The following is a 45604-nucleotide window of genomic DNA, read 5'->3' as shown; positions in this document are numbered from 1 at the left end:
GGGGTTTCCCCATGTGAGAGTAGGTCATCGTCAAGATTAAATTCCGAAACCCCTATCTGCACATGCAGGTAGGGGTTTTGTCTTTATGGCTTTAGAAATCGCCGGCAGTGCTGTCCTGCAATTGCCCTTTCCTGATCGATCTTTGGTTGTGCTCCCACAATTTGAGTTGGAACACTAGAATAGAGGTCGACGTTTTTACTCAGAATTCACTCATGTCCGATCCTGCCACTTCCGATCCACTCGCAGACCTGCCGCTGGACCAACTGGTGGGTTGTCATGAGTGTGACCTGCTGATGCACAAGCCCGTGCTAAAGCACAATGAGAAGGCGCAGTGTCCTCGCTGCGGCTACGAGCTCTACGCCCATCGACACAATGTAGTCGAGCGCAGTATGGCCTTGGTGCTGGCTGCACTGCTCCTTTATGTGCCTGCGAACTTCCTTCCGATCATGCAGCTCCATCTGCTCGGGCAGACCTCTGACGATACCGTCTGGAGCGGTGTTCTTGGATTGTATGGCAGTGGCATGCGTGAGATCGCTGCCGTGGTGTTTCTGTGCAGCATGGCCATTCCCTTGCTCAAGCTACTGTGCCAACTCGTTGTGCTGCTCAGTATCAGGCTGGATGTTGGGCGCAGCTACGGGCTTTTGCTGTACCGTATTTATCACCATATGCGCGACTGGGGCATGCTCGAGGTTTACTTCATGGGCGTGCTGGTTGCCATCGTCAAGCTGGTCGATCTTGCTGAATTGAGCCTGGGGCTGGGGCTTGTCTGTTTTGTTAGCTTATTGCTGGTTCAGGTATGGTTGGAGGTTGTGATGTCGCCTCACCAGATCTGGGTTGCCTTGTCCGGGGAGAACCTTCATGCGGGCGATTGATGCTGGCATCCTGATTTGCATTGAGTGTCATGAGTTGAACCGGCAGGTGCCTGATACCGATGAGCAGGTTTGCACACGCTGCGGTGCATTGGTGCATGCCCGGCGCCCTAATAGCCTGATTCGCACCTGGGCGTTGCTCATCACTGCGGCCATTCTTTACATTCCCGCCAATATCCTGCCGATCATGACGGTGAGTACGTTGGGGCAGGGCAGTCCCGACACCATCATGTCTGGCGTCATTACGCTGATGAAGCACGGAATGTTTCCGATCGCTGCGGTGGTATTTGTCGCCAGTATTCTTGTGCCGACCTTCAAGCTGGTAGGTATTGCGCTGTTGTTGTACTCGGTGCAGCGCCACCAGCCGCTTTCTGCTCGTCAGCGAATTGTGATGTACCGCTTCATCGAATTTATCGGTCGCTGGTCGATGCTGGACATCTTTGTGATTGCCATTCTGGTGGCGGTGGTGAATTTTGGCCGCATTGCCAGTGTTGAAGCCAATCTAGGCGCTATCGCCTTCGCTAGTGTGGTGATACTGACAATGCTCGCCGCAGTAACTTTCGATCCCCGACTGATCTGGGATAACACGGAGTCGGATGACGACAATGAGTGATTTGCCTACGGCTAAAACCCGCCCTGCCTCGAACTGGTCCGCTATCTGGATACTGCCTTTGATCGCCTTGGTCATTGGTGGTTGGCTTGGATGGCAGGCTTACCGTGACTCGGGGGTTGATATCGAGGTTCGCTTCCAGAGTGGCGAAGGCATCGTCGTCAACAAAACTGAGGTGGTCTATAAAGGCATGCCAGTGGGTAAGGTGAAAAACCTGGTTCTGGATGCCAAGGGCAGTAACACAGGGGTGATTGCCACGATTGAGATGAACAAGGCGGCTGAGCCCCAGTTGCGCACAAATACGCGTTTCTGGTTGGTTAAGCCGAGCGTAAGCCTGGCAGGTATCACTGGGTTGGAAACGCTCGTTTCGGGTAATTACATCGCTGTGAGTCCTGGTGATGGAGACCCCGCCCGGCGCTTCAAGGCGTTGGCCGAGGCCCCACCGCTTTCTGATGCCGAGCCAGGGCTGCACCTGACCCTCAAGGCTGATCGACTGGGCTCGCTCAATCGTGACAGCCCGGTATTCTACAAACAGATCCAGGTTGGGCGCGTGAAGAGCTATCGTCTTGCCGAAGATCAGGGGATTGTTGAGCTCAAGGTATTTATCGCCCCAGCCTATGCAAACCTTGTTCGTAAGCACACGCGTTTCTGGAATGCCAGCGGCATCAGTATCGATGCCAATCTCTCGGGTGTGAAAGTGCGCAGTGAGTCACTGGCCAGTATCGTTGCCGGTGGCATCGCCTTTGCTACGCCCGAGCACCGCAAGGACAGCCCGCCCACCGATACCAACCTCCCATTCCGCTTGTACGAAGACTTTGATGCCGCGCAGGCGGGAATCAAGGTCAAGGTTACGCTGAGCGATTTCGAGGGCTTGCAGGCTGGCAGGACACCTGTGATGTACAAGGGTATCCAGGTTGGCTCGCTCAAAACGCTCAAGGTCGACCCTGATCTTTCCAGTGCAACGGCCGAGCTGACGCTGGATCCGTTGGCAGAGGACTATCTGGTTGCAGGCACCCAGTTCTGGGTAGTCAAGCCGTCGATCTCCCTGGCCGGTATCACCGGGCTAGAGGCATTGGTCAAGGGTAACTACATTGCAATTCGTCCGGGCGATAAAGGCGCTTTGCCACAGCGTGAGTTTGAAGCTCGCGCTAAAGCGCCGCCGCTGGATCTGAAGGCACCTGGTCTGCACCTGGTGCTGTTCAGTGACAATCTGGGGTCGCTGGAAGTCGGGAGTCCGATCCTCTATCGTCAGGTAAAGGTTGGTACTGTGCAGAGCTACCAGTTCTCCAAGACCCATAAACGTCTATTGATTGGCGTCCATATCGAAAAGGAGTACGCCAATCTGGTCAACGGTTCGACACGCTTCTGGAATGCCAGTGGCATCACCCTGAGTGGTGGTCTCTCGGGTATTCAGATCAAGAGTGAGTCCCTGCAGAGTCTCATGGCGGGCGGTATTGCTTTTGATACCCCTACACCGGATGTACCGCTAAAACGTCGTGTTCCGCGTTTCAAATTGCACCTCGATCAAGAGGCGGCCAATCGCAGTGGAACTACTGTGATGATCAAGGTGGAGCGCGCTGACGGGCTCAAGGCGGGGACACCCATTCGCTTCAAGGGCTTGGATATTGGCAAGGTTGAAGACGTCAGGCTGAGTGATGATCTTGAATCGGTCATGCTCAAGGCGCGTATAACCGAGGTGCCTGATCGCATTGCTCGGGTTGGAACGCAGTTCTGGGTAGTGAAGCCTGCGCTGGGTATCGTCAAGACTGCCAATCTGGAGACGCTGGTAACAGGCCAGTATCTTGAGGTTCTACCGGCGGTGAAGAACCAGGGGCCGCAACGCAACTTTGTCGCGCTGCCCGAGGCTCCGAACCTCACTGAGCGCGAAGCCGGGCTTGAGTTGGTATTGAGTGCAGCACGCCGCGGTTCGATTAAGCCGGGTGTTCCTGTGACCTACCGTGAAATCACGGTAGGCAAGGTCACAGGGTACGAACTTGGACAGACTGCGGATCGCGTGCTCATTCATATCCTGATTGAGCCGCGGTATGCCTCGCTGGTGCGCGGTGGCAGCCGCTTCTGGAACAGCAGTGGCTTCGGTATGGACTTCGGGCTGTTTAAAGGGGCGACGGTGCGTACTGAGTCGCTAGAAACGCTGATCGAGGGCGGTATTGCTTTTGCGACCCCAGATGGGGAGGGGATGGGTAATCCTGCGCTGCCCAAGCAAACCTTCGCGTTGTTCGATAAGGCCGAAGATGAATGGCTGCAGTGGGCGCCGAAGATTCAGATCGGTAAGTAGGCTGGTAAAGAGTGTGCGGTGGGGCTGGTTGCCAGCCCCTGTGTTTCAACTGCAGGGCTGGGCAATTCCACTGCTGAGCAATGCAGTGATAAAACGCAGGCAACAAAAAACCGACCCTAGGGTCGGTTTTTTTACAAGCAGGTCACTTAGGCAGCAGTTTTCAGCGCCTTGATGTGGCCATTCAGACGGCTCTTATGACGAGCAGCCTTGTTCTTGTGGATGATACCCTTGTCGGCCATACGGTCGATTACAGGGACAGCCAGAACGTAAGCGGCTTGTGCTTTGTCAGCGTCTTTTGTGTCGATGGCCTTAACTACGTTTTTGATGTAGGTACGGACCATGGAACGCAGGCTGGCGTTGTGGCTGCGACGCTTCTCAGCCTGTTTTGCACGTTTTTTGGCGGAAGGTGAGTTGGCCACCGTCGAGCTCCTCGAAAGACTTTAAATAGCAAACAAAATAGGCCGCGAATCATGCCGATGAGTTAAGCAGTTGTCAAGGGTACATATGCCCTTCTGCTAAGCGGTCGATGTAACCACAGAGATGATTCCCTTCTGGCACATGACCTGTAAACTCGGTCGTTTTCACTCAGCATCGCGGATGCGGCGCGTATTATCGCATATCCGGGCGCTCAGATGCCCAACCCTTCGTCTACAGGCGTGAAAATCTCTCGATGAATTTGCTCAAGTCCCTGGCCGCTGTCAGCTCCATCACCATGGTTTCCAGGGTGCTGGGCTTTGTCCGCGACACCATATTGGCGCGTATTTTTGGTGCCGGCGTGGCCACCGATGCCTTCTTCATTGCCTTCAAGCTGCCTAACCTGTTGCGGCGGATCTTTGCTGAAGGTGCGTTTTCTCAGGCTTTTGTACCGATTCTGGCTGAATACAAAAGCCAGCAAGGCGAAGAGGCGACTCGGACCTTTGTCGCCTATATCGCGGGGCTGTTGACGTTGGTGCTGGCATTGGTCACGGCACTGGGCATCGTTGCAGCACCTTGGGTGATCTGGGTAACGGCGCCTGGTTTTGTCGACAGCCCCGAGAAGTTCGAGCTCACCACCGACCTTTTGCGTGTCACCTTCCCTTATATACTGCTGATCTCGCTGTCGTCTCTGGCAGGCGCCATCCTCAATACCTGGAACCGTTTCTCGGTACCGGCCTTCGTGCCGACCCTGCTTAACGTCGCGATGATTTTTTTCGCGCTGTTCCTTACGCCTTATTTTCATCCGCCCGTAATGGCCTTGGGTTGGGCGGTGCTGGCGGGCGGGTTGTTGCAGCTGCTTTATCAACTGCCGCATCTGAAAAAGATTGGCATGCTCGTACTGCCGCGCCTGAATCTGCGGGACAGTGGCGTATGGCGCGTGCTGAAACAGATGCTGCCGGCAATTCTGGGGGTGTCGGTCAGCCAGATCTCGCTGATCATCAACACGATTTTTGCCTCCTTTCTGGTGGCGGGCTCCGTCTCCTGGATGTATTACGCCGACCGCCTGATGGAGCTGCCCTCTGGTGTGCTGGGTGTCGCCTTGGGCACGATCCTGTTGCCGACCCTGGCCAAGACCTACGCCAACCGGGATCGTCACGAGTATTCACGGATTCTCGACTGGGGGCTGCGTCTTTGCTTCCTGCTGGTGCTGCCGTGTACCTTCGCCCTGGCAATTCTGGCTGAGCCCTTGACCGTTTCGTTGTTCCAGTATGGCAAGTTCAGTGCCTTCGATGCCGCAATGACCCAGCGCGCGCTGATCGCCTATTCGGTGGGCCTGCTTGGAATCATTCTGGTCAAGGTGCTCGCGCCAGGCTTCTATGCCCAGCAGAACATCCGTACACCCGTGAAAATTGCGATTTTCACCCTGGTGGCCACTCAATTGCTTAACCTCGCGTTCATTTCCCATCTGCAGCACGCCGGCCTGGCGCTGGCGATCAGCGTCGGCGCTTGCCTCAATGCAGGGTTGTTGTATTGGAAATTGCGTCAGCAAGACCTCTTCCAGCCGCAACCAGGCTGGGCCATGTTCCTGCTCAAGCTGCTGGTGGCGGTCCTTTTGATGGCCGGTGTACTGGTCGTGGGCATGAAGCTGATGCCCGCCTGGGAGCAAGGGCAGATGCTTGCGCGTTTCTTGCGTCTTGGGCTGTTGGTCGGTGCGGGCATCGCAACCTATTTTGGTTGTTTGTTCCTGTTTGGTTTCCGCCCGCGAGACTTCGCGCGCAAGGCATTGCATTAATGGGCGGCGTCGGTCAGGCGTCGGTTTTTTGCGTTGACGATAAACGCAGCACGCTGCTGCCTGTCGTCAGCGCGCGGGTGTGGTTATAATCGGCCACTTTATGATCAAGAAGCGCGTTATGCAGCTGGTTCGAGGCCTCCACAACCTGCGCCCCCAGCACCGGGGCTGTGTCGCCACTATTGGCAACTTTGACGGTGTCCATCGTGGCCACCAGGCAATCCTGGCACGCCTGCGCGAGCGGGCGGCGGCGCTGGGTGTTCCTAGCTGCGTGGTGATCTTCGAGCCGCAGCCACGCGAATACTTTGCGCCTGAAACGGCACCAGCCCGTCTTGCGCGGCTGCGTGACAAGGTTGCCCTGCTGGCTGCTGAAGGCGTCGACCGGGTGCTATGCCTGGCCTTCAATCAGCGCCTGAGCAAGCTCAGCGCCGCCGAGTTCGTCGAGACCATCCTGGTCGATGGCCTGGGGGTGCAGCATCTGGAGGTCGGTGACGATTTTCGTTTTGGCTGTGACCGAGCGGGCGACTTCTCGTTCCTGGAGCAAGCCGGGGCCACTTACGGGTTTACCGTTGAGGCGGCCCAGACGGTTGAGCTCGATGGTTTCCGGGTCAGTAGCACTGAGGTACGCAATGCCTTGGCAGACGCCGATTTTGCCTTGGCCGAGCGGTTGCTGGGACGGCCTTACCGTATTACCGGACGGGTGCTGCACGGCCAGAAACTGGCGCGTCAGTTGGGCACCCCTACCGCGAATGTCCAGCTCAAGCGGCGTCGTGTGCCGCTGACGGGCGTTTATCTGGCCAGTGCCGAAATTGATGGCCAGCGTTGGCCGGGTGTCGCCAATATTGGCGTACGACCCACTGTTTCAGGTGATGGCAGTGCCCACCTGGAAATACACCTCCTGGATTTTGCCGGCGACCTGTATGGCCGGCGTTTGACGGTGGTATTCCACCACAAGCTGCGCGACGAGCAGCGTTTCGCCTCCCTGGAGGCGCTTAAGTCGGCGATCGATGCGGATATCGCCGCCGCACGTGCCCATTGGCACGCTCAACCGCTAACGAAGAGCCTGAAATGACCGACTATAAAGCCACGCTTAACCTTCCGGACACCGCCTTCCCAATGAAGGCCGGCCTGCCACAGCGCGAACCGCAGATTCTGCAGCGTTGGGACAGCATTGGCCTGTACCAGAAGCTGCGTGAGATTGGCAAGGATCGTCCGAAGTTCGTACTGCACGACGGTCCACCCTATGCCAACGGCAAGATTCATATCGGTCATGCGCTGAACAAGATTCTCAAGGACATGATCGTCCGCTCCAAGACCCTGGCCGGCTATGACGCGCCGTATGTACCGGGTTGGGACTGCCACGGCCTGCCGATTGAGCACAAGGTCGAAGTGACCCATGGCAAGCACCTGACCGCGGACAAAACCCGTGAGCTGTGCCGCGCCTATGCTGCCGAGCAGATCGAAGGCCAGAAGGCCGAGTTCATCCGCTTGGGTGTCCTGGGTGACTGGGACAATCCCTACAAGACCATGAACTTCGCCAACGAAGCCGGTGAGATCCGCGCGCTGGCGGAAATGGTCAAGCACGGCTTCGTGTTCAAGGGCCTCAAACCCGTGAACTGGTGCTTTGACTGTGGTTCGGCATTGGCCGAAGCCGAGGTCGAATACGCCGACAAGAAATCGCAAACCATCGATGTGGCGTTCCCGATCGTCGACGAGGCCAAGCTGGCAGCAGCCTTCGGCCTGGACGCACTGGCCAAGCCTGCTTCTATCGTGATCTGGACCACCACCCCGTGGACCATCCCGGCCAACCAGGCGCTGAACGTTCATCCTGAGTTCAACTATGCGCTGGTCGATGTCGGTGACAAGCTGCTGGTACTGGCAGAGGAACTGGTTGAGTCCTGCCTGAGCCGCTACAAGCTGGAAGGCAGCGTTGTCGCCACCGCGCCCGGCGCGGCGCTGGACCTGATCAACTTCCGCCACCCGTTCTACGACCGTCTGTCGCCAGTTTACCTGGCCGAGTACGTTGAACTGGGCGCCGGTACCGGTGTGGTGCACTCCGCGCCAGCCTACGGTGAGGACGACTTCGTCACCTGCAAGCGCTATGGCATGTCCAACGACGACATCCTGACGCCTGTGCAGAGCAACGGTGTGTATGTCGAGTCGCTGCCGTTCTTTGGCGGTCAGTTCATCTGGAAGGCCAACCCGGCAATCGTTGAAAAGCTGTCTGAAGTCGGTGCGCTGATGCATACCGAAACCATCAGCCACAGCTACATGCACTGCTGGCGTCACAAGACCCCGCTGATCTACCGCGCCACCGCGCAGTGGTTCGTGGGCATGGACAAGCAGCCAGACCAGGGCGAAACCCTGCGTCAGCGCGCGATCAAGGCCATTGAAGACACCAAGTTCGTGCCAGCCTGGGGCCAGGCGCGCCTGCACTCGATGATCGCCAACCGTCCAGACTGGTGCATCTCGCGTCAGCGTAACTGGGGCGTCCCGATTCCATTCTTCCTGCATAAGCAGACCGGTGAACTGCACCCGCGCACCGTTGAACTGATGGAAGAGGTGGCCAAGCGCGTCGAGCAGGAAGGCATTGAAGCCTGGTTCAAGATGGATGCCGCCGAGCTGATCGGTGAAGAGGCCGCCCAGTACGACAAGATCGCCGATACCCTCGACGTCTGGTTCGACTCCGGCACCACTCACTGGCACGTACTGCGTGGCTCGCACAATGTGGGTCACGAAAGTGGCCCGCGTGCAGACCTGTACCTGGAGGGTTCCGACCAGCACCGTGGCTGGTTCCACTCCTCGCTGCTGACCGGTTGTGCTATCGACAACCATGCGCCGTACCGCGAACTGCTGACTCACGGTTTCACCGTTGACGAAAACGGCCGCAAGATGTCCAAGTCGCTGGGTAACACCATCGAGCCGCAGAAGGTCAATGACACCCTGGGTGCCGACATCATGCGTCTGTGGGTATCGGCCACCGACTATTCCGGTGAAATGGCGGTTTCCGATCAGATCCTGCAACGCAGTGCTGACGCCTACCGTCGTATCCGTAACACCGCACGCTTCCTGCTGTCGAACCTGTCTGGTTTCGACCCGGCCACCGACCTGCTGCCCGCCGAAGACATGCTGGCTCTGGACCGTTGGGCCGTGGATCGCGCCCTGATACTGCAGCGCGAGCTTGAAGAGCACTACGGCGAGTACCGTTTCTGGAACGTCTACTCCAAGGTTCACAACTTCTGCGTGCAGGAGCTGGGTGGTTTCTATCTGGACATCATCAAGGACCGTCAGTACACCACTGGCGCCAACAGCGTTGCACGACGCTCCTGCCAGACCGCGCTGTACCACATCAGTGAGGCGCTGGTGCGCTGGATCGCGCCGATCCTGGCCTTCACCGCTGACGAGCTGTGGCAGTACCTGCCGGGCGAGCGTAACGAGTCGGTGATGCTCAACACCTGGTACCAGGGGCTGAGCGAACTGCCGGAAGGCTTCGAGCTGGGCCGTGCCTATTGGGACCGGATCATGGCGGTGAAAGCGGCAGTCAACAAGGAACTGGAGAACCAGCGCGCAACCAAGGCCATTGGTGGCAACCTGCAGGCTGAAGTGACCCTGTTTGCCGATGAGGCCTTGTCCGCTGATCTGGGCAAACTCAGCAACGAGCTGCGTTTTGTACTGATCACCTCGGCGGCGAGCGTTGCACCGTTCGTGCAGGCACCGGCTGACGCCGTGGTAACCGAAGTGGCCGGTCTGAAACTCAAGGTGGTCAAGTCGGGCTACACCAAGTGTGGCCGTTGCTGGCACTTCCGCGAAGACGTGGGTGTGAACCCTGAGCATCCGGAAATCTGCGGCCGTTGCGTCGACAACATCAGTGGCAGTGGAGAGGTGCGTCACTATGCCTAACCCTGCCGCGGGGCGCTTCGGGCGCCTCAGCTGGCTCTGGTTGAGCGTGCTGGTCCTGGTCCTTGACCAGGCCAGCAAGTTCTACTTCGAGGGCTCATTGAGCCTGTACCAGCAAATTGTGGTCATTCCAGACTATTTCAGTTGGACCCTGGCCTATAACACCGGCGCCGCATTCAGCTTCCTGGCGGACAGTTCGGGCTGGCAGCGCTGGCTGTTTGCCCTGATTGCCTTGGTCGTCAGTGCGGTATTGGTGATTTGGCTCAAGCGGCTTGGGCGCAATGACACCTGGCTGGCCGTCGCCCTGGCGCTGGTGCTGGGCGGTGCGTTGGGCAACCTGTATGACCGCATTGTCCTGGGCCACGTGATCGATTTCATCCTGGTGCACTGGCAGAACCGTTGGTATTTCCCGGCCTTCAACCTGGCCGACAGCGCAATTACCGTTGGTGCGGTGATGCTGGCGCTGGATATGTTCAAAAGTAAGAAGTCCGGAGAACCCGTCCATGACTGACATCCGTATCGGCCAGAACACCGAAGTTACCTTGCACTTCGCGCTACATCTGGAAAACGGCGACACTGTCGACAGTACGTTCGACAAAGCGCCAGCGGTCTTCAAGGTCGGCGATGGCAACCTGCTGCCAGGCTTTGAGGCTGCGTTGTTTGGTTTCAAGGCCGGTGACAAGCGCACCGTGACCGTTGCGCCGGAAAGTGCGTTTGGTCAACCAAACCCGCAGAACGTTCAGGTCATGCCACGTTCTTCGTTCAACGACATGGAGCTCTCCGAAGGCCTCCTGGTGATCTTCAACGATGCCGCCAATGCCGAGCTGCCTGGCGTTGTAAAAGCCTTTGACGATGCTCAGGTCACCATCGACTTCAACCATCCGCTGGCCGGCAAGACCTTGAGCTTCGAGGTGGAAATCCTCGGCGTCAAGGCGCTTTGAGCCAGGAGCACTCCATGCAAATCAAACTCGCCAACCCTCGTGGTTTTTGTGCCGGTGTGGATCGGGCGATTGAAATCGTCAACCGCGCCCTGGAAGTCTTCGGTCCGCCGATTTATGTGCGTCATGAAGTGGTGCACAACAAGTTTGTTGTTGAAGACCTGCGTGCACGCGGCGCGATTTTCGTCGAGGAGCTGGAGCAGGTACCCGATGACGTCATCGTTATCTTCAGTGCCCACGGTGTTTCCCAGGCTGTGCGCCAGGAAGCGGCGGGGCGTGGCCTGAAGGTCTTCGATGCTACTTGTCCGTTGGTGACCAAGGTGCATATCGAAGTGGCGCGTTACAGCCGCGACGGCAGGGAGTGCATCTTGATTGGTCACGCCGGGCACCCCGAAGTCGAGGGCACCATGGGCCAGTATGACGCGGCCAATGGCGGGGCCATCTATCTGGTCGAGGATGAAGAGGATGTCGCCAACCTTCAGGTGAACAACCCGGAGCGTCTGGCGTTCGTCACTCAGACCACCTTGTCGATGGATGACACCAGTCGCGTTATCGACGCCCTGCGTGCGCGCTTCCCGAGTATCGGTGGCCCGCGCAAGGATGACATCTGCTACGCCACCCAGAACCGTCAGGATGCCGTCAAGCAACTGGCAGACGAGTGTGACGTTGTACTGGTCGTTGGTAGCCCTAACAGCTCCAACTCCAATCGTCTGCGTGAGTTGGCTGAGCGCATGTCTACCCCGGCTTACCTGATCGACGGCGCTGAGGACCTGCAGCGCAGCTGGTTCGACGGTGTTGAACGCGTAGGTATTACCGCTGGGGCCTCTGCCCCGGAAGTACTGGTGCGCGGTGTGATTCAGCAGTTGCAGGCATGGGGAGCGACAGGGGCCGAAGAGCTGGATGGGCGCGAAGAGAACATCACGTTCTCCATGCCCAAAGAGCTACGGGTCCGTTCGCTGACCTGAACCGACCGCCGCGCACAGCGGCTGTTCGTGCAAAGCCTGCCTCAGGCTGACCCGCCCCGAGCGGGACAGTACGACCTGATAATGGCTTCTGGCAGTGGCATCTTCACAGATGTGCAAGGTGCCCGCCAGAAAGGCACCGCTGCCCTGCAGCGGTGTGCCCAGGCCACTGAAACGCACCTGACGTGCGAGTGGCTGGTTGCCAACAATCAAGACCCGGCCACTGGCGCGATACTCGTGCAACAGCGTCCGGGTTTCTTGTTCCAGCACGGTGCGCCAACCGTTGCGCCAATCCCCCTCAATGGCCTGCAGCACCACGATCTGGTTGCGCTGTAGCGCTTCGCCGCGGGCATTGTTCAGCGCGAGTACCAGTTGCTGCGCGCTGGCCTGACGCTGTAGGCGGGTGCTCATGTCACTGTAGGCCGGTATCCCTAAATGCAGCAGCAGGGTCATTAGCATCAGTGCGTACAGCAGTTGAATCAGTGTTACTCCCTGTTGCTGCATGCTGCATTCCTCCCTGGAAGTGCTTCGCTTCAGGTTCGGGGGCGGCGGGAAGTTTGTCCAGTCGGCCGGGTTGTCTAAGGCAGGTGGAAAAATCGCAGGAGGCGATACATGGCCAGGAGGTCGCAAGGTGGCATGACCCTGATTGAAGTACTGGTGGCGCTGGTGATGGTCGGGTTGGGCTTGTTCAGTGCCGCGACGCTGCAACTGCGGGCATTGCAGGCTACCGATAGCGCACGAATGAGCAGTCAGGGGGCGCTTGTAGCGCAAGGTTTGCTTGAGCAGGTTCGTGCGAGCGGTGAGGTGAGTGGCGCTGCACGCTTGGCACTGCGCCGGCGTGCGGCGGCCTTTGCCGGGGCGTCGGCCCAAGGACACGTGGTACAGGCCAACGCGGATACGGTCGTGACCCTGACCTGGGATGATCGTCGAGCCGGCGGTGCCTCCCGGGTGCTGCAGATCGCCGGGCGGGTTTTGCCGTGAAAGGCCAGGCGGGTTTCAGCCTGCTTGAGTCACTGGTTGCATTGAGCATTGGTGTGTTGCTGATGCTGGCCAGCAGTCGGGTGTTCATGGGGGCGATCCAGGTCTGGCAGGCTCAGGCGCTGGCGGCGCATCTGCAAGAGGATGCCCGCTTTTTACTGCTGCGCATGGCTCGGGATATCCGTATGGCAGGTATGGCTGGGTGCTTACGGCATGAAGCGATCACCTTTGCCGACGCCTCGACGGCCGAACGCTTTCGGCAGCCACTGAGAGTTGACCGCGCCCCTGACGGCAGCTTGCGCGCCCTGAGCCTGATTGCTGGCGAGTCTGGTGAGACGGGAGGCCCACCAGACTGGACGCTGGTCACCGATTGCCTGACGACGGCACATGTCTACCCAGGCGTGCGCAGCGCCGGGGCAGGGCAGACAGCAATGCCTATACGGCGGCAGACCTACCGCCTGGAGGGACGGCAACTATTGTTGAGCAGTGGCGGCAGTCGTTCGGTGCTGATCGACAACGTGAGTGCGCTAAGGCTGATGTTTGATCCTGCTGCACCTCATGAACTGCACTTGAGTCTGACCTTGAGTGATCCGCACGGGCGGGTCGCAGCACAAACCTACGAACTGACTGCCGCCCCGCGCAACAGGTGGTTTTAGCGATGAGCACGCAACGCGGAATGGTGCTGCTACTAAGCCTGCTGCTGACGATGTTGCTGGGGTTGCTGGGGCTTTCGTCGCTGCACAGTGCGCTGTTGCAGGAGCGAATGTCGGGGAATCTGCTGGTATCCCTTCAACTGCTTGAGCAGGCAGAGACAACCTTGCGTCATGCTGAGGCGCAGTTGCAGGCAGGGCTTGAGCTGGCGCCGTGTCGTTATTGTCAGCCACCGCCGGAAGCAGGCAACGTACAGGCGCCTGGTATTTATCGAGGCGCGGGAAGGCATTCGGGGCTGGTTTGGTCGGCCTCGGCCTCGGGCCTGTTTCTGATTCAACGACTCGGGCGCAGCGTCCATGCAGCCCGGATGCCTGTGGACGAGCCGGTCATGCTGTATCGCATCACCGCCGTTGCCCGCCAGGGCGCCGCTCGTACAGTGCTGGAAAGCACCTTTGCCTTAACGCTGGCGGCTGACGGGCCGCCCATGCAACGCATTCTCTGGCGACAAGTCCTATAGGGAGGGTACCCGATGAGAGGTTCATGCAAGGGGCTTACCCTGATCGAACTGTTGATTGTCATCGCCGTCGTCGGCATTCTGGCGAGCATTGCCTACCCCAGCTACAGCGAAAAGATCAAAAAGGCCGCGCGCACGGAAATCGCCGGGTTGTTGTTCGAGAGCGCACTGAGCCTTGAGCGGCACCGCGCTCGTGCAGGTCAGTATGCCGATACCGAGGGGGTGGTAACGCCTCTGCCCACGGGCACCGACTATTACAGCCTGCATGCCAGCCGCACTGCCGAAGACTTCGTGCTGTCTGCCCGACGTCGGCCAGGCACGCTGATGGCCAGTGATCGCTGCGCAGACTTCGTCCTAGGCCATGACGGCATTCGCCGTAACCCTGGCGCAACGGGCGACCACAGCCAGGCGTACTGTTGGGGTAACTGAGGATTGTGCAGGTTCATGGCGCCGAGGCGGCGTCACGGTTCATTTCGGGTATTGGATCAACACATGACTAAGCAAGTAGTGATTGTCGGTGGCGGGGTAATCGGCCTGCTGACTGCGTTCAACCTGGCTGCAGAGGTCGAACAGGTGGTGCTCTGTGACAAGGGCGAGGTGGGCAAGGAGTCGTCCTGGGCGGGGGGCGGGATCGTTTCGCCGCTCTATCCCTGGCGTTACAGTCCCGCTGTGACGGCCCTTGCGCATTGGTCGCAGGATTTTTATCCACAGTTGGGTGAGCGTCTGTTTGCCAGCACCGGTGTCGACCCTGAAGTGCACACCACGGGTCTGTACTGGCTGGACCTGGACGATGAAGACGAAGCCCTGGCCTGGGCGGCGCGTGAAGGACGTCCTTTGAGTGCTGTGGATATTGCCCAGGCGTACGCGGCAGTCCCGGTGCTGGGCAGCGGTTTTGGCCGTGCTATCTACATGTCGGGCGTTGCCAATGTGCGTAACCCACGATTGGTCAAATCACTCAAGGCAGCATTGCAGGCTCTGCCGAATGTGGTTTTGAAAGAGCATTGCGAGATCACCGGGTTCTCGCGAGAGGGCGAGACCATTACAGGGGTGGAAACCGCATCCGGGGCCATTGCCGCCGATCGCGTCGTGCTCACCGCCGGTGCCTGGAGTGGCGAGTTGTTGGGTACCCTGGGATTGAACTTGCCGGTAGAGCCGGTCAAGGGTCAGATGATTCTCTACAAGTGCGCTGCCGACTTTCTGCCGAGCATGGTACTGGCTAACGGGCGTTATGCGATTCCGCGGCGTGACGGGCACATTCTGGTGGGCAGTACGCTTGAACACTGCGGCTTCGACAAAGCTCCGACCGAGGATGCACTGGAGAGCCTCAAGGCTTCGGCGGTGGAGCTGCTGCCGGCGTTGGCTGATGCGACGCCAGTGGCTCATTGGGCAGGCCTGCGCCCGGGTTCCCCTGAGGGGATTCCCTACATTGGTGAAGTGCCTGGCTGGCAAGGGCTTTGGCTGAACTGCGGGCACTACCGCAATGGTCTCGTGCTGGCGCCAGCGTCCTGCCAACTGTTTGCCGACCTGTTACTGGGGCGAGCCCCAATCATCGACCCGAGCCCTTATGCCCCGGCGGGTCGCCTGTAAACAGCGGATGTCCGAGTAGCCCGCGACGCTGGAAACGCCAGCGCCTGCGGGGCTCAACGATCCGCTACCGGCCCTTTCTCCAGGTGTGCGGAGCTGCAATACCACTCGCCGCCCCGGCGTAAGGCGCGATCATTCGGTACGTGGACGCCACAATGCGCACAGCGAACCATTTTCAGGGTGTTCTCAGGCGAGGTATCGCGAGGGGCGGCGTTGCCGGCCTTGAACTTGCGCCAAAGCCAAAAGGCCGCAGCAATCAGGGCAATCCAGAAAAGTAAGCGAACCATGATGTCCAGCGAGTCAGTGATTAAGTCTCCAGTTTAACGGCGGGCATAAAAAAAGGGAGGCCTTGGCCTCCCTTTATCTTCTACGTGACGATCAGTCGAAAACACCGAAGGTCATGCGGCTGAACCAGGAACGATCATTGCTCGTGCCTTCTGCTTCGTGCTTCTCTTCCTCGGCCGCTGCGCCTTGTTTCGGCAGCAATTCTTCCGGGATGGCTTCCTTGGCATCTTCATACTGACGGATCACGTCCTGGTTGGCGCGGGTTTCACCCGGCGGCAGTGGCGTATCGGTCTCGATCAGGCCCAAGGTTGCCTTGGACAGCCAGGAGCGGTTATCGGCTTCTTCTTGCTGCGGCACGAACTGCCCATCAACCAGGCTTGGGTGGTCGGGGTAGTTCAGCTTGAGGGTGTCCAGGCTGCTGGCTGCCAGCTCGTCCAGGTGCAGGCGCTGGTAGGCCTCGACCATGACCGCCAGGCCGTCACCGACCGATGGGGTTTCCTGGAAGTTTTCCACGACGTAACGCCCGCGGTTGGCAGCAGCAACATAGGCCTGACGGGTCAGGTAGTAGTCGGCCACATGGATTTCATACGCTGCCAGCAGGTTACGCAGGTAGATCATGCGCTGCTTGGCATCGGGCGAATAACGGCTGTTCGGGAAGCGGTTGGTCAGCTGGGCGAACTCGTTGTACGAGTCGCGAGCAGCGCCCGGGTCACGCTTGGTCATGTCCAGCGGCAGGAACCGCGCCAGCAGGCCACGGTCCTGGTCGAACGAAGTCAGGCCCTTGAGGTAGTAGGCGTAATCGACGTTCGGGTGCTGCGGATGCAGGCGGATGAAACGCTCGGCAGCGGACTTGGCTGCCTCAGGTTCGGCGTTCTTGTAGTTCGCGTAGATCAGCTCGAGTTGCGCCTGGTCGGCGTAGCGACCGAACGGGTAGCGCGACTCCAGGGCCTTGAGCTTGGCGGTGGCGCTGGTGTAGCTATGGTTGTCCAGGTCGCTCTGCGCCTGCTGATAAAGCTCGGCTTCGCTGAGGTTTTCGTCGACGACTTCCTTCGAAGAACAAGCAGCAGTGAGTCCTAGGATGGCGATCAGCAGCAGGTGTTTCACTTGCATGGCGGCTTGCGTCCCTTTGACGGCTGCTGTCTTGGGCGAGGCCGTCCTGTTATGATGAACACCCCGTTGCAATACCCGGGGTAAAAAGAAGCCGTATTTAACCACAAGCCTGCAGCCGAAACCAAAGGCTGTACCGCCGCCGATCCGAGCATGTCTGAGATTATTTCACTTCGCGCAGAGGTGCCGTCCGAATTGGGCGGTCAACGCCTCGACCAAGTCGCCGCCCAATTGTTTGCCGAGCATTCGCGCTCGCGCCTGTCCGCCTGGATCAAAGAGGGCCGCCTGACTGTCGACGGCAATGTCCTGCGCCCGCGCGATATCGTTCATGGTGGTTCGTTGCTGGCGCTGGACGCCGAGCAAGAGGCCCAAGGCGAGTGGGTGGCCCAGGATATTGAGCTGGACATCGTCTATGAAGACGACCAGATCATGGTCATCAACAAGCCGGCCGGGCTAGTCGTTCACCCGGCCGCAGGGCATGCCGATGGCACGTTGCTCAATGCCCTGCTGCACCACGTACCTGACATCGTCAATGTACCGCGTGCCGGTATCGTCCACCGTCTGGACAAGGACACCACCGGTTTGATGGTCGTGGCCAAGACCATTCAGGCGCAGACCCAACTGGTTAGCCAGTTGCAAAGCCGTACCGTCAGCCGTATCTACGAATGCATCGTGGTGGGCGTGGTGACTGCGGGTGGCAAGATCAACGCACCGATTGGCCGTCATGGCACCCAGCGTCAGCGTATGGGCGTGATGGAAGGTGGCAAGCCTGCTATCAGCCACTACCGCGTGCTTGAGCGTTTCCGCTCGCATACCCATGTACGGGTCAAGCTGGAAACCGGCCGTACCCACCAGATCCGCGTGCACATGGCGCACGTGAATTTCCCGTTGGTCGGTGATCCGGTCTATGGCGGGCGCTTCCGTATTCCACCGGCGGCGAGCCCGACGATGGTCGAAGCGATCAAGAACTTCCCTCGTCAAGCCCTGCATGCACGCTTCCTTGAGCTGGACCACCCGGTGACCGGTGAGCGCATGAGCTGGGAGTCGCCGTTGCCGGATGATTTCGTCTGGCTGCTGTCGCTGCTCAAGCAGGACCGCGAGGCGTTCGTCGGATGAGCCGGTTGGCGTGCGACCTGCTGATCCCGGACTGGCCTGCGCCAGCCGTGGTCAAGGCGTGCGTCACCACGCGTGCCGGGGGCGTCAGTCAGGCGCCCTACGACAGCCTCAATCTGGGCGATCATGTCGGTGATGAGCCGGCAGCAGTCGCCGAAAACCGTCAGCGCCTTACCGCTGAATACGCCATCCAACCGGCCTGGCTCAAGCAGGTTCATGGCGTCGTGGTGGCGCACGCCGACCCGGGCGTGATCGCTGAAGCCGATGCTAGCTGGACCGACACGCCGGTTGTGGCCTGCACCGTGATGACTGCCGATTGCTTGCCCGCGTTGTTCTGCGACCGTGCTGGTACTCGGGTCGCGGCCGCCCATGCGGGCTGGCGCGGTTTGGCCAACGGTGTGCTCGAAGCCACGCTGGACAGCCTGCAGGTTGATCCGCGCGACGTGCTGGTCTGGCTGGGGCCGGCCATTGGCCCCGCTGCCTTCGAAGTCGGGGCCGAAGTGCGTGACGCATTCATGGCCACGCATCCAGAAACAGCCCAGGCCTTTGTCCCCGGCGACAAACCCGGCAAGTACATGGCTGATATCTATGCACTGGCGCGTCTGCGCCTGGCCGCACGGGGTGTGACGGCGGTGTATGGTGGTGGTTTCTGTACGTTCAACGATCCTCGCTTCTACTCCTACCGGCGTAATCCGGGCACTGGCCGCTTCGCTTCGCTGGTCTGGCTCGCTCCGCGCTGATCTGCGTCAAGCGCGCTACGCTTGAATCTTCCAGAATGATCCCAAACTACTGTGGTATCTCTGGCAGGTTTATCTTCATCAGGTGTGTCCATCGCTCCGACCTGCCCTAACTAGGAAGGTAACTTATGCGTATTGACCGTTTGACCAGCAAGCTACAGCTGGCGTTATCCGATTCCCAATCTCTGGCGGTGGGCATGGACCACCCGGCCATTGAGCCTGCGCACCTGTTGCAGGCGCTCATCGATCAGCAGGGCGGCTCAATCAAGCCGTTGCTGATGCAAGTTGGCTTTGACGTCAACAGCCTGCGCAAGGCCATTGCCAAAGAACTCGACCAACTGCCAAAAATCCAGAACCCCACGGGCGACGTGAACATGTCCCAGGACCTGGCGCGCCTGCTCAATCAGGCAGACCGCCTGGCTCAACAGAAGGGTGACCAGTTCATCTCCAGCGAGTTGGTACTGCTCGCCGCCATGGACGAGAACAGCAAGCTGGGCAAGCTCCTGCTTGGCCAGGGTGTGACCAAGAAGGCACTGGAAAACGCCATCAGCAACCTGCGTGGTGGCGAGGCAGTGAATGACCCGAATGCCGAAGAGTCGCGTCAGGCCCTGGACAAGTACACCATTGACCTGACCAAGCGTGCTGAAGAGGGCAAGCTCGACCCGGTGATCGGTCGTGACGACGAGATCCGTCGCACCATCCAGGTACTCCAACGCCGCACCAAGAACAACCCGGTGCTCATTGGTGAGCCTGGCGTGGGTAAAACGGCCATTGCTGAAGGGCTGGCTCAGCGCATTATCAATGGCGAAGTGCCGGACGGCCTCAAGGGCAAGCGCCTGCTGTCACTGGACATGGGGGCCTTGATTGCGGGCGCCAAGTTCCGTGGCGAGTTCGAGGAGCGCCTCAAGTCGCTGCTCAACGAACTGTCCAAGCAGGAAGGCCAGATCATCCTGTTCATCGACGAACTGCACACCATGGTCGGCGCCGGCAAGGGCGAGGGCTCCATGGACGCCGGCAACATGCTCAAGCCCGCGCTGGCGCGTGGTGAGCTGCATTGTGTCGGCGCAACGACCCTCAACGAGTACCGTCAGTACATTGAGAAGGATGCGGCCCTGGAGCGGCGTTTCCAGAAAGTACTGGTGGATGAGCCGAGCGAAGAAGACACCATTGCCATTCTGCGTGGCCTCAAAGAGCGTTATGAGGTTCACCATAAAGTGGCGATCACTGACGGCGCGATTATCGCAGCGGCCAAGCTCAGCCATCGCTATATCACTGACCGGCAGTTGCCGGACAAGGCCATCGACCTGATCGATGAAGCTGCCAGCCGTATCCGTATGGAGATCGACTCCAAGCCGGAAGTGCTCGATCGCCTTGAGCGTCGCCTGATTCAGCTGAAGGTTGAGTCCCAGGCATTGAGCAAGGAAAAGGATGAAGCCGCCCTCAAGCGCCTGGAGAAACTGACGGAAGAGATTGAGCGCCTTGAGCGTGAGTATTCCGATCTGGAAGAAGTCTGGACCTCGGAAAAGGCAGAGGTGCAAGGTTCGGCCCAGATCCAGCAGAAGATCGAGCAGTCCCGTCAGGAGCTTGAAGCTGCGCGGCGCAAGGGTGACCTGAGCCGCATGGCGGAGCTGCAGTACGGTGTGATTCCGGATCTGGAGCGCAGCCTGCAGATGGTCGACCAGCACGGCAAGGCCGAGAATCAGTTGCTGCGCAACAAGGTCACCGAGGAAGAAATTGCCGAAGTCGTGTCGAAATGGACCGGCATCCCGGTTTCGAAAATGCTCGAAGGCGAGCGTGAGAAACTGCTGAAGATGGAAAGCCTGCTGCACGAACGCGTGATCGGCCAGGAAGAGGCCGTGGTTGCAGTGGCCAACGCCGTACGTCGCTCCCGTGCCGGCTTGTCCGACCCGAACCGGCCAAGTGGTTCGTTCCTGTTCCTTGGCCCAACCGGCGTCGGTAAGACTGAACTGTGCAAGGCATTGGCCGAGTTCCTCTTCGATACTGAAGAGGCGATGGTGCGTATTGATATGTCCGAGTTCATGGAGAAACACTCCGTGGCACGGCTCATTGGTGCGCCACCGGGCTATGTCGGTTATGAAGAGGGTGGTTACCTGACCGAAGCGGTACGTCGCAAGCCCTACTCGGTGGTGTTGCTCGACGAGGTCGAGAAAGCGCACCCGGATGTCTTCAACGTGCTGCTGCAGGTGCTGGAAGATGGTCGTCTGACTGACAGTCATGGGCGTACGGTGGATTTTCGCAATACCGTGATCGTGATGACCTCCAACCTGGGCTCGGCACAGATCCAGGAGCTGGTGGGGGACCGCGAGGCCCAGCGTGCAGCAGTGATGGATGCGGTCGGTTCGCACTTCCGGCCAGAGTTCGTCAACCGTATCGACGAAGTGGTGGTGTTTGAGCCGCTGGGGCGCGAGCAGATCGCCGGCATCACGCAGATCCAGCTTGGACGCCTGCGCAGTCGTCTGGCAGAACGCGAACTGAGCCTGGAGCTCAGCCCGGAAGCGTTGGACAAGCTGATTGCCGTTGGTTACGACCCGGTTTACGGCGCACGGCCACTGAAACGAGCCATTCAGCGCTGGATCGAAAACCCGCTGGCGCAGCTGATTCTGTCGGGGCACTTCCTGCCTGGCAGCGCGATTACCGCGAAAGTGGAGGGCGAGGAAATTACCTTCGCCTGAGTTTTCTGAGGGTTACGCTAAGGCCTCGATTTTCGAGGCCTTTTTTTTCTTTGCAATTTTTCTCCAGTGCTTGTAAAGTGCGCCCCGCTGTAAGTCACCCCGCAGATTCTTGGTTGGTTTGAAGAATCTGAAAAAACTGAAAAAAAGTTGCAAATCAGTAATTTGGGGGTTGACAGAGGTTTTGGAAATTGTAAAATAGCGCGCCTCAGAGACATGAACGTAGCGATACGGAAACGTCAAAGAGTTCGAAGCGGTAGAGATACAGTTTTCGAAATTGCAGTAGCTGAAATGTAGTTCCGCGATAGCTCAGTCGGTAGAGCAAATGACTGTTAATCATTGGGTCCCTGGTTCGAGTCCAGGTCGCGGAGCCAATTTCGGGGTGTAGCGCAGTCCGGTAGCGCGCCTGCTTTGGGAGCAGGATGTCAGGAGTTCGAATCCCCTCACCCCGACCATTTTCAGGGTCGTTAGCTCAGTTGGTAGAGCAGTTGGCTTTTAACCAATTGGTCGTAGGTTCGAATCCTACACGACCCACCATTTTCGAGTCTGACCCGTCAGGCTCGAATCTTAAAAGGCATGACACCGTATGTGTCATGTAACGAAAAGAAGGCGCCGTAAGGCTCCATCTTTTTACCGGGGTGTAGCGCAGTCCGGTAGCGCGCCTGCTTTGGGAGCAGGATGTCAGGAGTTCGAATCCCCTCACCCCGACCATACATGTAAAGAAGGCGCCCCTAAAAAGGCGCCTTTTTTCGTTTTGGGGTCCAGAGGTTCTCCGTACGACTTTTCTGTCGTAGTCCTCGTTTGTGCGGCTCTCAGAAATGCTGAACCTGAAAGGCCAGGTGGGCCTCCAGTGTTTTCGTGTCGCGCGTGCGCAATTCAGTAATCGGCACCAATGGTCGTATCTCGACCTGAAGCGAAAGCACAGAGCCCAGTGCCGGTGCTCCTTCGCTTATTGGGATGACGCTGTCACCAGGTACTGCTTCAATCGATGACGCATACGAGTCTGGTGCCGCCGCGCCTGAGTCAGCGCGTGCCAGATCGACCCGCCGACCGTCGAGCATTGCATTGCTCAAGCGCACTCGGACGTGTCCTGACTGCGCAAACTTGAAGTGGTCAGCGTACGTCTCCCCACGCAAAACCAGCATGGGGGTGGCAGCGGTCGGGCAGTTGGCGCTCAGGCCGATGCTTCGACTACCCAGTGTGTACAGATGTCCAGTCGGTTGACGAGCGTTTGAACCTGGCGCAATGATCCGGCCGAAATTCATGTTCGATTCGCTCAAGCGGATCGTGCATTTCTGAGCCATTGCGTGCCCCGCAGCCATGACACCAAGGCCACAGAGCGCAATCCGTGCAATGCTTCTCACGTAGCGGCATACGTTATTCATAACGGTTCCTACCCATCCAATGGGGTTATCAATCAACTTGTGCTGCAGGTGGCATTGGCTGTTTCAAAATAGACATTCAGGTCTTGCTCGTCTGGCAGCATGAAACTGACGTTGCACGATTGCTCCTCCCCAAGGCTGATGGTCAGGGCATCATTCAACTCAACGTTACTAATGAAGACTTTGCCGTCCTCTACCACGGTGGTCACAAAGTCGCCTTGTGCATTGAACACGCTGGCGCCTTTGCCGATCGTGTTACCGGCCTCGTCGGTTACGTGTAACAGTGCCCGGCGTGACTTGATCACCGGGAAGTCGAGTGTGCTGACAGAACCTCGACCCGCTGAGAGCGCTTTGAAGCCATTCTGGATATCAACGTTTCGCGGCAGGCTCTTGGTATCGATTTCGATAGGGGTGCTGCCATAGGCGTTGACCTGTGGCAGCACGGCATTACCCCATGGGTCGGTCCAGACCGGCCCACCAGGTGTATTGAGTTTCACACCTGACACATCCCCCACCTTGGCCACGCCAAAGGTATCGGTCAGTGGGTAAGGTGACAGTGTCACGCCTCCACCATGAAGGGCTACACCACCTCGTAACTGCCCACTGTAGGTCCTGCTATCGGCGCCAGTGCGCGAGTACCCAAGGCTGGCCTGAGCAAAGCGAGGCAGCATGTTCACATCGCCCGAAAAGCTCTGCTGCTGGGCATCGCGTTCAGTGCTCAGGCGATAAGATGCAAAATCACTGCTGTAGTCTTGGAAGGTCGTACCGAAGCGGGTGTTGCCATCTCGTTTGCTCGCAAAGCTGCTGACACTGCGGTTGCCACCCAGTGGCACGCTTACGGTGAGGTACATGGCCGTGTTGCGTTCTCTGGCTTGGTCAGGTTGTTCAGCACCATTGCCGCTGCCGGTCCGTCCTCCAAGATCGCGACTGAGGTTCAGGCTGACGGTGGCGTGCTTGAACGACTTGCTCCAGTTTGCATTCACATGATTCGACGTCTGCCCGTCAAAGCGATTGGATCGAGAGTAGCCTGCTGTAAGGCTGCCAAGCCGTGCATCGTTCCATCCCAAGCCGATCCCATACTGGTCGCGGGTCATAGGGTTCGTTCTGTCTTGATTGGGCGCCTGTACGGTATCGTGCAGGCTACGGAAGCCGTCGCTCTGTCGTGTGTAGTTGGCACTGACGTTGATGTTCTGCGAGAGGTTCGAGCTGATGCTGAGGCTGCCCTGAGCACCCATGACGTCCTCTTCGCCGGCATAGGTCAAGGTGTTGCGCGCACTGACCGACGCTGCAGTGCCGAGTTTAGTGCCCAGTGTCCAGGCCCCTGCCCGATAAGCGTTGTCACTCACCATCAAGCCGGCAGAAACGGTGCTGCTCTGGCCCAGAAGCCAGCCACTGCTTGCTGTCACCAGCGTGGGAGATGGCATTGTGCTTTCCCCAAAGGTTCTGACCTCGCCGACAGCCATGGAAAAGCCAGGTGCGCTTAACGATGTCTGAACCAGGGAGGCCGCAGGCACTGTAAAACGGTGTTCTTCGCCACTGGATTCGACCACCAGCACATCCAGGTCAGTAAAGCTGTTCAGCAGTTGTACATTCGGTAAGGTGAAAGGGCCGGACGGCACCAGCGATGTATGGACAAGTGCTCCAGACTGACGCACCTCTACCCGCGCCTGGCTCTGGGCAATCCCCTGGACTGTCGCGCCCCCTAGGCTCTTAGGCTGCAACCCTGCCTCTGGCACCAGCTGTAAGCCTGTTATCGCCTCCCCAGGGAACACCGAGTTGCGAATGTTGATCTGCCCGACTTGCAGGGTTGATGCGATGGGGGCGAACGTTTTTTGTGCATAGGTGTACAGCGATTGGAAACGCTCACTTTCGTTCTGAGCCGAGTAGCTTTGTCGGCTGCGTAGAATCCAGTCCCCGGCATTGACGCCCAATTCTGTGTCGGTCGAGTAGTAGCGGCTGCTGGAACCGGAGAACTGAGTGTTCAGTCCCAGAATTTCATAGTTGAACATCCCCGCGATGCCGCCGGTCTGGTAAACATTCACGTCTTCACTAAAGGGGCGAAGGGCATCGGAGCTGACAAGCAGGGAAACCTCTTCGCGATTGGGCAATAGCACGATTTCGGTTTGCGGGTAGGCCGCTACAAAGTCGTAGCAGTCCTCGTCGGGAGTCGCTGAGCTGTCGTTCGATTTGTAGCGGCTATCGGGTGTTTTCAGCTGGGCTTGATTTAACAGCATTTGGTTAAAGCACACGTGCCCCTCTGCATCGAAGTGCACCTCGACATTGCCTTGTGAGCGGCCATTCACGGTCAGCGTTACCCGTCGAGTGCCCTCGGAGAAGCGAGGTGCTCGGCCAAAAAAATCTGCAACCTTGGGATCAATTCCCCGGCTCTTCAGCATGCCCAGGTCGAATGAGGCGAATGCGCTATCATCACTCGCGTCAGCATGAGCCGCCTGAGGCGCTGTAGCGGACCACGCAGCGCTGCTGCCTGCTCCGCAAGCAATCAGCGTGGAGACGACCGCCGCCAAAGGTGCAAGGCGCTGAACGCCTAACGTGCGGCATGCTGCGACGCGCATCACGCCCGCCGCCGTCACCAACATATTCATGAAGGGCGCCACTCCTGACGTCTTGAGTTGGGTGTCAGGTGTTCAGTGGCGCGTCGAAAGGATCAACCGCAAAACCAAATGTGTTGACCGGGAAAATGCGAATGCTCGTACCTGCACCGAGTCGGGCATTTGCAGGCAGTTCAATGTGGTGTGTCTGCCCAGGCAGTACATGTGTCTGTGGCAAGGTCAGCGCGATGTCCGCTGGAAGAGCAATGATTTGCTGGTTGAGGCGAACGACGTAACGGCTATCGTTCTTCACCGTCAGCGTTTGGCCGTCAACGGACCACTTCAGTTCGGCCCAGGGGTCTGATTTGGCGGGTAGATCGGCCGGTGTGATCAATACCGGCAAGTTCTGGCGTACCGTCACAGTGATTTTCGTCGATCCGTCAGGTGCTTTTTGCGGGATGCCTTCGAAACTAACGCGCTTGAGCCTTTGTGTCGTGATGGGCTGTTCCGATTGCACAATGAAACGGACCAGTTGCTTGTCGCCGGCTTCAACGCGTGCAACCGGAGGCGTGACAATTAAAAACTGCTCAGGGTCATCAGGCAGGTGTTCTAGTGAGGTGTACAGCAATGCGGCCTGATCGTCGGTGTTGGTCACATTGATAACACCCTCGCCCTCAGCGACATTAATCAGTATTACTGAGGATTCTGGCAGCATGCCCGCAGCATGGGTGTTACCCATTAAAATGGCCAGTGCAGTGGCCGCCGCTAAATAAAATGCACGGTTACACATTGCGCTCATAAGTCGCCTTCGAGAACGATTAAACTAATGCGTGGACGAGTGTCGAATGCACAAAAACCGTGATATTGCAGTCCCGTTGCAGTGGTGCAATATCACGGTTAAGACATTACAGGTAGTACATTGACATCGTTGCCAAACCGTCCAGCTCAACAGTCTTGCTCATGTCGAGGGTTTCAGTTGCTGCGATATAGGTCTCTACTATTAATTTACCTGCTATAGAGGTGTAGCTCCCTGGGGTTAGTGAGCCTGGAGTTGCGTACGCGTGAATAGTCTTAGTGCCCATGAATTCATTGCCATTCATCCATTCGCCACCAGCTTTTGGACGATAGATTACATTGACCTTATTTCCGTCACCGCTTGTGGAAGGGTCAATCATTAGAATGTATTTGCCGATTTTGTTGGTGCCCTGAAAGCCAAGGCCGTAAACATAGTCATCAAATGAAGAATCGTGCCCGCCGATTACGCTATCGTTACGGGAATCAGTCCATGTGGTACCAAAGCTAACAGCTGCATCGCAGGAAATGGTGTAACTGATTTGCTTTCTTGGAAGTACTGTGGGCCTGTCTGGATTTAAAGTAGTGGGATCAATAGAGCCATAGTCTATAATACCGCTAAACGCTGGCGTACAGGCCGCTGGCGAGATAATACCCTTGACGCGAAGGTCAGCACTTTCGCTGGCGAATGCGTTAGTTGCACCGATCAGGCAGGCAGAGCCGATCAAAACATTTCGAACAATTTTCATAGGTAACACTTCCATTTGAGAGAGTTTCCACACAGGGCAATGGGTTCGCATTGGCGTTTTATGATGTGCTGCGTTGCCCGATGCAGATAGTAAGTGTGTGGCCTAGGATGTTATATGTGACTCTGCTGAAGGAATTGTAGGAAGTTGTCGTTATGTCAGGCAGGACGGCTTTTATTCAAGGGTAAATAGTGCCAGGGTAAATAAAGACTGTGGAGTGTTTATTAAGTTGTCGAATCTGTCAGGTTTAATTAATAGCCGTTGGCGTGGTGTCGGTGGGCTGCCCTGTGCATCAAGCGCTCTTTGACGCATCCTTGCCGTCTACGATGTCAGGTCTGTAGACGATGTCCTGAGCAACCCACCTGTTCGACGAGGAGCTAACGATGACGTTGAGAGCCAGTGCATTTATTGCCACCAGCCTGGACGGCTACATTGCACGTGAAGACGGCAGCCTGGACTGGCTGATTGGCGCGACCCATTCGGCGGATGATCATGGGTACACCGCCTTTATGGCGACCATCGACACGCTGATCATGGGGCGTTCGACTTTCGAGAAGGTGCTGACCTTTGGCGAGTGGCCCTATACCGCAAAGCGTATTGTGGTGCTGAGCTCAACACTGACCCGCGAGACAATCCCTCAGGCCCTGCAGGAGGCGGTAGAGGTGCATTCCGGGCCTATCCCGGCGTTGATGGATTTTCTTCAGGGATCGGGCGCCAGAAGCCTTTATCTGGATGGCGGCAAGGTGATTCAGGGGTTCTTGAGGCTCGGGTTGCTCAACGAGATCACCATCACCCGTATTCCGGTGCTGATTGGCTCGGGTATCCCATTGTTTGGCGAGCTGGAGCGAGACATTCGGTTGCAACACCTTAAAACCACCGCCTACGAGAGTGGCTTTGTGCAAAGCACCTATCGGGTGGTCACCTGAGCGGCCACCCGACAGGTGGGGTATCAGTGCAGTTTCAAGCGTGGTTCAGTGCCGCGACCAATGCGGCTTCCGAGCATCAGCATCAAGGTGCGGAAGGTGCCGTAGAGCGCCATCTGGTGCATGCGGTACAACGAGACGTAGAACATCCGCGCCAGCCAGCCTTCAAGCATGACGCTGCCCGTCAGGTTGCCCATCAGGTTGCCGACTGCCGAGAAGCTGGACAGCGACACCAGCGAGCCGTAGTCACGGTAGGCGTAGGTTGGCAACGGCTTGCCTTCCAGACGAGCCTTGAGCCCCTTGGCCAGCAGTGAAGCCTGCTGGTGAGCGGCCTGTGCCCGTGGCGGTACATTGCGGTCGCTGCCGGGTTGCGGGCAGGCGGCGCAATCGCCAAAGGCAAAGATGTCGTCATCCAGCGTGGTTTGCAGGGTAGGGCGTACCAGCAACTGGTTGATGCGGTTGGTTTCCAGGCCGTCGATATCCTTGAGGAACGCCGGTGCCCGAATGCCGGCCGCCCAGACCTTGAGGCTGGCCTCGATGACCTCGCCATTGCTGGTCTTCAGCGATTCGGCGGTGACTTCGCTGACTGCCGCGTTGGTCATGACCGTCACGCCGAGTTTCTCCAGCGTCTTGTGCACCGGCACGCTGATGCGCTCTGGCAGGGCCGGCAGTACGCGTGGGCCTGCCTCGATCAGGGTGATATGCATGTCCTGTGGCTTGATCCGGTCCAGGCCATAGGCCGCCAGCTCGTGCGCAGCATGATGCAGCTCTGCTGCCAGCTCCACCCCGGTAGCGCCTGCGCCAACGATGGCCACGCTAATCTTCTGGTTGGCGTTGTCGCCTGCGTGGGCACGCAGATAGTGGTTGAGCAACTGCTGGTGGAAGCGTTCGGCTTGTTTGCGGGTGTCGAGGAACAGGCAGTTTTGCGCCGCGCCCAAGGTACCGAAGTCGTTGGTATTGCTGCCAACCGCAATCACCAGCGTGTCGTAACCCAGGGTACGCGCGGGCAGCAGCTCGCGGCCGTCTTCGTCCAGGGTAGCGGCCAGCTGAATTTGCTTGGTGGCACGGTCCAGCCCACTCATGCGCCCGAGCTGAAACTGAAAATGATTCCACTTGGCCTGCGCCACGTAGTTCAGTTCGTCCTCGGACGTGTTGAGCGACCCGGCAGCCACCTCGTGCAACAGCGGCTTCCAGATGTGCGTCAGGTTGGTGTCGACCAGGGTGATGTTGGCGCTGCCGCGCTTGCCCAGGGTTTTACCCAGGCGGGTCGCCAGTTCCAAGCCGCCAGCGCCGCCGCCGACAATCACGATACGGTGAGTCATGGAGATATCTCATAAGGTTTACGGAATTCGGGGCCTGAGTGATCAGCCGCAGGCGGCGTGCGGCGTGGGCGAGCGCAAGGCAGCTCATAGCACCAATTGACTCAGGAGGCGGCTGACCAGGCCCAAACCGATCGTCACGGCCAACACCAGCACAAGGAGCAGCCAGGGCCGGAAAGGCTTGCGCTCGACTTGATGCTGCGGGGCTCGCAGGTAGTGATCGACACGTTGTTGATCTTCGGGGGTCAGACGGCTTGTCATGGGGGCCTCGCCAGATAGACGCTTGTGACTATGGGAACGCTATAGCGTTCACTCTAGTCGCTTGCCAAAGGTCCGTCCGGCGGTAATGAAAGGGTGTTCACAGCGAATGGTTACGCTTTTTATCACCGGCGTTGATTTTTTGCCATAACGCTTTTGCCCAAGACCGGGTCAGAGGCTGATGCCGACATCGAAGAGAATGCTGCGGCCCAGATTGCTGCGCAAAAAGTCTGGGGCATCGGGGTGAGCGAACAGCACACGGGCAAAGGTCGGACCGACCAGCGACAGTGACCGCCAGCCTTGGCGCAGGTACTCGGTGGGCGGAGGGAAATGGCTGTTGAGATCAAGCACTTCCCGTTTCAGGCTGGCAAAGGCAATGATGTCCAGCTCGCCCAGGTCCAGGCCGCGTTCCTTATAGTTGTGCGCTTTTTTCCTCAGCGTCGGAGCCAGGCGCGCCAACAGTTCGTGGGCGCTGATTCGCCTTGGGCGGGCCTCGCGGCGGACCAGTTGGCTAAGCGAGAAAGCACTGCGGCGACGTTGCAGTTCTTCGCGCCACTCGTCATTCAGCCGACGACCTTCGTCGAGCACAAAGAACACCTCGAAGGCCGCGTCACGAAACAGTACATCCGGCGGTTCCTGGCCGGCTGGAGTAAAGTCATCATTGCGGTAAGGAATGTTCAAGCCTTGCAGCAGGCGCTGGCAGACCCAACGCTCACGTTCCCATTTACGAGCATTGGAGAGGAACGCATTGGCCTGCTCGGCCTGTATCGTGAGCAGGCGTAGATAGTCTGAGTCGTCCATGGGACAAGCTTAGCGCTCAATTGTGATGGTTAAAGAAAAAATCTGTCGAAACATAGGGTTCGGGGTGTTGGCGCTGTTGGCGGAGTATCACGCAACCATCAACCGCCGTCTCTGAACATCGGTGTAGACTCAGCAACCAAGTGACACCGCCCCACAGGCTCTCCCAACACCAAAAGGGCAGCAAACGAGTGATAGGCGCTGAAGTACTCTCCGATACCAGCCTGAGCATCGGCTGGCTAATCTACGTCCCACTGCTGATGTGGGCGGTGGCGCGTACGCGCTGGGTTGAACTGTTTGCCGACACGCGTCGCCAGCACCTGTTGTTTGGCAGCGTCTTTGCGCTGTTTGTGCTTTGGCTGGTGCGACGGGATTTCGATACCGGGGTGTCCTACCACTTTATCGGCATGACGGCGGTAACCCTGCTGCTGGACTGGCCGCTGGCGATTGTGGGCGGCTGTATCGCCCAGTTGGGTCTGGTGTTGCTCGGGCGTCAGGACCTGGCGGCCATGGGCGTCAACGGCCTGTTGTTCATTGGCCTGCCAGTGCTGGTCACTGAGGCATGCGCGATAGCAGTAGAGCGTGCCCAGCCCAAAAACCTGTTTGTGTATATCTTCTGTTCCGGCTTTTTCGCAGCGGCGCTGGCGGCATTGCTCTGCCTGTTGGCAGGCTTGGGCCTGCTATGGCTGGATGGGCGTTTTGTGATGCCGGAATGGCTTGAGGACTTTATCGGCTACCTGTGGCTGATCATTTTTCCCGAGGCTTTCATCAATGGCATGGTGGTCAGCGCGCTGGTGGTGTTCTGCCCCGAGTGGCTGGAAACCTTCAACAGGACCCGCTACCTGCAGGCCCCGTGGAAGGATGACGAGCCGAAGCCTTAGTGCTCGCGGTGGTTGAGGTCACCTGAAAACAGCTCATCTTCGGCGTCTGGTGCTGTCGGAATCTTGTGCTCTTCAGCGGCCCAGGCGCCCAGGTCGATCAATTTGCAGCGGTCACTGCAGAAGGGGCGGAAAGGGCTGGCAGCGCTCCATTCTACGGGGGCGCCACAGGTTGGGCATTCTACGGTCAGGGGTTGGCTCATGGTTGGCCTCCACGCAAAGTCAGGTAAAAGTGATGCAGGCGATCGACCTCCGAATGCAGCCAGCTCATATCGCGGTCGTTGACCACCACATCGTGGGCGTGGCGCAGGCGTTCTTCACGGCTGGTCTGGGCCTTGAGAATGGCCTGGACCTGCTCGGGGTTGGTCTGGTCGCGCAACAACGTGCGTTCGACCTGCAGAGCCTGCGGCGCGTCGATCACCAGCAAGCGCTGGGTGCGCTTGAACTGTCCGGACTCGATCATCAGCGGTGAAACAAACACGGCATAAGGCGATTCGGCCTTGGCCAGGTAACTGAAAATTTCCTGGCCGATCAGCGGGTGCAGCAGCGCCTCCAGCCAGCGGCGTTGCTCTGGGTCGGCGAAGATCAACTTGCGCAAGGCTGCACGGTCCAGCTGCCCATCGGGCTGCAAGACACCGGGGCCAAAACGCTCGATGATGCTGGCCAGGGCTGGCCGTCCGGGCTCGACCACCCAACGTGCCGCTTGGTCGGCGTCCACCAGGTGCACGCCCAGCTCGACGAAGCGTTGCGCAGCGGCGCTTTTGCCGCTGCCAATGCCGCCGGTCAGGCCGAGGATCCAGGGGGTGAAGGCGGGTGTTGTCATCGGAATCCAGCAAGCTGCAAGTAAGAAGTGGTTATTTGACCACCCCAGAGCAGAGCGATCCAGCCCGATATCGCCAGATAAGGGCCGAAGGGGATTGGCGTGCAGTTACGTTTGCCGCTCAGGCGCAACAGGATCAGGCCCAGTACGGCACCGAGCAGTGACGACAGCAACAGCGTCAGTGGCAGGATCTGCCAGCCGCCCCAGGCGCCAAGCAGAGCCAGTAACTTGAAGTCGCCATAACCCATGCCCTCCTTGCCGGTAACAATGCGGAACAGCCAATACACCGTCCACAGGCTCAGGTAGCCAACGATGGCGCCCCAGAACGCGCTTTCCAGTGGTACGAGCAACCCGAAGGCGTTGCACACCAATCCCAGCCAGAGCAGCGGCAGTACCAGGACGTCGGGCAACAACTGATGCTCAATATCAATCAGACTCAGGGCCAGCAGCCCCCAGCTCAGCAGCATGAAGACCAGCGCTTGCAGGGTGAAGCCAAAGTGCCAGGCGGCAAAGCCTGTCAGCGCTGCGCAGCCCAGTTCAACCAAGGGGTAACGCCAACTGATGGCAGCTTTACAGCATGAGCAGCGGCCACGCAAAAACAGGTAACTCAGCAGCGGTATATTTTCCCAGGCGCGGATACGGTGCTGGCAATGGGGGCACTGCGAGGCGGGCAGGAACAGGTCGTAGCGCTCTGCGGGTTGCGTCGGCAACTCAAGGATTTCGCGTGCCTCATCATGCCATTGCCGCTCCAGCATGATCGGCAGGCGATACACCAAGACGTTGAGGAAACTGCCGATGATCAGCCCCAGCAATAGGGCTGCGCTCAGGTAGACCAGAGACTGGCTGGCCAGGACATCCATCAGGTTCATGTTCAGATCACGTCGCCCAACTGAAAGATTGGCAGATACATTGCGATGACCAGGCCGCCCACCAGCACCCCCAGGATCGACACGATCAGGGGCTCCAACAGGCTGGCCAGATTATCGAGCATCTGGTCGATGGTGTTTTCATAGTGACTGGCAGCTTTATCGAGCATATCGTCCAACCTGCCGGATGTCTCGCCGACTGCACACAACTGCACTGCAAGGTTGGGGAAAAGCTCGCAGGCATTCATGGCCGTGCTCAGTGGCAGGCCATTCGCGACCTCTTGGCGCAGCCGATGCACCGCATGCTCGTACAGCGGATTGCCACAGGCCGCCGCCACCGAGCCCAAGGCCTCGACCAGCGGCACACCTGCGGCAAAGGAGGTTGCCAGCGTGCGCGCGAAGCGTGCCAGTGCCACCTGCTGCAACAGTGGGCCGGTAAGCGGCAGCCTCAGCGCATGGCGCAATGCCCACAACTTGAAGGCCGGCTTGCGTCGCCACGCCCAGTGCCCGGCCAGCAGGCCACCTCCCGCCAACAGCAGCATCACGCCGGTGTAATCGATCAACCACTCGGACACAGCAATGACCTGACGCGTAAACAGTGGCAGCTGCGCGCCAAAACCGGCGAACAGCGATTGGAACTGCGGCACCACTTTGAGCAACAACACGGCCGACACCCCCAACCCGACCAGTAGCACCAGCACCGGATAGGTCATGGCTTTCTTCACGCGCGCTTGCAGCGCCTGGCGCTTTTCCTGAAGGTTTGCCACCTGTTCCAGCGTCGTATCCAGGCTGCCGGCGTGCTCACCGACCGCAATCAGGTTGCAGTACAACGCGTCGAAGTAGCGAGGGTGTTTGCGCAACGCGTCGGCCAGGCCGCTACCCGCAGCAATTGCCTGCTTCAGGGCCAGCAGCAGGCGACGCAGGTTGGGGTTGCTCGTGCTTTGCGCCAGCATGTCGAAGGCGTGCAGCAATGCAACGCCGGCCTTGAGCAGGGTCGCCAGTTGCCGGGTAAAACGGGCCAGCTCCGCTGAACTGACCGGGTTGCCGAGGTGCGTTGCGAGCAGCTCGCAAACCCGCCCCAATGTAAAGCGGGCCTGCGTATCGACCGAACGCCTGCGCGCATCTCGTCGCAGGCGCTGTGCCGTAGGGCGTGTGATTCTGTTGGTCATCGCGACATCCTTGTTGCGCTGAACAGGCTCAAAATTGGTTACAGCTTCAGGGGCTGCAAGGGGATGTGCGTTGACATCCCAGCCTCTAGAGTAGTCCAGGCCGGATGAGGGATAGCGTCTGGCAGGGTGACAAAAGGTGTCCATTCGGGCCTACTGCGCGGCTGCCGGCGAACACCCCGGCAACCGATCCGGTTCAAACAGGGAGAATGTCCATGAACGGGCAACGTGGCATCACATTGATTGAGCTGATGATCGTCGTGGCGATCATCGGCCTCCTGGCGACCATCGCCTTACCCATGTACACCAACCACCAGGCGCGAACCAAGGCCACCGTCGGGCTGGCGGAAATCTCCGCCCTCAAGACCGCCCTTGAAGTGCGCTTGAACCAAGGTGCAGACGTTGCCAACGTCGCCGCCATTGGTGGTCAGGAACGTACCGCCAACTGCGCCATTACCGCTGTGGGCAGCGCAGTGGCCGGCACCGGCAGCATCGTTTGCAGCCTGCTCGATGCGCCAGCACCAGTGCTGGACAAAACCATCAGCCTGACCCGCTCGGCCACGGGCTGGAACTGCACCACCACCGTCGCCAAAGACTACGCCCCCGCCGGTTGCAGTGCACCTTGAGCGGCTGCCAGAACAGGGAACAATAGCTGTTATTAAACAGTGATTTGCGTAACCGACGCGGCAGTGGTAGCGTTGCTATCACGCCGGTGTAGCTCAGTCGGTAGAGCAGCGCACTCGTAACGCGAAGGTCGCAGGTTCGATTCCTGTCTCCGGCACCATACAGCCGTTTCGATACGCCCCACGGGGCACGAAACATCCAACAAAGCCCGCCTAGTGCGGGCTTTGTTGTTTCTGGCTGTCTCGTTATGTCTTTGTGCATCTACTCGATTTAGGGATGTATTTAGGGATATCTCGGTTCGACAAGGAAACGTATCCCTATGGCGCGCACAGTGGGGCCCATGACCGACCCCAAATGCGACGCGGCCAAGCCTCAGGACAAGGACTACAAGCTATTCGATGGCAAGCTGCGAAGGCTTTGAGTGCAGCTATGGAACATCAGCGTCGCCAAGGGGTGATCATCACTGCTTTGGAGCAGTAAATTTCAGTGCCTGATCCACGCTGTGCTTGTTTAGAGCGCTGCCATCAGTGCAGCGACGATTTTTTCGTGGCGGGCCTGTATAGAATCTCGCCCCCAGACACCACCCTCGCTGACGAAGCTCGCGATTTCCCGCTGTTGAGCGTTGCGGTGGTAGGTTGCCAACTTGTTGGCGAACGGGACATTGCCCACTGCACAGTTATGGGATTTGGACAGCAGCAGGTAATTGCCGAGGCAGTTAAGGTATTCGCCTCTGAAGGTTTCGTCGTAGGTGTCATAGCCGTGTGGGCGAACCGCAGGCTCGGTCTTGGGCGCGATGTGCTCCAGCTCCGGGCGTTTGATGTCGCTGTAACGCCGTGGCTCGTAGCCGCGCTGGCCGTGTCCTTCCAGGTGGACTTCATATTTCCACAGCAGGTGCCTGGCGGTTGGGTGGCTTATTTCACCCTCCAGAGCCTCCGCCAATCTTTCGTTGTTCCAATACGCCCACCACCAATCGTCTGTGGTCTTGAGATACTCGATTTGCTCAAGAATAGGGGCGATCGATGGGGCCTCACTGGTAAACACTTCGTAGACCTCATTGATGCGGGACGTGATCTCCGCACGTGTGCCAATCAGGCGATGACGAATGATCAGGCTCTCAAATGCAACGCAGAGTCTGTTCTTGTCCGAGAGGGGAAGGCCGAAGCGGTAGGCCTTGAGAATGAACGGCAATACCATCGCGATCCCGCCCAAGGTCACCACTGAGTGGATCGGAAAACTCTTGCGCTCGTCATCACCGAAAAACACCGACAAGTGCTCGAAACTGATGGCGAGGGAATCAGTGAACGCCCTCACGAACTCAAGCGGTTGCTGCCCAGCCAACATTTTCTCCACCCGGTCCAGCGCGCCGCTCTCCCATAAGGAGTTGAAGTGAACGCGCAGGGCGTACTGCAACACATCATCTTCATTGATGCGGTATTCAATCGCTGAGATCGATTTGTAGATGGTCTCGAAGCGATTTTGGATTTCGCCGATAAGGCTGTCTTTCTGCTGTTGGTTCTCGCCATGTAGATGGATGGCATACATGAACTGTGCCTTCACCACCTCCAGGTTGGACGGGCGCTTGCCCCGGTTGTTCTGGAAAATGAACATCTGGATCGCTTCAGCCTCGTCCCGCACCGGGTGCGTACTGCACGATGCCTGGGCGACGATCCGCAGCATGTCGGTCAAGTACGCTTCAGGCTGACTGCCGAGCTTCTTCTTGAAGTAGTCGAACGCCTTGATGAGCCGCTGAGCAGACGTCGTTTGTAAAACAGGGACGTCTTTGCGGGACTGGTTTATCACATAATCCACAAACACTTGGTTGTCGTAGTCGACCGTCTTGAAACGGATGCAACTATCCCGTTTGATCAGGTCCTTGTAGCAATCCTGTTCATCTTCAGTAAGGGCGCGCTTGTTTTGCAGGCAGGTGAACAAGGCGGCCAGGAACAGGCTGATGGTGGTCAGGCGTTGCTGACCGTCAATCACACGAAACTCCCCCTGCGTTTCTTCAAAAAGGAAGTGGCCGAAGTAATACGGGCTGCGAGTATTACTGTTGCGGTAAGCCTCCAGGTCAGAGAGGAACACGTCTGTCTGGGTAGCGCGGCTCATACCTTCGGCGGGCGTTTCCCAGGCGTAAGCACGTTGGTACGCCGGCACGACGATACGGTTGTTGGTCATCATGCTGCGAATGGTCGTAGAGGCGTCCACGGGGATGTCCTTATGGCTAGTGGCGTTTGGCCTCATGATTGCTTAGAACGGAGGATTTTGCATGACAGGCATCAATGTGCTGCGCTGCGCCAGTTGAACGCAACGACCTGCGCGGCAGGGGGCTGGCGCCGGTCAGAGCGTATTCTTGACCTGCAAAGCCCCCAAGCTGGCGCGTTACTCCTTCACATTCATGTATTCCCGCGCCCACGCGATGTAGTCGTTCGGGGCGGTGTACTTGGTCACCAGTTCCGAGGCATTGAGCGCGTTTTCGACAGGGATGCCGCGCTGTTCGCGAAGGCTGTCGTAGGTGGCTTTGATTGCCGCGAAGTAGGCGGCATGGCCGTCGACCACGATGCGCACGCCCAGTTTGGCCAGGCGGCTGTCGTCGCGCAGTTCCGGGTTGCCGTAGGTGACCAGCATCAGTGGCACGCTCAGGCCTTCTGCGATGGCCTCCAGGTGTTCAAAGTCCTTCACCCCGACCAGGCAGATGCCATCGGCGCCTGCGTCCTGATAGGCGCGGGTGCGGTGGAGGACCTCGGTCAGCGGCTGCACACCGGCATGGGTGCGGGCGATGATTGCCAGGGCGCTGTCGTCGCGTACTTCCAGGGCAGCGCGCAGTTTGCCGACGCCTTCTTCGACGCTGATCAGGTCGTAGGACTTGCGACCGAATTGTGCTGGCAGCAGGGTGTCTTCAAGGGTCAGCGCGGCGACGCCGGAGCGCTCCAGTTCGATGACGGTACGCATGGCATTGAGGGCGTTGCCATAGCCGTGGTCGGCGTCGGCGATCACGGGCAGGCGGGCCACACGGCCGATGCGTGTGGCTTGTTCGGCAAACTCGCTGAGGGTGATCAGGGCGATGTCCGGGGCGGCGAGCACTTGCAGGGACGCGACTGAGCCGCCAAGGATGCCGACTTCAAAGCCGAGGTCGGCGGCGATACGCGCCGACAACGGGTCGAACACTGAGGCAGTGTGGTAACAGGCATGGCTGGCAAGCAGGGCACGGAAGGCATTGCGCAGCTCATGGTGACAGGTTTTTTGCATGGTCTGATCCCTTGAGTCTTGGTCTGGTCTTTTACGGTTCAGCTTTTGCAAGACCTGTACCCGAAGGTTGTAATGTAAGTGTTACGGTTGTTGGGTGGGTGTTCCTCGCATTTGAATGGAGAAAACACGCCACTTTTCAGGACTGCGATGGCGGAAATCCGCCTATTGCTGCGTAATGGTGCGCCTTAGATGCCAATGTGAGAAGAGGCGATCACTCCGGATGAAAGTGCCCCATGAAGGTAATCGCTTCAATGGCGTGGGCATACGGTGCGAATCTGGCGTCTCCGCGCTCGAAGGCCTGTGCAACGGCATGGGCGTTCTCAAGGCTGTCCCACTTGGCAAGGTCGACGAAAACCCGGCCTTGAGGGGCGGGGCAGTAGCCGGTGTATTCAATCAATCCCTCAAAGTGCATCAGGGCTTCGCGAAGCACGACCCGAAGTTCGGGCATCTGCTGCTCATAACCTTCCTTGACGGTAAAGATCGCGAGTTCAAGTACATGGCTGTTGTGGGTCATAGGTCACTCCAGGTTGAGGAAGAGGAGTGCTCAGTGTCACAGGGGGCTACTGACAGCGTACTGTCAGTGCTCGATCGGTGAATTTGCCGCCCATTGTGCAGACTGGAACTGCATGTAGGCGCGCAGGTTCCATTCAGCGCCGAGCTTTTGGCCATCCGGCAGGATCTGCAGGTTGTGCATCCGGTCGATCCGGAAGTCTCGGTAGGCTTGTCTGGCCACGCACCAGGTGCCCACCGTCCATTTGCCTCCCCAGTAGAACAGCCCCAAGGGAAACACCGTTCTGTCCGACGCTGCCCCGTTCAGGCTGACATAGGAAAAGCGTACCGTGCTCGCCTGTTGAATGGCCCGGTTCAGTTCATCCAGGTAGCGCTGATGCGCTGTCGCAGGCCTGGCGCGTAGTGCTCGAATGCTGGAGAGCGACGGCGCTACATCGGTGGAGGGTAACGCCGCAGTGATTTTACTGAGCAGCGTTCTTGCAGCGGTGGCGAGTTCAGTGCCGGCAGCAGTGGAGAGCATCTCAACGCCAAGCATCAGGGCATCGAGTTCGGTGCGGGTGAGTGTCAGGGGTGGCAGTTCAAACCCTTCACGCAGCGAGTACCCCACGCCAGCGACCCCATAAAGGGGAATGCCACTGACAGAGAGGTCATCAATGTACCGATAGATCGTGCGGGCGGAGACACCAATACGCTCAGCCAATGCGTCCGCGGTGATGGGTTGATGAACTCGGATCAGGTTGACCACCTGAAACAGTCGGTCTGACTTGCGCATGTAGCATCCAATCCATGGCGTGTTCGTGGGCAAGATGCCCGAAGCGTTAGTTTCTCAGGTATCAAGCGTCGGCGGTACGCCGACCTTCACACTCCGGGCGAGCACATCAACGCCCAGACACACCCTCAATGCTTGTGCCGATGATGGATATCGGGAAAGTGCGGGTGGCTGTGCCGGATCGGCGCGTGGTGGTGCAGGTGGCTGTGGGGTTCGCTGCCATCCCATTCGAAGTCGTGCTCATGTTGGTGGTGCTCGTCATGGGTATGGCGATGGCTGTGCACCAGCGGGTCATGTTGATGCTCGTGTGCGTGGTTCTCGGTCAGGTGTATCCAGACACCCAGCGCCATCAACGCAGCCGCGATCCAGAACAGCCATGACACCGATTCCCCGAGCATCAGGATCGAGAGGGCTGCGCCCAGAAAAGGGGCTGTTGAAAAATAGGCGCCGGTACGTGCACTACCGAGCCCGCGCAGGGCCAGTACAAACAGTACCAGGCTGACACCATAGCCAAGGAAACCCACCAGCAAGGTCGGCGCCAGTGTGCTGATTGCCGGTAGTTGGGCGCCGATAGCCAATGCCAGCACGCAGTTCACCGCGCCAGCGCTCAAGCCTTTGAGGCCTGCAATGAACACCGCATCGGAGGCTGAGACTTTGCGCGTCAGGTTGTTATCGATGGCCCAGCACAGGCAGGCGAGCGCTACGGCCAGCGGGCCGCTCCAGTCATGGGCCGATGTGTTTTCCTGAGGCCAGGAGAGCACGCAGCCCCCCAGAACGATGACGATCATGCCGAGCACGATTCGACGATCAGCATTCTCCTTGAACACGAGCCAGGCCAGCAGGGCGGTGAGCACAGACTCAAGATTGAGCATCAGGGAGGCGGTCGCCCCTGAGGTCCGTGTCAGGCCGAACATCAGCGCAATCGGCCCAAGCACGCCGCCGAATGCGATGGCCGCCAGCAGCCACGGCCATTCAGGGGCCGTCAGGCCGCTGCTGCGCCAGCCTCGGTCTCGAACAATACGCACGATGGTCAGGCCCAGGCCGCTGCCCAGGTACAACAGCCCAGCCAACAGCACAGGGGAAAGGCCCATGCCGAGGGATTTGGCCAGCGGTGTGCTGGCGCCAAACAGGGCGGCTGCGGCCAGCGCGTACAAAACACTCACGTTCATTCAGGGGCTGCCTTCCACTTGAGCGGTTCAAACGTTCATCATACGGTCTCACCCGAATGAATACCTTTACCGGGCCTTAAGACGGGCAATCAGGGATCCTCGACATGACACACATCGCACCGCAGGCTGCCGACACCGTGGCCGTACCACCGCCGCCGGTGAGTTTCTGGCAAGCCTTCGTGTTCTGGCTGAAGTTGGGCTTTATCAGCTTTGGCGGCCCGGCCGGGCAGATCGCGATCATGCACCAGGAGTTGGTCGAGCAGCGGCGCTGGATTTCTGAGCGTCGGTTCCTGCATGCCCTGAACTATTGCATGTTGCTGCCAGGCCCCGAGGCTCAGCAGTTGGCCACTTACATCGGTTGGCTGATGCACCGAACCCGGGGCGGGGTGATCGCTGGCGTGTTGTTCGTGTTGCCGTCGCTGTTCATCCTGATTGGCCTGTCCTGGGTCTACATTGCCTTTGGCGATGTGCCGGTGGTGGCCGGGTTGTTCTATGGCATCAAGCCGGCCGTGACCGCCATCGTGATCCAGGCGGCTCACCGTATTGGCTCACGGGCACTGAAAAACAGCTGGCTGTGGGCGATTGCTGCGGCGTCCTTTGTCGCGATCTTCGCCCTCAATGTGCCGTTCCCGTTGATTGTGCTGGGTGCTGCGGTGTTGGGTTACCTGGGCGGTCGCTTTGCGCCCACCAGGTTCAGCAACGCAGGTGGGCATGGTGCAAGCCGTGCTGCCTTTGGCCCTGCGTTGATCGATGATGAAACCCCTACACCCGCGCATGCACGTTTCCGCTGGTCGCGTCTGGCCCTGTTGCTGGTGGTGGGGGCTGCGCTATGGGTATTGCCCATGGGCGTGCTGACAGCCCTGTTTGGTTGGGGCGGCACCTTGACCCAGATGGGCTGGTTCTTCACCAAGGCTGCGCTGCTGACATTCGGTGGCGCTTACGCGGTGCTGCCTTATGTGTATCAGGGCGCGGTCGGCCACTATGGCTGGTTAAGCCCAACACAGATGATTGATGGCCTGGCGCTGGGGGAGACCACACCCGGGCCGTTGATCATGGTGGTGGCCTTTGTCGCCTTTGTGGGTGCCTACCTGCAACAGGCGCTGGGGGGCGAGCACCTGTTCCTGGCCGGCGCGGTTGCCGCTTGCCTGGTCACCTGGTTCACCTTCCTGCCGTCGTTCCTGTTCATTCTGGCGGGCGGCCCGCTGGTGGAATCGACGCACAACGTGCTGAAGTTCACCGCGCCGTTGACCGCCATCACCGCCGCAGTGGTTGGGGTGATCCTCAACCTGGCGCTGTTTTTCGGTTATCACGTGCTCTGGCCCAAAGGCTTCAGCGGTGCTTTTGATTGGGTCTCGGCGCTGATCGCAGTGTCGGCAGCGATTGCGCTGTTCCGCTTCAAGCGCGGCGTGATCCCGGTACTGATGGTGTGCGGGCTGGCCGGGGTGCTCGTGCAGTTACTGCGGCTCGCATGAGTGAACGGTTCCCTCAACGGCATGCGCGACCACCCGGTTGCGCCCCAACTGCTTGGCCTGGTACATCCGGTCGTCAGCCAGCTTCAGGGTTTCGGAGAGTTCTTTGGCGTCGTCCGGCCAGTGGGCGACCCCCAAGGAGATCGTGATGTGCCCAATAAGCGCCATGGAGGCTTGCTCAACGGCCAGGCGCAGGCGCTCGGCAAAGTTGCCGGCGGCTTCTAGTGAGGTGCCCGGCAGCAGGATCAAGAACTCTTCGCCACCCACGCGGCATACGCTGTCCGCTTCGCGCGAATGCTTCTGCATGATTTTCGAGAGCTGCACCAGGACCTTGTCGCCGGTGTCATGGCCGTAGGTGTCGTTGACCCGCTTGAAGTGATCGATATCGAGTACCACGACCGAGAACGCCGTCTGTTCGCTGCGATAGGTTTCCAGCACCTGCGCCATGGCCCGCCGGTTGAGCAGCCCGGTCAGCGGGTCGGTTTGTGCGTCTTTGTTCAACTTGCCGATCTTGCTTTGTAGCAAGGAGATGCCCAGCAACAAGGCACGCTTGATCTGCGTCGACTCGAAGTACCAGGACTTGACCTCGCGGATCTTGCCCTGTGCTTCCGGGCTGTCCATGTTTTTGGCGCAGTCGGCCAGTTGCCCCAGTGGCCTCGAGATCAACCGTGCCAGCCACCAGATGGCAAACATCCCCAGCAGCCCAACCGGCAGAATCCCCTTGAGCATGTTGAGCATCAAGGTGTTCAACGCCAGCAAAGAGGTTTCTATCGGTTGTTGAGAAATGATGCCCCAGTGCGCCGAGGTAATAGGCGCGTAGCCGGCAAGCATCTCGACACTGGCGGTGTTGACGACCTGGCTCTTTCCGCTTTCACCACGAATGACGGCATCGATCACGGTGTTCGGGCCGACGGCCTCGCCGATCCGATTGGCGTCTGGGTGGTAGAGCAGCCTGCGGTTTTCATCGACGACGTAAATGTAGGAGCTGTCGGTGTAGAAATGGCTACCCAACAGGCTGTGCAGCATGCTCTTTTGCTTGAGGTAAATAGTGCCGCCGATAAAGCCGAGGTAGGTGCCTGTGTCGGAAACAATCGGATGGGAAATGAACACCACCAGGTTACCGGCGAACGAGACGAAGGGTTGGCTGATGAAGGGCTTTTGCTCGGTCAATGCGCGTTGAGCATTCACCGAAGTTAGCGTATTTCCCACGATCTGAATCGTTTCAGGTGAGATGGCGATAACTTTTCCCGTCGCGTCGGCAACGGTTACCGAATTAAAACTGTCGGTCTGGGATTTTAAGCGTTCAACTTCTTCTACTGCTCGGCCCAGCCCATCTGGCTTGCTCATCATGCCCGCACTGTAGGCGAGTTGTTGTTGAGCCGAATGCAGAAATTGATCGGTACTGGCGGCCAGTTTTGCCGCATAAATACGGTTGGCTTCAAGTGTATTGTCGATCAGTTGCTGGCGCTGAACGCGATAACTTGAATAGAGTGCATTGCCCAGCGTAATAAGTGCAGTCGCAGCCGCGAGAAGCAGTATCAAACCACGAAGGTCAATCTTGAGAAGCGACTTACCACTCATTTAAAACGAACCGATATTTGCATTTGGGCTGCATTATCATACGTCATTTTCTTATCGCTTGGCCGTGGCTTTTTGTCTAAGTTGGCTGAGCATTTTTGCAACCTGTGCTTGTACTTGCGCATTGTCCGCGGTCATTCTGAGTGTCGGCCGACCCGTTGCGACAAGCGCGGTAGTGGTTAAAACTCCCCCGCAATACCTAGGTGGCACACCGCATGAAAGAGGCAACGCAGCACTTGGCACTGTATATCCGGGCACTTCACGGTGCAGAGAGTACGGTGTGTGTTCGCGACTATAGCGTCAGCTCAAACAGCACTGTGGACGAAGGGCTTGAGGTTACGGAGCACATCCTGACCGCGACGTTTACCGATGGTGTGGTCATTCGACGCACCCTCGAACAAGACCGCTTGCCCGTCTGTGAAAACACCTGCCCCGAGTGTTGGATCATCTATGAGGTGCTGGAGTGCCCGGTCGATCAGTTCACCGTATCGCCAGCGCACATGACCTTCAACTCAACCTGCCGGGAAGCCTGGTGGATGACCTACCACAGCTAGTGCCCAGGTGAAGGCTGCGCGTTTTCATGCCCTGAGCAACGCGTTGCTGTTGCGTGCACCGGGGGCCGCCGGTATGGTTGCGCGGTCACGGTCAATCCCGTGACCGACCTTGGCCGGTCGACAACGTTAGGCGTACAAGCGCCACCATCCGAATGTAAGTGCATTTTCTTTTGCGCTTGCATGTCGTGCTATGGCGGCTGTGCGCGGGACACCTTCGGGTGTGCCGGGCTCCTAACGTCCCGGTCGGCCAACCCTCGTACAGCTGCCACCCTCTCTCGTTTGGCCGCGAACAGTGGCAGCTCCTAAACGTTAGGAGTGATTATGAGCACGTCCGATTCCCCTCCGATTACGACCGCACACGGTGTGGTGTTTCATTGCACGGGCGATGCGCACCAGCAGCGCGGGTTGTTTTGCGTGGCTGATGGCGTACCGCTTGCCGATGCACTGACCAGCATTTCCGACTTGCTGGCGCCGGCGCGCGCTGCGGTGTATGCCGCTGCCATGGGCGAGCAAGCCTTGGCGGGCGACAGCGCCTGGCTGGTGCACCATAGCCTCGACAGCGCCAAGGCGGTGGTGGATGCCCTGATCGGGGCACTCAACCCGCCATAAAGGTGCTAGCGTTGACCCCACTACAAAAAAGGGGGGCGCATGTCGATCATCCTTCAGCAGCACCCGGCCATAGCTGCCGGTGTCTCAGGCGAGGCGTTTCGTGAACAGGCCGCCGATGGTTTCAGCCTCGGCGGTTTTACCTGGCGTCAGGCGGGGGCCGATACCACGCGTGCGGTGGTCATCATCAACGCTGCGACCTCGGTACGCTGCCGGTTCTACTTTCGTTTTGCCGAGTACCTGTTCGCCAATGGCTTCGATGTGATCGTCTACGACTACCGGGGCATTGGTGAGTCGCGCCCGGCGTCGATGCGGGGGTTCCAGGCATCGTGGTCCGATTGGGGCACACTGGATTTCGAGGCCATGCTGCAGCGGGCGATGCGTGTGTTTCCCGGTCAGCCCATTGATGTCATCGGCCACAGTTTTGGCGGCTGTGCGGCGGGGCTGGCGGCGTCGTCGACGGTGATTCGGCATTTGGTCACCGTGGGGGCGCAATTTGCTTACTGGCGTGATTACGCGGCGGCTAGTCGTTGGCAACTGGTGTGCAAATGGCATGTGTTGATGCCATTGCTGACGCGGTTCTGTGGCTATTTTCCGGGTAAGCGGCTGGGCTGGCTGGAAGACACACCGGCCGGCGTGGTGCGGGACTGGAGCCAGTCCAGTGCGCGGTATGAAACACGGCCCAGTGGGCAAGCATTGGCCGAGTTGCCCTTTGCCCGGGTGACGGCGAAAACCCTGGCCATCAGCCTGAGCGATGATCCGTTTGGCACCGTCGCGGCGATAGAGCGATTGCTGGCGTATTTCAAGGCCAGCCCACGGGTGCACCTGCGTATTGCTCCCGAAGATATCGACGAGGCGGAGGTCGGGCATTTTGCGTTTTTTCGTAGCCGCTACGAAGGGCGCCTATGGCCGATTGCGCTGGGCTGGTTGAAGCGTGGCGAGCTGACGGCGTGCGCGCCGGGGCGGGTGGTGCCGCCCTACATCTGATGGGCGCAGTGCTCTTTGCCAACGATTGCAGGCACCGCGAACTCGCTGGCACCGCGCCGACGCTATCGCAGGCAAGCCTGCTCCCACAGAAAAAGCAGTGTTCTGCTCGGATCCCTGTGGGAGTTGGCTTGCCAACGATGCAGGCGCCGCGCAGTGAC

At 58.8% G+C, this 45604-nt stretch carries 45 protein-coding genes and 5 tRNA genes; 29 read left to right on the top strand and 21 right to left on the bottom strand.

Going from position 1 to position 45604, the window contains the following annotated elements; genetic code table 11:
• Nucleotides 1-212 precede the first annotated feature (212 nt).
• From IE038_RS16010 to IE038_RS16000, 3 genes are read left to right on the top strand one after another with little or no spacing between them, the layout of a single operon-like run.
• A complete protein-coding gene (locus IE038_RS16010; protein WP_189395905.1) occupies nucleotides 213-872 on the top strand; it encodes a paraquat-inducible protein A in 660 nt (219 codons plus the stop codon).
• Nucleotides 859-1482 (top strand): paraquat-inducible protein A, encoded by a 624-nt coding sequence (locus IE038_RS16005; protein ID WP_189395904.1) that lies wholly within the window; start codon nucleotides 859-861, stop codon nucleotides 1480-1482. The genes IE038_RS16010 and IE038_RS16005 overlap by 14 nt, the downstream gene beginning before the upstream one ends.
• The gene (locus IE038_RS16000) at nucleotides 1475-3775 is read left to right on the top strand and encodes a PqiB family protein (RefSeq protein WP_189395903.1); all 2301 of its coding nucleotides are present in this window, start codon (nucleotides 1475-1477) and stop codon (nucleotides 3773-3775) included. The genes IE038_RS16005 and IE038_RS16000 overlap by 8 nt, the downstream gene beginning before the upstream one ends.
• A 146-nt stretch (nucleotides 3776-3921) precedes the next feature.
• On the opposite strand, the gene rpsT is transcribed toward IE038_RS16000, so the two are convergent.
• Nucleotides 3922-4194 carry a 30S ribosomal protein S20 gene (gene rpsT, locus IE038_RS15995; protein WP_065761566.1) on the bottom strand — a complete coding sequence of 91 codons (273 nt, stop codon included), beginning with the start codon at nucleotides 4192-4194 and terminating at the stop codon, nucleotides 3922-3924.
• Nucleotides 4195-4445: 251 nt separating this feature from the next.
• On the opposite strand from rpsT, the gene murJ reads away from it, so the two are divergent.
• From murJ to ispH, 6 genes are all read left to right on the top strand, one after another.
• A complete protein-coding gene (gene murJ, locus IE038_RS15990) occupies nucleotides 4446-5984 on the top strand; it encodes a murein biosynthesis integral membrane protein MurJ (protein ID WP_189395902.1) in 1539 nt (512 codons plus the stop codon).
• A gap of 118 nt (nucleotides 5985-6102) precedes the next feature.
• Nucleotides 6103-7053, top strand: a complete 951-nt coding sequence (gene ribF, locus IE038_RS15985) for a bifunctional riboflavin kinase/FAD synthetase (protein ID WP_189395901.1) — start codon at nucleotides 6103-6105, stop codon at nucleotides 7051-7053.
• Complete coding sequence (gene ileS, locus IE038_RS15980) at nucleotides 7050-9881, top strand: isoleucine--tRNA ligase (protein WP_163933234.1); 2832 nt, start codon at nucleotides 7050-7052, stop codon at nucleotides 9879-9881. The genes ribF and ileS overlap by 4 nt, the downstream gene beginning before the upstream one ends.
• Nucleotides 9874-10389, top strand: a complete 516-nt coding sequence (gene lspA, locus IE038_RS15975; RefSeq protein WP_163933237.1) for a signal peptidase II — start codon at nucleotides 9874-9876, stop codon at nucleotides 10387-10389. The genes ileS and lspA overlap by 8 nt, the downstream gene beginning before the upstream one ends.
• Nucleotides 10382-10819: an FKBP-type peptidyl-prolyl cis-trans isomerase gene (fkpB, locus tag IE038_RS15970; RefSeq protein ID WP_065761571.1), complete on the top strand. Its 438-nt coding sequence runs from the start codon at nucleotides 10382-10384 to the stop codon at nucleotides 10817-10819. The genes lspA and fkpB overlap by 8 nt, the downstream gene beginning before the upstream one ends.
• 14 nt (nucleotides 10820-10833) lie before the next feature.
• Complete coding sequence (ispH, locus tag IE038_RS15965) at nucleotides 10834-11781, top strand: 4-hydroxy-3-methylbut-2-enyl diphosphate reductase (RefSeq protein WP_163933240.1); 948 nt, start codon at nucleotides 10834-10836, stop codon at nucleotides 11779-11781.
• On the opposite strand, the gene IE038_RS15960 is transcribed toward ispH, so the two are convergent.
• A complete protein-coding gene (locus IE038_RS15960; RefSeq protein ID WP_163933243.1) occupies nucleotides 11758-12282 on the bottom strand; it encodes a GspH/FimT family protein in 525 nt (174 codons plus the stop codon). The two genes, ispH and IE038_RS15960, sit on opposite strands and share 24 nt — an antisense overlap.
• A 108-nt stretch (nucleotides 12283-12390) precedes the next feature.
• Here IE038_RS15960 and pilV point away from each other — a divergent pair, with 108 nt between their 5' ends.
• The 5 genes from pilV (at nucleotide 12391) to thiO (ending at nucleotide 15508) form a co-directional block, all read left to right on the top strand.
• Nucleotides 12391-12759 carry a type IV pilus modification protein PilV gene (gene pilV / locus IE038_RS15955; protein ID WP_163933246.1) on the top strand — a complete coding sequence of 123 codons (369 nt, stop codon included), beginning with the start codon at nucleotides 12391-12393 and terminating at the stop codon, nucleotides 12757-12759.
• Entirely contained in the window at nucleotides 12756-13412 is a 657-nt protein-coding gene (locus tag IE038_RS15950) for a PilW family protein (protein ID WP_163933249.1), read from the top strand. The genes pilV and IE038_RS15950 overlap by 4 nt, the downstream gene beginning before the upstream one ends.
• Before the next feature lie 2 nt (nucleotides 13413-13414).
• Complete coding sequence (locus tag IE038_RS15945) at nucleotides 13415-13924, top strand: pilus assembly PilX family protein (RefSeq protein ID WP_189395900.1); 510 nt, start codon at nucleotides 13415-13417, stop codon at nucleotides 13922-13924.
• A gap of 12 nt (nucleotides 13925-13936) precedes the next feature.
• Complete coding sequence (locus IE038_RS15940) at nucleotides 13937-14350, top strand: type IV pilin protein (protein WP_163933255.1); 414 nt, start codon at nucleotides 13937-13939, stop codon at nucleotides 14348-14350.
• A gap of 63 nt (nucleotides 14351-14413) precedes the next feature.
• A complete protein-coding gene (gene thiO / locus IE038_RS15935; protein WP_163933258.1) occupies nucleotides 14414-15508 on the top strand; it encodes a glycine oxidase ThiO in 1095 nt (364 codons plus the stop codon).
• Nucleotides 15509-15561: 53 nt separating this feature from the next.
• On the opposite strand, the gene IE038_RS15930 is transcribed toward thiO, so the two are convergent.
• Together IE038_RS15930 and IE038_RS15925 are read right to left on the bottom strand one after the other, a co-directional pair.
• Nucleotides 15562-15792 (bottom strand): PP0621 family protein, encoded by a 231-nt coding sequence (locus tag IE038_RS15930; protein WP_163933261.1) that lies wholly within the window; start codon nucleotides 15790-15792, stop codon nucleotides 15562-15564.
• Between the two features lie 91 nt (nucleotides 15793-15883).
• Nucleotides 15884-16900, bottom strand: coding sequence for an outer membrane protein assembly factor BamD (locus IE038_RS15925; protein WP_163933264.1), 1017 nt, complete (start codon nucleotides 16898-16900; stop codon nucleotides 15884-15886).
• Between the two features lie 150 nt (nucleotides 16901-17050).
• On the opposite strand from IE038_RS15925, the gene rluD reads away from it, so the two are divergent.
• The 7 genes from rluD (at nucleotide 17051) to IE038_RS15890 (ending at nucleotide 22148) form a co-directional block, all read left to right on the top strand.
• A complete protein-coding gene (gene rluD, locus IE038_RS15920) occupies nucleotides 17051-18013 on the top strand; it encodes a 23S rRNA pseudouridine(1911/1915/1917) synthase RluD (protein ID WP_163933267.1) in 963 nt (320 codons plus the stop codon).
• On the top strand, nucleotides 18010-18750 hold the full coding sequence (gene pgeF, locus IE038_RS15915; RefSeq protein WP_163933271.1) for a peptidoglycan editing factor PgeF: 741 nt from the start codon (nucleotides 18010-18012) through the stop codon (nucleotides 18748-18750). The genes rluD and pgeF overlap by 4 nt, the downstream gene beginning before the upstream one ends.
• Before the next feature lie 125 nt (nucleotides 18751-18875).
• Nucleotides 18876-21440, top strand: a complete 2565-nt coding sequence (gene clpB, locus IE038_RS15910) for an ATP-dependent chaperone ClpB (protein ID WP_163933275.1) — start codon at nucleotides 18876-18878, stop codon at nucleotides 21438-21440.
• A 295-nt stretch (nucleotides 21441-21735) separates the two neighbouring features.
• Nucleotides 21736-21811, top strand: a tRNA-Asn gene (locus IE038_RS15905).
• 4 nt (nucleotides 21812-21815) lie between these two features.
• Nucleotides 21816-21892 (top strand) — tRNA-Pro (locus tag IE038_RS15900).
• 6 nt (nucleotides 21893-21898) lie between these two features.
• Nucleotides 21899-21974, top strand: a tRNA-Lys gene (locus IE038_RS15895).
• Nucleotides 21975-22071: 97 nt separating this feature from the next.
• Nucleotides 22072-22148, top strand: a tRNA-Pro gene (locus tag IE038_RS15890).
• Between the two features lie 101 nt (nucleotides 22149-22249).
• On the opposite strand, the gene IE038_RS15885 is transcribed toward IE038_RS15890, so the two are convergent.
• The 4 genes from IE038_RS15885 to IE038_RS15870 all read right to left on the bottom strand — a co-directional run bounded on the left by IE038_RS15885 (nucleotide 22250) and on the right by IE038_RS15870 (nucleotide 26909).
• Nucleotides 22250-22822 carry a DUF1120 domain-containing protein gene (locus IE038_RS15885; protein WP_189395899.1) on the bottom strand — a complete coding sequence of 191 codons (573 nt, stop codon included), beginning with the start codon at nucleotides 22820-22822 and terminating at the stop codon, nucleotides 22250-22252.
• Between the two features lie 32 nt (nucleotides 22823-22854).
• On the bottom strand, nucleotides 22855-25422 hold the full coding sequence (locus IE038_RS15880) for a fimbria/pilus outer membrane usher protein (RefSeq protein WP_189395898.1): 2568 nt from the start codon (nucleotides 25420-25422) through the stop codon (nucleotides 22855-22857).
• A gap of 34 nt (nucleotides 25423-25456) precedes the next feature.
• The gene (locus IE038_RS15875; RefSeq protein WP_229775678.1) at nucleotides 25457-26167 is read right to left on the bottom strand and encodes a fimbria/pilus chaperone family protein; all 711 of its coding nucleotides are present in this window, start codon (nucleotides 26165-26167) and stop codon (nucleotides 25457-25459) included.
• Nucleotides 26168-26273: 106 nt separating this feature from the next.
• Nucleotides 26274-26909, bottom strand: coding sequence for a DUF1120 domain-containing protein (locus IE038_RS15870; protein ID WP_189395897.1), 636 nt, complete (start codon nucleotides 26907-26909; stop codon nucleotides 26274-26276).
• Between the two features lie 380 nt (nucleotides 26910-27289).
• Here IE038_RS15870 and IE038_RS15865 point away from each other — a divergent pair, with 380 nt between their 5' ends.
• Nucleotides 27290-27832 carry a dihydrofolate reductase family protein gene (locus tag IE038_RS15865; protein WP_189395896.1) on the top strand — a complete coding sequence of 181 codons (543 nt, stop codon included), beginning with the start codon at nucleotides 27290-27292 and terminating at the stop codon, nucleotides 27830-27832.
• Between the two features lie 23 nt (nucleotides 27833-27855).
• Here IE038_RS15865 and IE038_RS15860 read toward each other — a convergent pair whose 3' ends face one another.
• The 3 genes from IE038_RS15860 to IE038_RS15850 form a co-directional block, all read right to left on the bottom strand.
• A complete protein-coding gene (locus tag IE038_RS15860; protein ID WP_163939791.1) occupies nucleotides 27856-29151 on the bottom strand; it encodes an NAD(P)/FAD-dependent oxidoreductase in 1296 nt (431 codons plus the stop codon).
• An 84-nt stretch (nucleotides 29152-29235) separates the two neighbouring features.
• Nucleotides 29236-29409, bottom strand: coding sequence for a DUF3094 family protein (locus IE038_RS15855; protein ID WP_065758827.1), 174 nt, complete (start codon nucleotides 29407-29409; stop codon nucleotides 29236-29238).
• 168 nt (nucleotides 29410-29577) lie between these two features.
• A complete protein-coding gene (locus IE038_RS15850) occupies nucleotides 29578-30207 on the bottom strand; it encodes a DUF1780 domain-containing protein (RefSeq protein ID WP_065758826.1) in 630 nt (209 codons plus the stop codon).
• Nucleotides 30208-30395: 188 nt separating this feature from the next.
• Here IE038_RS15850 and IE038_RS15845 point away from each other — a divergent pair, with 188 nt between their 5' ends.
• Nucleotides 30396-31085 carry an energy-coupling factor ABC transporter permease gene (locus IE038_RS15845; RefSeq protein WP_163939790.1) on the top strand — a complete coding sequence of 230 codons (690 nt, stop codon included), beginning with the start codon at nucleotides 30396-30398 and terminating at the stop codon, nucleotides 31083-31085.
• Here the strand turns inward: IE038_RS15845 and yacG are convergent.
• From yacG to IE038_RS15825, 4 genes are read right to left on the bottom strand one after another with little or no spacing between them, the layout of a single operon-like run.
• A complete protein-coding gene (gene yacG / locus IE038_RS15840) occupies nucleotides 31082-31285 on the bottom strand; it encodes a DNA gyrase inhibitor YacG (protein WP_163939789.1) in 204 nt (67 codons plus the stop codon). The two genes, IE038_RS15845 and yacG, sit on opposite strands and share 4 nt — an antisense overlap.
• On the bottom strand, nucleotides 31282-31905 hold the full coding sequence (gene coaE / locus IE038_RS15835) for a dephospho-CoA kinase (protein WP_163939788.1): 624 nt from the start codon (nucleotides 31903-31905) through the stop codon (nucleotides 31282-31284). The genes yacG and coaE overlap by 4 nt, the downstream gene beginning before the upstream one ends.
• Nucleotides 31902-32771 (bottom strand): prepilin peptidase, encoded by an 870-nt coding sequence (locus IE038_RS15830; protein ID WP_163939787.1) that lies wholly within the window; start codon nucleotides 32769-32771, stop codon nucleotides 31902-31904. Before IE038_RS15830 ends, coaE begins: the two co-directional genes overlap by 4 nt.
• Nucleotides 32772-32773: 2 nt before the next feature.
• Nucleotides 32774-33937 carry a type II secretion system F family protein gene (locus tag IE038_RS15825; protein ID WP_189395895.1) on the bottom strand — a complete coding sequence of 388 codons (1164 nt, stop codon included), beginning with the start codon at nucleotides 33935-33937 and terminating at the stop codon, nucleotides 32774-32776.
• A gap of 212 nt (nucleotides 33938-34149) precedes the next feature.
• Between IE038_RS15825 and IE038_RS15820 the strand changes: the two genes are divergently transcribed.
• Both IE038_RS15820 and IE038_RS15815 read left to right on the top strand, forming a co-directional pair.
• Entirely contained in the window at nucleotides 34150-34560 is a 411-nt protein-coding gene (locus IE038_RS15820; protein WP_163939845.1) for a pilin, read from the top strand.
• Nucleotides 34561-34642: 82 nt separating this feature from the next.
• A tRNA-Thr gene (locus tag IE038_RS15815) sits at nucleotides 34643-34718 on the top strand.
• A 350-nt stretch (nucleotides 34719-35068) separates the two neighbouring features.
• Here the strand turns inward: IE038_RS15815 and IE038_RS15810 are convergent.
• The 5 genes from IE038_RS15810 to IE038_RS15790 all read right to left on the bottom strand — a co-directional run bounded on the left by IE038_RS15810 (nucleotide 35069) and on the right by IE038_RS15790 (nucleotide 40252).
• Nucleotides 35069-36763 (bottom strand): GmrSD restriction endonuclease domain-containing protein, encoded by a 1695-nt coding sequence (locus tag IE038_RS15810; RefSeq protein WP_229775677.1) that lies wholly within the window; start codon nucleotides 36761-36763, stop codon nucleotides 35069-35071.
• A 174-nt stretch (nucleotides 36764-36937) separates the two neighbouring features.
• Nucleotides 36938-37804, bottom strand: coding sequence for an isocitrate lyase/PEP mutase family protein (locus tag IE038_RS15805; protein ID WP_189395894.1), 867 nt, complete (start codon nucleotides 37802-37804; stop codon nucleotides 36938-36940).
• A gap of 211 nt (nucleotides 37805-38015) precedes the next feature.
• Nucleotides 38016-38318: a hypothetical protein gene (locus IE038_RS15800; RefSeq protein ID WP_163939931.1), complete on the bottom strand. Its 303-nt coding sequence runs from the start codon at nucleotides 38316-38318 to the stop codon at nucleotides 38016-38018.
• 63 nt (nucleotides 38319-38381) lie between these two features.
• Nucleotides 38382-39086 carry a helix-turn-helix transcriptional regulator gene (locus tag IE038_RS15795; RefSeq protein WP_229775676.1) on the bottom strand — a complete coding sequence of 235 codons (705 nt, stop codon included), beginning with the start codon at nucleotides 39084-39086 and terminating at the stop codon, nucleotides 38382-38384.
• Nucleotides 39087-39211: 125 nt separating this feature from the next.
• Nucleotides 39212-40252 (bottom strand): DMT family transporter, encoded by a 1041-nt coding sequence (locus IE038_RS15790; protein ID WP_163934422.1) that lies wholly within the window; start codon nucleotides 40250-40252, stop codon nucleotides 39212-39214.
• A 104-nt stretch (nucleotides 40253-40356) separates the two neighbouring features.
• On the opposite strand from IE038_RS15790, the gene chrA reads away from it, so the two are divergent.
• Nucleotides 40357-41724: a chromate efflux transporter gene (gene chrA / locus IE038_RS15785; protein ID WP_163934425.1), complete on the top strand. Its 1368-nt coding sequence runs from the start codon at nucleotides 40357-40359 to the stop codon at nucleotides 41722-41724.
• On the opposite strand, the gene IE038_RS15780 is transcribed toward chrA, so the two are convergent.
• A complete protein-coding gene (locus tag IE038_RS15780; protein WP_163934428.1) occupies nucleotides 41707-43302 on the bottom strand; it encodes a sensor domain-containing diguanylate cyclase in 1596 nt (531 codons plus the stop codon). The two genes, chrA and IE038_RS15780, sit on opposite strands and share 18 nt — an antisense overlap.
• A gap of 212 nt (nucleotides 43303-43514) precedes the next feature.
• Here IE038_RS15780 and IE038_RS15775 point away from each other — a divergent pair, with 212 nt between their 5' ends.
• The 3 genes from IE038_RS15775 (at nucleotide 43515) to IE038_RS15765 (ending at nucleotide 45446) form a co-directional block, all read left to right on the top strand.
• Nucleotides 43515-43853, top strand: coding sequence for a hypothetical protein (locus tag IE038_RS15775; protein ID WP_163934431.1), 339 nt, complete (start codon nucleotides 43515-43517; stop codon nucleotides 43851-43853).
• Nucleotides 43854-44174: 321 nt separating this feature from the next.
• Complete coding sequence (locus IE038_RS15770) at nucleotides 44175-44462, top strand: DUF3077 domain-containing protein (RefSeq protein WP_163934434.1); 288 nt, start codon at nucleotides 44175-44177, stop codon at nucleotides 44460-44462.
• A gap of 39 nt (nucleotides 44463-44501) precedes the next feature.
• Entirely contained in the window at nucleotides 44502-45446 is a 945-nt protein-coding gene (locus tag IE038_RS15765) for an alpha/beta hydrolase family protein (RefSeq protein WP_163934437.1), read from the top strand.
• Nucleotides 45447-45604 lie beyond the last annotated feature (158 nt).

This window comes from Pseudomonas laurentiana (genome assembly GCF_014648275.1).
In the GTDB taxonomy this organism is placed as follows: Bacteria; Pseudomonadota; Gammaproteobacteria; order Pseudomonadales; family Pseudomonadaceae; genus Aquipseudomonas; species Aquipseudomonas laurentiana.
The sequence above is the reverse complement of the archived record's forward strand: the minus strand, read 5'-3'. Positions and strand labels throughout refer to the sequence as shown.

Bases quoted from the DNA above. Each gene is read 5' to 3' on its own strand.
- IE038_RS16010 (WP_189395905.1), top strand. From the start codon at position 213: ATGTCCGATCCTGCCACTTCCGATCCACTCGCAGACCTGCCGCTGGAC.
- IE038_RS16005 (WP_189395904.1), top strand. From the start codon at position 859: ATGCGGGCGATTGATGCTGGCATCCTGATTTGCATTGAGTGTCATGAG.
- IE038_RS16000 (WP_189395903.1), top strand. From the start codon at position 1,475: ATGAGTGATTTGCCTACGGCTAAAACCCGCCCTGCCTCGAACTGGTCC.
- murJ (WP_189395902.1), top strand. From the start codon at position 4,446: ATGAATTTGCTCAAGTCCCTGGCCGCTGTCAGCTCCATCACCATGGTT.
- ribF (WP_189395901.1), top strand. From the start codon at position 6,103: ATGCAGCTGGTTCGAGGCCTCCACAACCTGCGCCCCCAGCACCGGGGC.
- ileS (WP_163933234.1), top strand. From the start codon at position 7,050: ATGACCGACTATAAAGCCACGCTTAACCTTCCGGACACCGCCTTCCCA.
- lspA (WP_163933237.1), top strand. From the start codon at position 9,874: ATGCCTAACCCTGCCGCGGGGCGCTTCGGGCGCCTCAGCTGGCTCTGG.
- fkpB (WP_065761571.1), top strand. From the start codon at position 10,382: ATGACTGACATCCGTATCGGCCAGAACACCGAAGTTACCTTGCACTTC.
- ispH (WP_163933240.1), top strand. From the start codon at position 10,834: ATGCAAATCAAACTCGCCAACCCTCGTGGTTTTTGTGCCGGTGTGGAT.
- IE038_RS15960 (WP_163933243.1), bottom strand. From the start codon at position 12,282: ATGCAGCAACAGGGAGTAACACTGATTCAACTGCTGTACGCACTGATG.
- pilV (WP_163933246.1), top strand. From the start codon at position 12,391: ATGGCCAGGAGGTCGCAAGGTGGCATGACCCTGATTGAAGTACTGGTG.
- IE038_RS15945 (WP_189395900.1), top strand. From the start codon at position 13,415: ATGAGCACGCAACGCGGAATGGTGCTGCTACTAAGCCTGCTGCTGACG.
- IE038_RS15940 (WP_163933255.1), top strand. From the start codon at position 13,937: ATGAGAGGTTCATGCAAGGGGCTTACCCTGATCGAACTGTTGATTGTC.
- thiO (WP_163933258.1), top strand. From the start codon at position 14,414: ATGACTAAGCAAGTAGTGATTGTCGGTGGCGGGGTAATCGGCCTGCTG.
- IE038_RS15930 (WP_163933261.1), bottom strand. From the start codon at position 15,792: ATGGTTCGCTTACTTTTCTGGATTGCCCTGATTGCTGCGGCCTTTTGG.
- IE038_RS15925 (WP_163933264.1), bottom strand. From the start codon at position 16,900: ATGCAAGTGAAACACCTGCTGCTGATCGCCATCCTAGGACTCACTGCT.
- rluD (WP_163933267.1), top strand. From the start codon at position 17,051: ATGTCTGAGATTATTTCACTTCGCGCAGAGGTGCCGTCCGAATTGGGC.
- pgeF (WP_163933271.1), top strand. From the start codon at position 18,010: ATGAGCCGGTTGGCGTGCGACCTGCTGATCCCGGACTGGCCTGCGCCA.
- clpB (WP_163933275.1), top strand. From the start codon at position 18,876: ATGCGTATTGACCGTTTGACCAGCAAGCTACAGCTGGCGTTATCCGAT.
- IE038_RS15885 (WP_189395899.1), bottom strand. From the start codon at position 22,822: ATGAATAACGTATGCCGCTACGTGAGAAGCATTGCACGGATTGCGCTC.
- IE038_RS15880 (WP_189395898.1), bottom strand. From the start codon at position 25,422: ATGAATATGTTGGTGACGGCGGCGGGCGTGATGCGCGTCGCAGCATGC.
- IE038_RS15875 (WP_229775678.1), bottom strand. From the start codon at position 26,167: ATGAGCGCAATGTGTAACCGTGCATTTTATTTAGCGGCGGCCACTGCA.
- IE038_RS15870 (WP_189395897.1), bottom strand. From the start codon at position 26,909: ATGAAAATTGTTCGAAATGTTTTGATCGGCTCTGCCTGCCTGATCGGT.
- IE038_RS15865 (WP_189395896.1), top strand. From the start codon at position 27,290: ATGACGTTGAGAGCCAGTGCATTTATTGCCACCAGCCTGGACGGCTAC.
- IE038_RS15860 (WP_163939791.1), bottom strand. From the start codon at position 29,151: ATGACTCACCGTATCGTGATTGTCGGCGGCGGCGCTGGCGGCTTGGAA.
- IE038_RS15855 (WP_065758827.1), bottom strand. From the start codon at position 29,409: ATGACAAGCCGTCTGACCCCCGAAGATCAACAACGTGTCGATCACTAC.
- IE038_RS15850 (WP_065758826.1), bottom strand. From the start codon at position 30,207: ATGGACGACTCAGACTATCTACGCCTGCTCACGATACAGGCCGAGCAG.
- yacG (WP_163939789.1), bottom strand. From the start codon at position 31,285: ATGAGCCAACCCCTGACCGTAGAATGCCCAACCTGTGGCGCCCCCGTA.
- coaE (WP_163939788.1), bottom strand. From the start codon at position 31,905: ATGACAACACCCGCCTTCACCCCCTGGATCCTCGGCCTGACCGGCGGC.
- IE038_RS15830 (WP_163939787.1), bottom strand. From the start codon at position 32,771: ATGAACCTGATGGATGTCCTGGCCAGCCAGTCTCTGGTCTACCTGAGC.
- IE038_RS15825 (WP_189395895.1), bottom strand. From the start codon at position 33,937: ATGACCAACAGAATCACACGCCCTACGGCACAGCGCCTGCGACGAGAT.
- IE038_RS15820 (WP_163939845.1), top strand. From the start codon at position 34,150: ATGAACGGGCAACGTGGCATCACATTGATTGAGCTGATGATCGTCGTG.
- IE038_RS15805 (WP_189395894.1), bottom strand. From the start codon at position 37,804: ATGCAAAAAACCTGTCACCATGAGCTGCGCAATGCCTTCCGTGCCCTG.
- IE038_RS15800 (WP_163939931.1), bottom strand. From the start codon at position 38,318: ATGACCCACAACAGCCATGTACTTGAACTCGCGATCTTTACCGTCAAG.
- IE038_RS15795 (WP_229775676.1), bottom strand. From the start codon at position 39,086: ATGCGCAAGTCAGACCGACTGTTTCAGGTGGTCAACCTGATCCGAGTT.
- IE038_RS15790 (WP_163934422.1), bottom strand. From the start codon at position 40,252: ATGAACGTGAGTGTTTTGTACGCGCTGGCCGCAGCCGCCCTGTTTGGC.
- chrA (WP_163934425.1), top strand. From the start codon at position 40,357: ATGACACACATCGCACCGCAGGCTGCCGACACCGTGGCCGTACCACCG.
- IE038_RS15780 (WP_163934428.1), bottom strand. From the start codon at position 43,302: ATGAGTGGTAAGTCGCTTCTCAAGATTGACCTTCGTGGTTTGATACTG.
- IE038_RS15775 (WP_163934431.1), top strand. From the start codon at position 43,515: ATGAAAGAGGCAACGCAGCACTTGGCACTGTATATCCGGGCACTTCAC.
- IE038_RS15770 (WP_163934434.1), top strand. From the start codon at position 44,175: ATGAGCACGTCCGATTCCCCTCCGATTACGACCGCACACGGTGTGGTG.
- IE038_RS15765 (WP_163934437.1), top strand. From the start codon at position 44,502: ATGTCGATCATCCTTCAGCAGCACCCGGCCATAGCTGCCGGTGTCTCA.